This is a genomic window from Bacillus sp. 7705b (genome assembly GCF_002289525.1).
Taxonomy (GTDB): domain Bacteria; phylum Bacillota; class Bacilli; order Bacillales; family Bacillaceae; genus Bacillus; species Bacillus halotolerans.
On record NZ_NSDH01000010.1, the window covers coordinates 1 to 57671 of the forward strand.

Sequence of the window (57671 nt, forward strand, 5' to 3'; positions counted from 1 at the left end):
AGGTAAGTATGTAGTTACATGATACATTTTTGGTCAATAAAGGTCAAACAAAAAGCTGGCTTGACATGCAAACTCTTCTCTTTTTCCCATTTTCCCCAAAAATACAATGGTTCAAACCATCGTATGTGAGCTTCTGAAAGAAGATGATGTGTCTTCTTAAAAAAACAGCCCTTTAAAATAGAGGGTTGTTATTTCGGCTGAAATACCGTATAATGAGTTATGCTGACGTTATCATCACACAGTGAAAATATGTCAATATGCGCTCGTAGCTCAGTTGGATAGAGCGGTGGTTTCCGGTACCACGTCTGCCGGGGGTTCGAATCCCTCCGAGCGCGTCCAATAGAACAACAGGAAAGACAAGGGTTTGGCATTTTGCGGCTCTTGTCTTTTTTGTTTCCAGAAAACTTCTCGTGAGTACATAATTTTTCCTCCTGCTGGGCATCGTAGGTGATGAACAGTATTGAATTTGTTAAGGAGGAAGACAATGGGTATTTTAAGCGGAAACCCGCAGGAAGAACCGATGCATTACGGTGAGGTATTCAGTTTGTGGAGTTATGTGATGGCGGGAAATAAAATGATCGGCAATTACCAGATGTTATTGCATCATGTTGGTGATGGCGATTTAAAGAAGCTGCTTCGTGAGTCCATCGAGAAATGCCAAGATGAAATCAAACAGGTCAGCAATATCCTGAAAGAAAATGGCGTGGGGCTTCCGCCCGCTTCTCCTGAGCCGCCGGATGCAGATCTTAACGACATTCCGCCGGGCGCGCGGTTTCTCGATCCGGATGTGGCCGCATCTGCAGCGGCGCAAAATGCAGCCGGTCTTGTGACATGCAGCAAAATTATGGGGCAGTCGATTCGCGAAGACATCGCCATGATGTTTGGGCAATTTCATATGACCAAGGCGGCAACAGGGGCAAAATACTTAAGGCTGCTGAAAAACAAAGGCTGGCTCATCCCGCCGCCGCTTCATCTTCATAAACACCAGGATGATGAGTAAAAGATAAAAGGCATATACAGCTTTCTGTATATGCCTTTTATGATCTAAGACGTAAGACGCAGGCCGATGACGCCGGCAAGTATCAGGCAAAGAGAAATCAGCTGAGAAAGCTGAAACCGTTCCTTAAACCAAATCAGGCTGACTGCTGTTACGCCTATGCTGCCTATACCTGTCCAGACGGCATAAGCAACACCGGAAGGCAGGACTTGCATGGCCTGTGATAGACAGTAAAAAGATAAAGCAAATCCGGCAGTCATCACAATAATCGGCCATTTTTTCTTTGTGCCGTCTATATATTTCATGGCGATGGCAGCTATAATTTCTTCTATACCCGCAATGAATAATAAAAACCACGCCATTATTTTTCACCTCTCGGCTGAGTTTTATTTTCTTTTGTGAAAAGCTTCATTCCTAAAATACCGGCTAGCAGCAGCATCAAAAAGAAGATTTGCGCTGCTGAGAAGGATTCGCCTAAGAAGATCCCGGTCGTGTAGGTTCCGACCGTTCCAATTCCGACAAATACGGTATACGCCGCGGCCATAGGAATTTTTCGATAAGAGCGGATTAACAGTATAAAGCTTATCGCTATTAATAGAAAAACGATAATCCAATCAAAAAGCGAATCCGCATGTTTGAGGGAGGAGGCCCAAACCACTTCTAGAAGCCCTGCTATCAAAACAAGTACCCAATACAACAGTAACACCTCTTTTTGTGAATGAACGTCAGTCATTTTTAGGCATTAAAAAATGAGCGGTGTCACCCAGTCATTTTTTAAGCTTTACCTAAGCTCCGTTTTAAGAATGTGAAAATTTCTTTTTTAGATACTTCAAGGTTTTCATCTTGTTCAAACCCGATATAAAACCGTTCTGCTGTGTTCTCAACCAAATTGATGATGGTTCTTGCCGTCCACTTTGCATTGATGCCTTCGATCACATCTTGGCTGTCGATCGCCTTGTTGATGATGTTCTCAAGCCAAGAATAATAAGGCTGATAAATGGTCTCCCATTTTTCCATGGAATGGTCGATGGCAAGCCCCGAATAGCAGAGGACAATAATATCTTTATGGCGCTCTGTGATGTGAAACGTCTCATCAATTAAGGTTTGTAAGACGGTCCAAAAATCTTCCTCGCCATTCAGTCTTCCTTTGATTTGCTCTAGCGTATGAGTGAGAAGGTTTTCCGCAATGGCCGGAATCAGAGCATTTTTGGATGAAAAATATAAATAAAACGTTCCTTGGGCAGTGCCGGCTTTTTTTACGATCTCTGAGATGGAGGCTTTATCGAGTCCCTTTTCAGAAATGACTTCAATCGCCGCCTGCAGTATCTTTTCATATTTTCCTGATGTTTGTTTTGGCACGGGGAACACCTCCTGTAATGACTGACTATCATTCATTTTATCTCGAGTGATGGTGTTTGTAAAGCGAAAAAAGAAGCAAGAGAAACTCCTGCTTCTTATTTATCATAATCAATCGCGGCTTTCGGGAGCCCGGTATACTTTGCCCAATAGTAAATCGCAAGCGAGCCGATGGCAACCAATATGAGATCGACGGGATTGCTGATAATGCCTAAGCCATGCCCGAAAGAGCCGATATAGGAAAAAATCAGCATCATGACATAAAATCCGACGAGCCACCAGGCTGATTTCAGCTGCTGGGCCAGGCTGACGTCTTCTTTAGGCGCGTATTTGCTGAAGCAGAGATAGATCAAAAACATGACGAGCTGTGAGCCGAGAAGCCAGGAAACGGTTGTCCATCCTGACCAGTACACAATAAACGCCGTAAAAATAAATGAAAGCGGCCCGATGATGCTCATTCCTTTTAAATAAAACGGCCTGTTTAAGTCCTTCGCATTTACTCTCAGTGCGGCTGAACAAATTGGTGCAATCGCATAAGAAAGGATGAGAGCGACAGAACAGACATTGACGAGCGCGTTCCACGAAGGGAAGGGGAGCGTCCAGAAAATCGACATGGCAAATGAAAGCCAGAGTGAAGCACGGGGTGTTCCCGTTTCTTTATTGACCTTTGAAAATATGCCAAATAATGTGCCGTTCCGCGCCCAAGCGTAAACGAGGCGAGATGTCGTATTCATAAAAATATTCCCGTTTCCTCCCGGAGACAGAATGGCGTCTAAAATGACAAGCGTTGCAAGCCATCCTAAACCGAGCATGACCGCAATATCTTTAAACGGCAATGAAAATTCACGGCCGATTGCCGGCCAGCCGTTTTTCAGCGTTTCTGTCGGAATCGCACCGATAAAGGTGATTTGTAAAATCGTGTAAATAATGGTTGAAACGATAATACAGATAATTAAAGCGATCGGGATATTGCGTTTCGGATTTTGTACCTCACCGGCAACAGACACAATAGGGTGCAGCCCGAGATATGCAAACATGACACCCCCGGTCGAAATGGCGGCCTGTATGCCTGTAAAACCAAAAGGCGCAAACCCTTCAACTGACAAGTTTCCCGGCTGAAAATGAAAAAACAGCACAATAATGATCGTGACCGGTACGATATATTTAAAAATAGAAATAATGAAATTGGCTTTTGCAAAGGTTTTAACGCTCCAGTAATTCAGCAGGAAAAACAAGCAGAGCAAGGCAAACTGCAAAATCCAGCCTGCAATGGTCGGTGAGTCAGAGCCCTCTTTGGTCAGGCCAGGAAACCAATAGGCCACATATTGCCGGACGGCTGTGACTTCAATCGAAATCAGGCTTGTGTAAGCGACAATTGTGACAAATGAAATTAAATAGCCGACCAAATGGCCGTGTGAATAGACCGGATACCTGATGATGCCTCCAGTGCGGGGTAAAGCGGCTCCGAGTTCTGCGTACACCAGTCCGATTAACAGAATAATGGCTCCTCCGATAATCCAGGAAAAAGCGCCGGAGGGTCCTGCTTTTGAAGCGACATTACTGACAGCGAACAGCCATGCTGATCCAAAGATCGCTCCCATCCCGATCAGAATCAGATCAAACAGCGACATCGATTTTTGAAAATTTCCTTGTTTAGACATCCGCTTCCTCCTTAGAAACAAGCCTTATATTTCTTACAATGCCCAATATGAAACAGAGAATACCGTTCTGAATAAAAAACAGGCGCAGCCCGCGCTGCACCTGTTTTTATTCATGAATCGAATCAAAGTGTTTCACTGTTATATTTTTGAAGGAGGCTGTGCCGCCATCAGAAAAAAGGGTAATACCTTTATCTTCAGGCTTTGGGAAGACTTCATTTGAAAAAACGGTTTTCCCGTCGTCAACAAATACCTCTATCGTTGTTTTATCGACAAGTATTTTCAAATGCACCTTACGTTTGCTTACATCATAAGGAGCTTTGCTTTCGACATAGGTATTGCTTTTGTCAGGCTGATTTGTGGCTGCTCTATTGACATATGCATAGCCGTCTTCAGCGAATATGCCGACATCAATATGGCGTTTTTGATCTTCTGACTCTCTCAGTCTGACGCCAGCATTCTTCAGCTCTGACCAAGAAAGATCCGTATCAAGCTGGTACGTATCACCTGTTATCGACAGAGTTTTTGATCCGTTCACATCCCGATCCTCTATTTCGTCAGTTGAAACAGTAAGCTGCTCCAAAGCTTCAATCGGCTGTGAGACGAGGCTGTATGTTCCGTCCTGCTCCTGCAGCCGGAGTTCGCGTATGACAGAATCTGTGCCGTTAAAGCCGTTCTTCATTGTCGGGGTGTTGTTGGCATAATCCCAATTGTTCATCCAGGCAAGCGCATACCGCTTTTCTAATGGATCTGTGCTTTTGCTGTCTTCGAACGTCACACCGCCGTACCAGTCGAAGCCATAGTCAAGCCATTGGGCTTCAGTCTGATCCGCTGTAAATTCTTTTCCGTCGAAGCTACCGGTCCAGTAGGCGTACGTATTTGGTTTGCCCCACGGTTTACCGTTCGCGCTCGCACCGAGAACCCATTTATTCGTTCCGTCGCTTGCCCGCATCATGTAGAGGTCAGGACATTCGACCATTCCCGCCTGCTCTGGGAAGAATCCGCTTGTGTAATGCCAGTCCTTAAGATTATCGGATTCATAAAAGCCGATTTTTGATCCTTCAGCCATGACCATGACCCATTTGTTATCCTGGTCATCCCATATCACTTTCGGATCTCTAAAATCGTCTGTGCCCGGATTAGGCATAACGGGGTTGCCACTGTAGAATTTGAATGATTTTCCTTTGTCTGTGCTGTACCACAAATATTGTTCCTGTTTTTTGTCTTTGGCTGAGGGCTGTGTCACAATCGCGACAAGCGCATTTTTCCCGAAGCCGGCTGTGTTCTCTTTATCCACCACGACGGAACCGGTCCAAATATCACCGTCCGGGTTTGTATATTTCGGAATCGCCACGCCTTCATCTGTCCAGTGCACCAAATCGTCTGATACGGCATGGCGCCATTCTGTACCGTTGCCTTTTGGATAATCCCGGTTATATAGATAGAAATAATGATACTTGCCATCAAAATAGATCGGTTTTTGAGGATCATTTTTCCATTTATCCGGCGTCGTAAAATGATATGCCGCCCGGTAGTCCGGCTTCTGTGTTGATTTTGTTTTTTGGTCATGTCCTTCTTTTGGAAATAAGTCGATAAACAGCAATATTCCTAAAAAGCTCAGGAATACGGTTAGCCATTTGCCTGCTTTTTTATAGTTCATATGGGATTCACCTTTATGATGTTGATAAGAAATAAAAGAAAATGCCAATAGGATATCGGCATTTTCTTTTGCGTTTTTATTTGTTAACTGTTAATTGTCCTTGTTCAAGGATGCTGTTTTTCACAACAGATGTTTTTTTGCCTTTGATGTTCAGTAAGAAGCTTGGCGCAAACGTTGCCTGTTTGTCTGCATAGAAGCCTCTGTTAGTCATGTAGCTTGTAATAACGACATTGTTTCCTTCAGCTTGCGGTACGGCAAAGTGTGAGTAAGTAAAGGTCACATCGTTAGGATCAAGATCCATTTTCAGCACAAGGCCGGTTTTGTTCAGCGGCTTGTACGGGCCTGTTAAGGAGTTAGAGACATAACCCAGCATGTAAATATCGTTAGATGTAATGCCGTCGATTGTCATTTTTGATCCTCTAGAGTCAGTGAACAGATACCATTTGCCGTTCATTTTGAAGACATTCGCACGTTCGATTTCGTCAGTTACTGTGTTAGATGTGATCAGCGGCTTCATGACTTTCTTCAGTGTGTAGTCATCGTTAAGCTCAATCATGCCAAGTGCGCCGTTAGCTAATTCTGCAGTGCGTTTTTTATCACTTTGCAGAAGTTTTTGACTTTCTTGACGGAAGAATGATGAGCTTTTGCCGTAATAAGCTTTGTTAAATAAAGATTCTTCGCCTTGGTAGCCGTCTTCAGTTCCTGTGTTCGCTTCAAATACCAGGTATTTGCGGCCGTGATCTTCCACGTAGTGAGGGTCTCTCAGCGTATGGTTATCGCCTGAACTATAGTTGCCCTCATCAATGAACTGCTGAACATTTTGATATGTTTTGCCGTCGCCGTCAAAGATGGACTTGTGATCTTCTACACCGTTAATCGTAAGAGAGCTGTCTGAAGTTGACACGTTAACCTGTGCAGTTGTCAGTGTTTGTTTGCCGTAATGTTTACCGGAAAAGTCAGTGTAGAATAAACGGATTTTGCCGTCAGATGTAAATGTAGCTGATCCTGACCATTCTTGTGTCTGATCTTTTAAGATGGGATCATTTGCATCAAACTTGTCACTGTCTTTAAAGACACGGCCTGCGTTCTTCCAGCTGTCAATGGAAGTCTCGCCAACTTTTTGATAGAACATGTAAATCGATGTGTCATCCGCGTTTTTAGGGTCTCCGGCTAATGCAAAGACAACATGGTAGCCATGATAGTTTGCGACTGTGCCGTCCGCGTTTTGCAATGGCCAGCTGTCCCACACGTCCAAACCTTTTGCGGAAGAGATGTTTTTAATTTTCGATTGGTCAAATTCAGGCACCTGATATTTTTCATTCTTTTGCTGTTCAGGGATTTGCAGCATGTCGTGGCGGGTAATATGGGAAATGCCGTATGTTTCTTTATACGGTTTGTGATCTGCTTCTTTCGCAAACGCTTGAGTCGCGCCTCCTGCCAGCAGTGCGGTTGTAAAGGTTAATACTGTTGCCTGTTTGGCAAACTTTTTGATGTTCATCGTTCATGTCTCCTTTTTTATGTACTGTGTTAGCGGTCTGCTTTCTTCCAGCCCTCCTGTTGATAATGGCAAGTCGGTTACGTGCAATAAAAAAGACCTAAAATATGTAAAGGGGTGACGTCAAAGAATACACTTTGCCCTTAACACATTTTAGGTCTTGCCTGCTTTATCAGTAACAAACCTGCGTAATTTACTTTTCGACATTATTCTATTAGACACTGATTCTTATTTCAACGGGTCTATTTTCCTCTTTTGTTTGATAGAAAATGAAGAAAAAGAATTTAATAGTACAGGTCTTATGGACTAATGTGGCTGTTTATTTCTTTACATCTTCTACAGGTTATAAAAAGCTTTCGCATGGGCATAAAGTTCCTTTTTATCAGGCCTATCCGACAACACAAAAGTGATAAAGAAATGTAAATTTATAAATCATTCACAATATGTGACAGTATAAATAAAGCCATTTTAGCTTCATAAGGGAAGGAATGATAATAAAAAAGATTTTAAACGGAGGTCCTATTTCTTCTAGCATATAAGTATTGACTTATATAATTGGTGAATTATACAATGAACGCGGAAGGGAGCTGATGCTTTCATGAAGCATGCCTTGACATCTGCTGAAATCAGTCACTGCCTGAAGCTTCTTCATGATCAAACCAGGCTTTTGATCATGAAGCTGCTGGAGGAAAAAACATACTGTGTCTGCCAGTTTGTCGATATGTTTGACATGAGCCAGCCAGCTATCAGCCAGCATTTACGGAAGCTGAAACAGGCCGGATTTGTGAAAGAAGAGAAAAAGGGACAATGGCGGTTTTATTCAATTAATTCAGCTTGTCCTGAATATGGATTGATTCAATCGATTCTCGGTCACATCAGCTCAGATGATGACATGTTGCAGTCTATTCAGAAAAAAGAAACTCAAGTTTCTTGTAAGTAGGAGGTTCTCGTTTGAGTTCAGCAGTTTTAGCAGCAAGTATCTTTATCCTTACACTTATTTTTGTTATTTGGCAGCCGAAAAATCTGTCTATTGGCTGGTCAGCCTGCGGGGGAGCGGTTTTGGCTTTGCTTGCGGGGGTTGTGAGCGTAAAGGATGTGGCGGACGTTACCGGCATTGTATGGAATGCGACTCTGGCGTTTGTGGCGATCATTCTCATCTCGCTCATTTTAGACCACATTGGCTTTTTCGAATGGGCTGCTTTGCATATGGCGAAGGCGGCCAAAGGCAGCGGCCTTCGTATGTTTATTTATATTTCCGTTTTAGGCGCCGTCGTGGCGGCGTTTTTTGCCAATGACGGTGCGGCGCTTATTTTAACGCCGATTGTGCTTGCGATGATGCGGGCTTTGCGTTTTGAAGAAAAGCTGGTGTTCCCATTTATTATCGCGAGCGGATTTATCGCTGATACAACATCGCTTCCGCTTGTGGTCAGCAATTTGGTGAATATCGTGTCGGCCGATTTCTTTCACGTCGGGTTCATTGAATATGCGGCACGGATGATTGTCCCGAATCTCTTTTCGCTTGCGGCAAGTATACTCGTCTTATACTTATTTTTCAGAAAAGGGATTCCGAAACATTATGATCTCAGTCAGGTGAAGAAACCGGCTGACGCCATTAAAGATATAAACATGTTTCGTATGTCATGGCTTGTGCTGGCCATGTTATTAATCGGTTATTTTGTAAGCGAAATATGGTCCATCCCCGTATCCTTTATCGCCGGTGCGGTGGCTGTTTTCTTTCTTATTATGGCGAAGAACAGCCCGGCCGTTCATACGAAGCAGGTGGTCAAAGGAGCACCGTGGGCGATTGTGTTTTTTTCCATTGGGATGTATGTCGTCGTGTACGGGTTAAGAAACGCCGGCTTAACAGACCTTCTGTCCAGCCTTATACAGGCAGCCGCAGACCAGGGGCTGTTGGCGGGAACCATGGGAATGGGCTTTATCGCGGCTATTTTATCATCGGTAATGAATAACATGCCGACCGTCATGATTGATGCTATTGCGATAGCTGGTACGGATACACATGGAATGATGAAAGAAGCCTTAATTTATGCAAATGTCATCGGTTCTGATCTGGGGCCAAAAATCACGCCGATTGGGTCGCTGGCGACGCTGTTATGGCTTCATGTTCTCGCGCAAAAAGGAGTGAAAATCTCTTGGGGGACATACGTGAAAACAGGGGTGATTCTGACTGTTCCGACCCTGCTGATGACTCTTTTCGGCCTGTATATCTGGTTATTGATCATTCACTAAAACATCTGGGAGATGAACAAACATGTCTAAAAAAACCATCTTCTTTTTATGCACAGGCAACTCCTGCCGCAGCCAAATGGCTGAAGGCTGGGCGAAACAATATCTGGAAGATGAATGGAATGTATACAGCGCGGGAATCGAAGCGCACGGGCTCAATCCGAATGCTGTAAAAGCGATGAAGGAAGCGGGGATTGACATCTCCGGCCAAACATCAGATATCATCGATCCGGCTATTTTAAACAGTGCTGATCTTGTCGTGACGCTTTGCGGGGACGCGGCTGATAAATGCCCGATGACGCCGCCTCACGTCAAGCGCGAGCACTGGGGCTTTGATGACCCTGCAAAAGCGGAAGGGTCGGAAGCGGAAAAATGGGTGTTCTTTCAGCGAGTTCGTGACGAAATCGGCGAGCGGCTCAAGCGCTTTGCGGAAACAGGTAAATAAGCTGGAAAAGCCGGGAGGATGGTCTCCCGGCTTTTTTGTGGCTCTCATCGCGGTGATGATGATGGCTGTACCCCAGGTAGGGGATACCAAACGATATTGCCATTGGTAATTCTCGTAATCGCAATTTAAAATGTGGATTGATCTTCTATCTTTTTTATGGTCTTGTAATAGAAGCGGTAATCCGTTTCGGAACTAGAAGCTTTCATTTTTGTTTTGAGTTTAGTCGGGCAGATACCGTTTCAAAGCTTGTAAGGATCAATATAATAATGTATTGCGAAAGCAAACAAATGATAGAAGCGAAAGAAAACGTATAAGGAGGAATAAGTCAATGCCGCCCAGGCCAACTAAATGGATTAAGAGAAACGATCGACCGGAACCTCTTTTATCACCAAGTGTCATGCAAGGCAGAAATGGAAATACCCCATCCACTCAACAAAACCAGCTCTTCGCACCAATTACATCAGATACGAACCAGCCTATTTCTGCTTTCAGAGCCACCAGCAATGCGAATCTGTCAGTGGCTGCAAATGCAGCTAGCGGAGTTCGATTTCAAAATGTACAATTTGATTTGGCGAATGAATATAACCCCAACACATCTACATTTTCACCGAGAACAGCAGGCGTATATTCTTTAAATGCATCAGTTGAGTTTCAAACGAATGCGATTGTTGACTTCAACTTAGAAGTCGTATTTCTCGTGAATCAAGATGTGATAGGCGGAAATAGCCAATTTCAAGCAGGAAATCTTCCGGCAGTCGTAGCCATTACGGAAATTCTTCAGTTAAACGCCGGAGATACGGTGACAGTTGCAATGAGAAGTACTGCCGCCGGATTCATTCAAGCGACTCCGAGAACCCGTTTTGCAGCCGCCAGAGTTCCTTCTCCGACTGCGTAAAAAAGAGATTTTGATTCAATGTAAATCTAAAGTTGATTTTTCCTGTTAGAGGATTGATCAGCTTTTTTTATATTTTCAAAATAATTGAAACATTAATAGCTCAGTATCGTATGAAAAAGGGGAGGTGGAGCAATGAAGCAGAAGAAAAGGAAGGAACTTAAGACTTTATTTGAAACATTAGGTGAAAGAAAACATTTCAACGGGGCGGTTTTAGCCGCAGAGGATGGCGACATATTATATCATCACGCTTTCGGTTATGCTGATTTGCCGGGAAAACGGCTTTTGCAAGAGAATTCTTTGTTTGAGCTGGCATCACTATCAAAGCCTTTTACAGCAATGGCAGTTGTTCTATTGGAGGAGAAAGGGATGCTTGGTTATGAGGATATGGTGGAGCGCTGGATTCCCGGATTTCCTTATGAGGGCGTTACGATTCGGCACTTATTGAACCATACATCCGGGCTTCCCGATTATACGGAGTGGTTTCTTGCCAATTGGAATAAAAGCGAGATTGCAGTGAATCAGGATGTTGTGGATATGCTGATGAATGAGCAGCCGCCTTGCTATTTTGCTCCGAATGAAGGCTGGCTGTACAGCAATACGGGGTATGTGCTGCTGGCAGTTTTGATTGAGAAGGCATCCGGCATAAGCTATGCGGATTATTTGAAACAGCATATTTTCACCCCGGTCGGTATGGCGAATACGAGAGTATATAACAGGAGGCTGCGTCCTGAGCAGATCGATGACTATGCGTATGGATATGTGTATGATGTGCATTCCGGACAGTACGTTCTTCCTGATGATCTGGAGGAAACCAGCTATGTTGTGTATCTGGATGGAATACAGGGAGACGGTACAGTGAATTCTGTCACAAGCGATTTATTTCGGTTTGATCAGGCTTTATATCAGGACAAATTGATCAGCGAGGTTTCTAAGGAAGCCGCGTTTTCTCCTGTACAACTGAACAATGGGGAAACGGTTGACTACGGATTTGGCTGGGTGCTGCAAAACAGTCCTGAAAAAGGACGAATTGTCAGCCATAGCGGAGGCTGGCCCGGCTATTCGACGATGATGATCCGATATATAGACCATCGTAAAACGCTGATCTATTTGAGTAATATGGAACAGGATGCCGAATATGAACAAGCGATTCTGAAGGCGGCGGAGAATATTTTATTTGACCAGCCATATGAAATCCCGGAACGTCCTGCTGATAAAAAGAAAAAAGACATTGATACAGCGATTTACAGCCGCTATGTTGGCAGCTACTCCATTCATGATGGGACAGCTGCGACGGTGACAGCCGAGAACGAGCGGCTTTATCTGCAAATTACCGGACAGATGAGGTTTGAATTATTTCCTTCCTCGGAAACCCGTTTCTTTATCCAATCATTGCCTGTTGAAGTTGAATTTATGTTAGGGGATGGTGCTGCGAAGAGCTTTATCATTTATCAGGACGGAACAGAGGAAGAAGCGGTCCGGACGGATAGAAAGGAATGAATTTGATGATTGGCATATTAGCTGGAATGGGGCCAAAATCGACCTCTCCGTTTTTAGATAAGGTCATTGATTACTGTCAGAAGCTGTATGGCGCTTCACATGATATCGACTACCCGCAGATGATGATTTATTCCTGTCCGACACCCTTTTATGTCGATCGTCCAATCGATCATGATGAAATGAAAAAAGCGATTATTGATGGAGCCGTCAAGCTGGAGAAGACCGGTGCGGACTTTATTTCTCTTCCTTGTAATACGGCGCATGCCTATTTTGAAGACATCCAGCAGGCATTGTCGATTCCTTTGTTACATATCATTGAGGAAACGATGAAGGAGCTTCCGGATTCAGCACAAAAAGTGGCTGTTTTAGGAACAGATTCAACCATACAATCCTGTATTTATCAAAAAGGGTTGAAGGCGGGCGGACATGAGTTTATTCATGAGACACATTGGCAGCGGGAAGTCAATCAGCTCATCGCCGCGATCAAACAGCCGAATCATGTTCACAAAACTCAGGACATATGGCGGGAGCTATATTTGGAAATCAGTAAAAGAGCGGATCTCATCATTTCGGCTTGCACAGATTTGAACACGGTGTTAGATCATTTTCACGGTGATATCCCGATTATCGATTCCTCTGATTGTCTCGCAAAAAGCACGGTCAGCACGTATCTTACCTATCAAAACGAACCAATCAACAAGGGCTGTATGTAATCGGCTCTTGTTTTTTTGTGTTCTTATCGTTTGACAGCCTCATGTAATGTTGTTAAAGTAAACATGTAAATAGTTACATGATCTCTTCTGAAGATCAGGTGGTGCTTATGAAGAAGCCAGTTTTAAAGAAATCCTCTCTCTAGACATGAAGGTTGATCCTCCGATCACCGTGGGTGAGACAGGCTTAGGGCTGAGACGTTGGATTCCGATTCGATCGGGAACAATAACCGGGGAAGTGGAAGGACGTATTTTGCCGGGCGGAGCTGATTCGCAAATCATTCGCGCTGACGGCAGAACAGATTTATCTGCCAGATATGTCATAGAAACAGCCGATCATGAACTGATTTACATTAAAAACAATGGAATACGGCAAGTCAGCGAGCCGTTCCGAACACAAGCAGCTGCCGGTGAAATGATTGACACCGAGCATGTTTATTTCCGCACGGTGCCGACTTTTGAGACAGGCAGTGAAACCTATCGATGGCTGCATGACCGCTTGTTTATAGGTTCCGCAGAAAGAACCCCTGATTACGTTCGATTAGACATTTATGAAGTAGAGTAAAAGACTAAGGAGAGTGTGAAATATGGAAAACTTTATCGGAAGCCACATGATTTATACTTATGAAAACGGTTGGGAATACGAGATTTATATTAAAAATGACCATACAATTGATTATAGAATTCATAGCGGAATGGTTGCCGGACGCTGGGTTCGGGATCAGGAAGTGAACATTGTCAAACTGACAGAGGGCGTATATAAAGTGTCTTGGACAGAGCCGACAGGTACAGATGTTTCATTAAACTTTATGCCGAATGAAAAACGCATGCACGGCATTATTTTCTTCCCGAAATGGGTGCATGAACATCCTGAAATCACGGTCTGCTACCAAAATGACCACATTGACCTGATGAAGGAATCACGCGAGAAATACGAAACCTATCCCAAATACGTAGTGCCCGAATTTGCTGACATTACATTTCTGAAAAATGAGGGAGCCGATAATGAGGAAGTCATTTCTAAGGCGCCTTATGAAGGAATGACAGACGATATTCGCGCAGGGAAATTGTAAGAAAACAAAAACCCGGTAAAGAGAGAATTACTTCTCTTTACCGGGTTTTCTTTTTGCTGAGTATGTGGGCACCATCACAATTCCCGCGAAAAAAAGTAGAATCCCAATCCAGCGGATGGGCTGGTAATAGGCGGTGTCTTGTAAATAAACGACTGCTGATAAAATGAAGATACATGCTGCCACAACGATGACGGCACCCATCCAGCCTGTTTTTCCCATGTGATTCTCCTTATGAGTGTAATAGTTTTTTCCGCTTCTCACCATCAGGATCGTGCTCAATAGAAAGTTTGGAATTCAAAATCAAGGTTTCTCGTTTGTCTTCAGTATAAGCCGGCCATTGTACCTCTTTGCAGCTTGGATTTCCTGTTTTTGCGAAGGCAAGCCATGCTGATTGTATCGTGTGTGAGAGCTGCTTGCCCTCATCCGTAATGTCTGCTTGTACCATTCGTTTCAGTCCGCTTAAATTGCCGAACACAAACGGCAGTTCCAGTGCGTGAAACGCTTTATTGTACGGCGGTTTGTCCGGGTGCCAGTCGAATCGGTACATCCAGACAGGTGCGTAACGGGACTGGGCGGAGGCGCAGGCGACGGCCGGGCGCCAAAACAGCAAATCGGTCATGATATGAATTTGGCTTTCGAGAGAGCGCGGATACAGATCGGCCGCTTTCTTTGCCAGCGGCTGACCCAATAGATACTCAAGCGCTTCATCAATCGTTTCCTGAGAGTGAACTTCTGAATCCGGAGTGAAAAATAAATATCCTTCATCACGATTTGTTCCGACTAACAGCGGAATGCCGTCAGCAGCCCCTTCAGCGATGGCTTTCTCCGGCTCAGCAGGCAGTGTTTTCGGATCAAGTGCAGGCTGGAAGAACAGCTGAAAGATATTTTCATTTTCGGTTTTTCGCAGCTGGTCGGCGGCTTTAAGCAAATCTTCCGCAGACACAGTATGCAGCCTGTCCAATTGGTAACGGTCAATTCCAAGGATTCGTAAAAAAGCATGCGCGGTGCTTGCCGCTTTTTCTTCTGTCATGGTTCGGGAAGAGCCGCTTTCCAAGATTGCTTTCTGGAACAGGCCTTTTGCAGCAGGCATGGCAAGCAGTGCGGCAATGCTCATACCGCCTGCTGATTCTCCAAACACCGTTACATTTTCCGGATCGCCGCCAAACGCAGAGATATTGTCTTTGACCCATTTCAGAGCCGCGGTTTGGTCAAGCAGTCCAAGGTTGTCGGAATACGCTTCATCAATTGAAGACAAATGCAAAAAGCCGAATGGCCCCAGCCGATAGTTCAGTGTGACGACAATGACATCCCCCTGAGCCGCCAGGTTTGATCCGTCGTATAAAGGCTCACTGCCCGCGCCGAGATAAAATGTGCCGCCATGAATCCACACCATGACAGGACGATTTTTGCCCGGAGTGTCAGGTGCAAATACATTTACATACAGGCAATCCTCAGACTGGCGGGGGAGTTCAGGGTATGAATATGAAAGTAAATCAGGCGGCTGCGGGCAAACCGGGCCGTATGCAGTTGCGTCCAGTACGCCTTCCCAGGCCGCCGGCGGATCAGGTGCTTTAAAGCGCAATTGTCCGACGGGCGGCTTTGCGTAGGGGATGCCTTTCCATGTTTGGACACCGTTTTTTGAAATGCCTTTCACTGTGCCGTATTGCGTTTTGACCACTGATTCAGACATAGCGTTCTCTCCCTTTTTCCCCCATTATAGCCATATTTGACCTTACGATGCGAACCTCAGCCCTTCTACGATATTCATTTTCCCATCGTTTTTAAAAAGGTTTTGACTTCTTGAACTGTCAGGCCGATTTCTCTCGCTTCCGCCATCAGCGCTTTCCACTCTTCTATATTCGATTCTGTCAGCTTTCGGTTTCGGTAGGAGGCGGTTTCAGGCTCCTCTTTCTTCAGCTTGTTCGTAAAAATGAACAATTCTTCCTTTTCCATTCCAGCTTGAACAGCTTGCACAAGATGCACACGCCATTCATCTTCTCCGCCGCTGATTTTTTGATACATCATCGTTTCAGCGTCGAATAATTCTGTTAATTCGACATCCAGGGTTGCTGATACTTTTTTCAAAAATTGAACGGACGGATTCGTATGAACGCCTCTTTCAATCTTGCTTAAATAGGATTTTGAAACGCCTGACTCGATAGCCAGCTGATTAATAGAATAGCCTTTTCTTTTGCGGTACAAACGGATAATTCTTCCAATCATAATATGAAATTCTCCTCTATTCCTGTCGTTATTTCGTTCATTATAAGGAATTATTCGTTCTTTATAAAATTTAAAATAATAAGGGAAGTGCAGTAAATAAGAGGAAAATCATGATATTGTTCTCTAAAGAGAACTTATTGGCTTATTTTGCAATTTTTAAATAATAAAGTTTTCTTTTATAATCCAATCATTAACAGAAAGGGGCTTGGGAAGCCAGCCGTGAGAAGGCTGAAGGCTATGAATATATGAATGAGAATATGAGTTTTAAAGAATTATACGCGATTGTCAGACATAGATTCGTGCTGATTCTGCTCATCACAATAGGCGTCACCTTTATTACAGGTTTTGTCCAATTTAAGGTCATTTCACCGACTTATCAGGCGTCGACTCAAGTGCTGATTCATGAATCAGACGGTGAAGAAAACTCGAATCTCAGTGACATCCAGCGAAATCTTCAGTACAGCAGCACGTTCCAATCCATTATAAAAAGCACGGCCTTGATGGAAGAGGTCAAGGCGGAATTGCATCTTTCTGAATCGGCTTCCTCGCTGAAAGGAAAAGTGATGACAAGCAGTGAAAATGAATCAGAAATTATCACCGTTGCTGTTCAGGATCACAACTCGGAGCGAGCGGCTAAGATTGCGAACACGTTAGTCAGCAAGTTTGAAAAAGAAGTAGATGAAAGAATGAATGTCCAAGGCGTACATATTCTATCAGAGGCGAAGGCTTCTGAAAGCTCGATGATCAAGCCGTCCCGAATGAGAAATATGGTCATGGCTTTTGGGGCGGCCGTGATGGGCGGCATTACACTGGCATTTTTTCTGCATTTTCTCGATGATACGTGCAAAAGCGCACGGCAGCTCAGCGAGAAAACCGGATTGCCCTGCTTAGGCTCCGTCCCTGATGTCAAAAAGAAACGGAATCGCAGGGTTGGATAAAACATTTCGAGGAGTGAAGTGAGTGGTCTTTAGAAAAAAGAAAGCAAGGCGAGGTTTGGCTCAAATATCCGTTTTACATCATAAATCAATTGTTGCGGAACAATATCGCACCATTCGGACAAACATTGAGTTTTCATCCGTACAGACCAACTTGCGGTCCATTCTCGTCACCTCCTCTGTGCCTGGTGAAGGAAAATCGTTCAGTGCAGCGAATCTTGCGGCAGTCTTTGCGCAGCAGCAGGAAAAGAAAGTGCTGCTGGTGGACGCCGATTTAAGAAAACCGACAATTAACCAGACGTTTCAGGTTGAAAATCTGACCGGGCTGACAAATGTGCTGGTCGGCAATGCTTCTCTAAATGAAACGGTGCAAAAGACCCCGATCGATAACTTATATGTGCTGACAAGCGGACCGACGCCGCCGAATCCGGCAGAACTGTTATCCTCGAAGGCAATGGGAGATTTGATATCAGATATCTATGACCAATTCAGTCTGGTGATCTTTGATTCTCCTCCGCTTTTAGCTGTCGCGGACGCTCAAATTTTAGCGAACCAGACAGATGGAAGCGTGCTCGTTGTCTTAAGCGGAAAAACAAAAACCGATACCGTCCTGAAAGCGAAGGACGCACTGGAGCAATCCAATGCAAAGCTTTTAGGCGCTCTCTTAAATAAAAAGAAAATGAAAAAATCTGAACACTATTCCTATTAATTTTTGCTTTTAGGTGATGTCTCCTTACCTGTATCAATGGAGACACTCGGCTCCGCTGTGGGCAAGCTTGAACAGGCTGCCTTAGATGCTGGTCGTCGCTGGCGGGGCGTGAGGACGGGTTAAATGCCCACTTATTTGATATACATAGGAAATGTTATCGGTTTAGCTGCTGTCGTTTTTTAGATGACGAAAACCGCCGCAGCTAAACCGATAAAAGTATTAGGGGGGAAAAGGTTGAGTTACCGGAGAAGACTGTCAATGATTATCGCGCTGGATACTTATCTCGTTTTGAATTCAGTTATTGCAGGATATCAATTTTTAAAAGATTCTTATCAATTTTATGACTCCGGAGCATTATTGCTTACCGCTGTCAGCTTGCTCTTCAGCTATCATGTATGTGCTATCCTGTTCCGTCAGTATAAACAGGTCTGGACATACACCGGGCTCGGCGAACTGATCGCTCTGCTTAAGGTCATTACGATTTCAGCCGCTGTAACCGGCATCATTCAGTACGCTGTGTATCATACGATGTTTTTCCGGCTGTTAACGGCGTGCTGGGTGCTTCAGCTTCTGTTCATCGGGGGGACCCGCGTTTTATCGAGAATATTAAAAGAAAGCATCAGAAAAAAACGCAGCACGTCGGCCCGCGCACTGATTATCGGAGCGGGATCAGGCGGAACCCTGATGGTCAGGCAGCTGCTGCAGAAAGACGATCCCGACATTACACCTGTCGCTTTTATTGATGACGACCAAACGAAACATAAGCTGGAAATGATGGGGCTGCCCGTCATCGGCGGAAAAGAAAGTATCATGCCTGCGGTGCAAAAGCTCAAAATTAACTATATTATTATTGCGATTCCTTCTCTTCGTACCCATGAACTGCAGGTGCTATACAAAGAATGCGTGCGGACCGGGGTGAACATCAAAATCATGCCTCATTTTGATGAAATGCTGCTTGGAACGCGCACTGCCGGGCAAATCAGAGATGTAAAGGCTGAGGATTTACTCGGCAGAAAGCCGATAACCCTCGACACAAGCGAAATTTCAAACCGCATCAAAGAAAAAACAGTTCTCGTCACAGGAGCGGGCGGTTCAATCGGCTCGGAAATCTGCCGGCAAATCAGCGCGTTCCAGCCTAAGGAAATCGTTCTTCTCGGTCATGGGGAAAACAGCATTCATTCTATTTATTCTGAACTGAATGGACGATTCGGAAAACACATCGTGTTCCACACAGAAATTGCGGATGTGCAGGACCGCGACAAAATGTTTACCTTAATGAAAAAATACGAACCGCACGTCGTCTATCATGCGGCTGCCCATAAGCATGTGCCTTTAATGGAGCACAACCCCGAAGAGGCAGTCAAAAACAACATCATCGGAACAAAAAATGTGGCGGAAGCGGCAGATATGTGCGGGACAGAGACATTTGTGCTCATTTCATCTGATAAAGCGGTGAACCCGGCCAATGTAATGGGGGCAACAAAACGCTTTGCTGAAATGATTATTATGAATCTGGGGAAATTCAGCAGAACAAAATTCGTCGCTGTCCGCTTTGGCAATGTGCTCGGCAGCCGAGGCAGCGTCATTCCGGTTTTTAAGAAACAGATTGAAAAAGGCGGTCCCGTTACGGTGACACATCCGGCGATGACCCGCTATTTCATGACCATTCCCGAAGCGTCACGGCTTGTCATCCAAGCTGGAGCGCTGGCGAAAGGACGCCAAATTTTTGTTCTTGATATGGGCGAGCCCGTGAAGATTGTCGATCTCGCCAAAAATCTCATTCATTTATCGGGCTACACGACAGAGCAGATTCCGATTGAGTTCACAGGCATTCGCCCGGGTGAAAAAATGTATGAGGAGCTGCTGAACAAAAATGAAGTTCACGCCGAACAAGTTTTTCCGAAAATCCATATCGGCAAAGCGGTGGACGGCGACTGGCCATTGCTGATGCGCTTTATAGAAGATTTCAATCAGCTGCCGGAAGCCGAGCTCAGAGAGCGGCTGTTTGCGGCAATAGACACATCAAACGAAATGACGGCTGCCGGCGTTCGTTAGGGGGAGTGGAGATGACGAAAAAAATACTATTTTGTGCCACTGTCGATTATCACTTTAAAGCCTTTCATCTTCCTTACTTTAAATGGTTTAAACAATTGGGCTGGGAGGTTCATGTCGCTGCGAGCGGACAGACGCGGCTGCCGTATGTCGATGAGAAATTCTCCATTCCGATTCGAAGGTCACCCTTTCATCCTCAGAACCTTGCCGTTTACAGACAGTTGAAGAAAATGATCGAAACCAACGAGTACGACATCGTTCATTGCCATACGCCGGTCGGAGGCGTTCTCGCCCGGCTTGCGTCACGGCATGCGAGACGAAACGGAACAAAGGTGCTCTACACCGCTCACGGATTTCATTTTTGCAGCGGAGCGCCGATGAAAAATTGGGTCCTTTATTATCCGGTTGAAAAATGGCTTTCTGCCTATACAGACTGCCTGATCACCATAAATGAAGAAGATTACACACGAGCGAAAGGGCTTCAAAGACCGGGCGGAATGACAGAAAAAATTCACGGCATCGGCGTTAATACAGACAGGTTCCGGCCAGTCAGCCTTGAAGAGCAGCATAGGTTGAGAGAAAAGCACGGCTTCCAAAAAGACGACTTTATATTGATCTATCCGGCTGAACTGAACCTCAACAAAAATCAGAAGCTGTTAATTGAAGCTGCCGCACTGCTGAAAGATAAGATTCCTGAGCTTCGTCTTGTTTTTGCCGGAGAAGGAGCGATGGAACAAACGTATCGGGCCTTAGCTGAAAAGCTTGGATCTTCCCGCAATGTTTGCTTTTACGGCTTTTGCCGCGATATTCACGAGCTGATTCAGCTTGCGGATGTATCTGTCGCCTCCAGCATCAGAGAAGGCCTCGGCATGAATGTGCTTGAGGGCATGGCGGCGGGGAAGCCGGCGATTGCCACTGATAACCGCGGACACCGGGAAATCATCCGGGACGGAAAAAACGGGTTTCTCATCAAAATTGGCGACAGCGCCGCTTTTGCCGATCGGATTGAACAGCTCTACCTTGAGCCGGAACTGCGGAGAACACTCGGACAGGAAGGCCGCCAAACAGCCTTGCGCTTTTCGGAAGCGCGAACGGTAGAAGAAATGGCAGATATTTATTCCGTGTACATGGATATGGATAAAAAGGAGAAAAGCGTATGAATTCAGGACCGAAAGTTTCTGTCATTATGGGCATTTATAATTGTGAACGCACTTTGGCGGAAAGCATTGAATCCATTCTCAGCCAATCCTATAAAAATTGGGAGCTGATTATGTGCGATGATGCGTCAACAGACGGCACGCTCCGTATTGCGAAGCAGTATGCCGCTCATTACAGCGACCGCATCAAGCTGATTCACAATCAAACAAACAAGCGGCTGGCCGCTTCGTTAAATCACTGTCTTTCTTATGCGACAGGCGAGTATATCGCCCGTCAGGACGGAGATGATTTGTCCTTTCCGCGCCGTCTGGAGAAGCAGGTTGCCTTTTTAGAAAAGCATCGGCACTACCAGGTGGTCGGCACCGGCATGCTAGTGTTTGATGAATTTGGCGTAAGGGGCACACGGATGCTGCCTTCTGTTCCGGAGCCGGCCATCATGGCGAAAGGGACGCCGTTTTGTCATGGGACAATCATGATGAGAGCCAGCGCTTACCGTACGCTGAAAGGCTATCGTTCGGTGCGGCGGACAAGACGAATGGAGGATATCGATTTGTGGCTCCGCTTTTTTGGAGAGGGCTTCCGAGGCTATAACCTCCAAGAAGCGCTGTATAAAGTAAGGGAAGACAGCGACGCATTCAAGAGGCGGTCTTTTACCTATTCAATCGACAACGCTATTCTTGTGTACCAGGCATGCAGACGCCTGAAGCTTCCTTTTTCCGCTTACATCTATATCGCAAAACCGCTCATTCGCGCGTTTATGCCTCCTGCTGTGATGAATCGTTACCATAAAAAAAGAGTGATGAATCAGAAGGAAGGGCTTGTGAAGCATGAATAACAGCCAGCAGCGCGTGCTCCATGTTCTCAGCGGCATGAACAGGGGCGGCGCGGAAACCATGGTCATGAATTTATATCGGAAAATGGATAGAAGCAAGGTGCAATTTGATTTTTTAACCTATCGAAATGATCCGTGCGCTTATGATGAAGAAATTTTATCGCTAGGCGGGCGGCTTTTTTATGTCCCGAGTATCGGACAAAGCAATCCCCTCACATTTGTGAAGAATGTAAGAAACACAATAAAAGAAAACGGGCCGTTCAGCGCGGTTCATGCGCACACAGATTTTCAAACCGGCTTTATCGCGCTTGCGGCAAGGCTAGCCGGGGTGCAGGTCAGAGTATGCCATTCCCATAACACCTCGTGGAAGACCGGCTTCAATTGGAAGGACCGCCTGCAGCTGATGGTGTTCAGACGCCTCATTTTGGCTTATGCGACTGAATTGTGCGCTTGCGGAGAGGATGCGGGCCGGTTTTTGTTCGGGCGATCAAATATGGAGCGGAAGCGTGTTCATCTGCTGCCGAACGGAATCGACCTTGATTTGTTCTCTCCCGCCGGGCAGGCGGCCGATGACGAAAAAAAAGCACGCGGCATAGCGTCTGACCGTCTGATCATTGGTCATGTGGCCCGATTTCATGAAGTGAAAAACCACGCGTTTTTGCTGAAGCTTGCCGTTCACCTGAAAAAACGGGGAGTTCGCTTTCAGATGGTTCTCGCAGGAGACGGACCGCTGCGGGAGCAGATGGGGGAGGAAGCGCGGCGGCTGAATTTGCTTTCAGATGTCCTCTTTTTAGGAACTGAAGAACACATTCATGAGCTCATGCGCACCTTTGATGTATTTGTCATGCCGTCGCTGTACGAAGGCTTGCCTGTTGTGCTTGTGGAAGCGCAGGCTTCGGGCCTTCCGTGCATTATTTCCGACACGATCACAGAAAAAGTCGACACGGGCCTCGGACTTGTGAAAAGGGTGAGTCTCTCTAAGCCGATGGATATTTGGGCTGAAACGATTGTAAGAGCGGCCGCCGCAGGCAGGCCGAAGCGGGAGCTCGTGAAAGATACCCTTGCGAAACTTGGCTATGATGCGCGGCGAAATGTGGGTGCATTGATGAATTTATATCAGATTAGCACTGAAAAAGGACAATAAAAATGATTGTGTATGTCGTCAATATGGGAATTGTATATATTTGGTCTTGGTTTGCTAAAATGTGCGGCGGCCGGGATGAGTCACTTGCTACCGGCTATCGTCCGAACAAGCTTCTCATTTGGATTCCGCTTGCCTCACTTGTGCTTGTTTCGGGCCTGCGTTACAGGGTCGGTACAGATTTTCAGACGTATACGCTGCTGTATCAAATGGCAGGAGACTATCAAAATATTTGGCAGATATTCGGTTTCGGCACGGCGAAAACGGCAACAGATCCGGGCTTTACCGCACTGCTATGGCTGATGAATTTTATCACGAAGGACCCGCAAATCATGTATGTGACCGTTGCGGCCGTGACCTATATCTTTATTATCAAGACGCTGGCAGACTACGGAAGACCGTTTGAGCTGAGCGTCTTTTTATTTTTAGGAACCTTTCATTATTACGCATCCTTTAACGGAATCAGACAATACATGGTGGCAGCCGCTTTGTTTTGGGCGATTCGCTATATCATCAATGGAAACTGGAAGCGTTATTTTCTGATTGTGCTGGTCAGTTCGCTCTTTCACTCCTCGGCGCTGGTGATGATTCCGGTCTATTTTATTGTCAGAAGAAAAGCCTGGTCACCGGCAATATTCGGTCTCTCAGCCTTATTTCTCGGCATGACCTTTTTATATCAGAAATTTATTTCGGTATTTGTCGTTGTCCTTGAAAACAGCTCATACAGCCATTATGAAAAGTGGCTGATGACAAATACAAACGGAATGAATGTGGTCAAAATCGCTGTTTTGGTCCTGCCGCTGTTTTTGGCCTTTTGTTACAGGGAGCGCCTCCGAAAGCTGTGGCCGCAAATCGATATTGTCGTCAATTTGTGCCTTCTCGGATTTTTATTCGGTCTCTTGGCCACCAAGGACGTGATCTTTGCCAGATTTAATATTTACTTCGGACTGTATCAAATGATCCTAGTCCCTTATTTTGTCAGAATATTTGATGAGAAATCGAATGCGTTGATCTATATCGCCATTGTGGTTTGTTATTTTTTATACAGTTATTTGCTTATGCCGGTTGATTCTTCCGTTCTGCCATACAGAACGATTTTTTCCCGGTAATTTATGCAAGAGGAGCCGGTCATTATGGAAACACCTGCGGTTAGTCTGTTAGTCGCTGTTTATAATACAGAAACCTATATCAGAAACTGCCTTGAATCTTTAAAGAACCAGACATTAGACAATATTGAAATCATCATCGTCAATGACGGTTCGGCAGACGCCAGCCCGGACATCGCGGAGGAATATGCAGAAAAGGATAAACGATTTACAGTCATTCACCAGGAAAACCAAGGGCTCGGTGCGGTCCGGAACAAAGGGATCGAGGCGGCCCGAGGCGAATTTGTGGCTTTTATTGATTCAGACGACTGGATCGAGCCTGATTATTGCTTGCAAATGGTTCAGGCAGCAGCGGAGGAAACCGATCTGGTCATTTGCAACTATGCCGCGGAGTTTGAGGATACTGAAAAAACCGTTGTCTCAGACATTGCGGAAACCTATCAGGATCAGCCGAAGGAGTCCTATATCAAGGCGTTATTCGAAGGGAAGGTCAGGGGATTTTCATGGAATAAACTGTACCGAAGAAGCATGATTGACGCACACCGGCTTTCGTTCCCGCTCAGAGGTGAGCTGGAGCATGTCGAGGATCAGTTTTTCAGCTTCAGGGCACATTTTTTCGCCCGCTCGGTTTCCTATGTAGAAGTGCCTCTCTACCATTACCGAATTCACCTTTCCTCCATCGTGCAGGGTTATCAGAAAAAACTGTTTGAATCAGGACTGGCGCTGTATCAGGCAAACGCAGCGTTTTTACAGGAGAACAACAAGCTGGAGGAGTACCGAAAGGAGCTTGATTTCTTTATCGTTCTCCATGGGACCATCTGTCTCTTGAACGAATGGAAAACAAGCGGCAGCCGGCGTCTTTTGGAAAGGCTCAAAACGGTCGGCGTGATTTGCGCTGATCCGGTGTTTCAAGGCAGTCTGTCGAAAACGGGGACAGCGCCTTTTGACGCAAAACGGTCATGCCTGCTGCTGATGGCGAAATACAGAATGATACCGTTCGTTGCTATGGCGTCCGCCGTGTATCAGCGAGTGATCGAGTACAAAATGAAAATCAGAGGGTGAAGACATGTCGTTACATTCATTGAAAATCAATCTTGCAGAATGGCTGCTGCTAAAGGTCAAGTACCCGTCCCAATTTTGGCTGGGTGCGGCCGATCAGCCGGTAAAGGCTGCCGCACATAAGAAGAAAATCATACTGACCCTGCTGCCTTCCCATGACAATTTGGGGGATCATGCCATTGCTTATGCCAGCAAAGCGTTTCTTGAGCAGGAATACTCCGATTTTGAAATTGTTGAGGTCGATATGAAGGACATATACAAATCAGCAAAAGCGCTGATCCGCTCCCGCCACCCGGAGGATATGGTCTTTATCATCGGCGGCGGAAACATGGGGGATTTATACCGGTATGAAGAGTGGACGCGCCGCTTTATCATTAAAACGTTTCATGATTATCAAATCGTCCAGCTACCGGCAACCGTTCATTTTTCTGATACGAAAAAGGGACGAAGAGAGCTGAAACGGGCGCAGAAAATTTATAACGCGCACCCCGGTTTATTGCTGATGGCCCGGGATGAAACTACGTATCAATTTATGAAGCGGCATTTTAAAGAAAAAAAGATCCTGAAGCAGCCTGACATGGTGCTGTATTTAGATAGAAGCAGCACCCCTGCGGATCGCGAAGGGGTTTATATGTGTTTGCGCGAGGATCAGGAAAGCGTGCTTCAGGAGGATCAGAGAAACCGCGTGAAGGCCGCTCTTTTTGATGAATTTGGCGATATCAAAGCTTTTACGACAACGATCGGTCGCCGGGTCAGCCGCGGCACACGGGAACAGGAGCTGGAAGCGCTTTGGTCTAAGCTGCAAAGTGCTGAAGCCGTTGTCACAGACAGGCTGCACGGCATGATTTTTTGTGCGCTGACAGGAACGCCGTGTGTAGTGATCCGGTCTTTTGATCATAAAGTCATGGAAGGCTACCAATGGCTGAAAGATATTCCAACCATGAAGCTGATTGAACAGCCGGAGCCGGAAATTGTGACAGCCGCAGTGAAAGAGCTGCTGACAAAAGAAACAAACCATGCCGGCTTTCCGCGGGATATGTATTTTAAAGGGCTGCGGGATAAAATCAGCGGTGAAGCACAATGACACCGCTCGTCAGCATTATTGTCCCGATGTATAACGTTGAACCATTCATTGAAGAATGCATCAATTCACTGCTTGCCCAAACGCTTTCCGATATAGAAATCATCCTTGTTAATGATGGAACACCCGATCGATCTGGTGAGATGGCAGCGGCATACGCGAAACGGGATGCAAGAGTTCAAGTCATTCATAAAAAAAATGGCGGCTTGAGTTCGGCACGAAACGCGGGAATCAAAGCGGCGCGCGGCACGTATATCGGGTTTGTAGACGGAGACGATTATGTCTCTCCCGCCATGTTTCAAAGGCTTGCAGAAGAAGCGGAGCAGCACCGGCTCGATATCGCTGGCTGCGGATTTTATAAACAGTTTGAAGACAAACGGGTATACGTACCGCCGCAGCTCGAAACAGGCCGTATGCTGACAAAAGCGGATATAGCTGTACAGCTCCAATGTGCCCACGAAACGAGATTTATCTGGTATGTATGGCGATATGTGTATCGCCGTGAGCTTTTGGAAAGGGCGAACCTGTGGTTTGATGAAGACATCCGTTTTGCTGAAGATTCACCCTTTAATTTATCTGCTTTTTATGAAGCCGAGCGGGTAAAAATGCTGGATGAAGGCTTGTACATATACCGTGAAAATCCGAACAGCCTGACGGAACTCCCTTATAAACCTGCGATGGATGAAAATATCCAAAAACAATATCAAGCCAAACTCGCATTTTACAATCAGTGCGGCTTATCGGCTGTGTGCAAAGAAGATTTAGATGTGTACATTTGCAAGCACCAGCTTCCGATGCTTCTGGCAAACGCCTGTGCCTCATCGCAGCCGGCGAAAGACATCAAAAAACAGATCAGACAGATTTTATCCTATGACATGGTTCGGCAGGCTGTCAGACACACACCGTTCCAGCATGAGAAATTAGGCAGAGGCGAGCGATTGGTCTTAGGACTGTGCAAATGGCGGCTGATCTTTCTCATCAAGCTGTTTTTTGAGACACGCGGAACCATGAAAGGCAGTGCAAAGCAGGCATGAAATTCACCATTAACTTCAGCGCCAATCTCACAGCTTTTCTTCTGTCCGTATTCCTGTCTGTCTGGATGACGCCTTTTATTGTCAAAACGCTCGGTGTGGAGGCTTTCGGCTTTGTGAATTTAACGCAAAATGTGATTAATTATTTTTCAATTATCACGGTGGCGCTCAGCTCCGTGGTTGTGCGTTTTTTTTCTGTTGCAGCCCACAGGGGAGAGCAGGAAAAAGCAAATGCGTATATCAGCAATTATTTGGCTGCGTCTGTTTTGATTTCATTGCTGCTTCTGCTGCCTCTTTTGAGTGCGGCTTTTTTTATTGACCGCGTCATGAACGTCCCACAGGATCTTTTGGCTGATGTTCGGCTGTCGATTTTGATTGGAAGTCTGCTGTTTCTTTTAACATTTTTGATGGCGGGGTTTGGGGCGGCGCCGTTTTATGCCAACCGGCTGTATATCACCAGTTCGATTCAGGCGGTGCAAATGCTCATCCGCGTACTGTGTGTGCTGGCGCTGTTTGCCTGCTTTACGCCAAAAATCTGGCAGATTCAGCTTGCCGCTTTAGCCGGTGCCGTCATAGCGTCTATTCTGTCTTTCTGCTTTTTCAGAAAACTGATTCCATGGTTTTCATTTAGGCTGAAAGACTTGTCATTCCGCATAAGCAAGGAACTGTTTCAGGCAGGAACCTGGAACTCAGTCAATCAGATCGGCGTGCTGCTTTTTTTGCAGATCGACCTATTAACCGCCAACTTGGTGCTGGGTGCATCTGAAGCGGGAAAATACGCGGCGATTATCCAGTTTCCGCTGCTGCTGCGCAGTTTGGCAGGAACAGTCGCATCTCTATTTGCGCCTGTCATTACTTCTTATTATTCAAAAGGCGATATGGACGGCTTGGTCAAGTACGCCAATCAGGCAGTGAGATTGAACGGGCTTTTGCTTGCGCTTCCGGCTGCATTATTGGGAGGTTTGGCCGGGCCTTTTCTGACGATCTGGCTTGGACCGTCCTTTTCCTCTGTAGCGCCGCTTTTATATATTCACGCCGGATATTTGGCGGTCAGTCTTGCTTTTATGCCGCTGTTTTATATATGGACCGCCTTTAATCAACAAAAAACACCGGCGCTCGTCACCCTGCTGTTAGGCGCAGTGAATGTTGTGCTGGCGGTCACATTAAGCGGGCCGGCGCATCTGGGGCTTTACGGCATTACGCTGGCCGGGGCGATTTCGCTTGTGCTGAAAAATGTCATCTTTACGCCGCTATATGTATCACGCATTACCGGCTACAAAAAGCATGTGTTCTTTACAGGCATGTTCGGTCCGGTCTTTGCCGCTTTATTTGCCTGGGCGGTTTGTGAGGCCATTCAGTTATGTATCACCATTGAAAGCTGGACATCACTGATTGCCGCAGGTGCCGCTGTCAGCTGCTGCTACGGGGTATTCGCTTTTATGCTTGTTTGTACGAAAGAAGAACGACAGCTGGTGCTGAAACGGTTTAGAAAAACGAAAGGAGCTGTAAATATTTGATCCTGAAACGTCTTTTTGATCTGACGGCCGCTATTGTTTTATTGTGCTGCACGGGTGTCATCATTCTCTTCACCATCGCCGTAGTCAGGCTGAAAATAGGATCGCCTGTCTTTTTTAAACAAGTACGGCCCGGCTTGCATGGGAAGCCGTTCACCCTTTATAAATTCAGAACGATGACGGACGAACGGGACAGTGAGGGAAACCTGCTGCCGGATGCAGTCAGGCTTACGAAAACAGGCAGGCTGATCAGAAAGCTGAGCATTGATGAGCTGCCGCAGCTTCTGAACGTTTTGAAAGGAGACCTCAGCCTCGTCGGTCCCCGGCCGCTGCTGATGGACTATCTGCCGCTTTATACGAAACAGCAGGCACGGCGCCATGAGGTAAAACCCGGGATTACAGGCTGGGCACAGGTCAACGGAAGAAACGCGATTTCCTGGGAAAAGAAATTTGAACTGGATGTTTGGTACGTTGACAACCGTTCATTCTTGCTCGATTTGAAAATTTTATGTCTGACGGTACGCAAAGTTCTTGTGTCAGAAGGTATTCAGCAAACCAATCATGTGACCGCAGAACGCTTCACAGGAAGCGGAGATGTGTCCTCATGAGAAACGTGGCCATTGTGGGAGACGGCGGTCACGGAAAGGTGATCAGAGAACTCATAAGCGCCCGTTCAGACACGCGCTTAGCTGCGGTGCTGGACGATAAATTCAGCACATTTGATGCCGGGAAAGAGCTGTACACAGGCCCCTCGGCAGCAATTCCTGAATTGCGCAAGCTGATCCCTGACGTCATGTTTGTGATTGCAATTGGAAACAACAGCGTCAGAAAACAGCTGGCGGAGCGGCTGGGGTTATACAAAGAAGATTTCATCACATTAATCCACCCGTCAGCCATCATCAGCAAATCGGCTGTCATCGGGGAAGGAACGGTTATTATGGCCGGTGCGATTATTCAGGCGGATGTTCAGATCGGCGCCCATTGTATCATCAATACGGGCGCGATTGCAGAGCACGACAATCAGATCGGTGACTTCGTTCATCTTTCTCCGCGCGCCACGCTTTCTGGTGGTATTGCGGTTCAAGAAGGGGCTCATGTGGGCACCGGGGCCTCCGTCATTCCGCAGGTAACTATTGGCTCTTGGAGCATTATCGGCGCAGGCTCCGCGGTGATCCGCTCCATCCCTGACGGAGTAACGGCAGCCGGCACCCCGGCGCGCGTGATTTCCTCTATTCAAACCTAAAGCAAAGGATGGTTACATGCATAAAAAAATTTACTTATCCGCCCCTCATATGAGCGGCAGGGAGCAGCACTATATTTCAGAAGCCTTTCGCTCTAACTGGATTGCGCCGCTTGGGCCGCTTGTGAATACATTTGAAGAAAAACTGGCTGAACGAGTCGGCGCCAAAGGGGCGGCTGCGGTCAGCTCAGGCACCGCCGCAATTCATTTGGCGCTACGTTTGCTGGATGTAAAAGCGGGAGATACCGTGTTTTGTCCGTCCTTTACATTTGTGGCAACGGCAAACCCGATTTTATATGAAAAAGCGGTGCCTGTTTTTATAGATTCTGAGCCGGATACGTGGAATATGTCTCCGAAAGCACTTGAAAGAGCACTGGAGGAAGCGAAACGAAAGGGAAATCCGCCAAAAGCGGTCATTGCTGTCAACCTGTACGGACAAAGCGCGAAAATGGATGAGATTGTAAGCCTGTGCGGCTTATACGGAGTGCCGGTCATTGAGGATGCGGCTGAATCCCTCGGTTCGGTCTATAAAGGGAAGCAGAGCGGGACATTCGGCCGTTTCGGCGTTTATTCATTTAATGGAAACAAAATCATTACCACTTCAGGTGGCGGGATGCTTGTGTCAGACGATGAAGCAGCCATTGAAAAAGCAAGATTTCTCGCTTCACAGGCCCGCGATCCAGCTGTTCATTATCAGCACAGTGAAATCGGGCACAACTACAGATTGAGCAATATCCTTGCCGGAGTCGGCATTGCCCAGCTTGAGGTGCTGGATGAGCGGGTGGAGAAAAGACGGGAGATTTTTACGAGGTATGAAAATGCGCTTGGCCGCCTAGATGGCGTTTGCTTTATGCCGGAATACTCAGAAGGCGTGTCCAACCGCTGGCTTACTGCCCTCACGCTCGATAACGGGCTGATTCCATATGAGGTAGTTCAGCATCTTGCTGAAGAACAGATTGAAGCGAGACCGCTTTGGAAGCCGCTGCATACCCAGCCTCTGTTTGCGTCATCTGCATTTTATTCCCATACAGATTCTGAAAGTGTGTGCGAAAACTTATTCAGGCGGGGGATCTGCCTCCCATCCGGAACAAATATGACCGAAGAAGATCAAGACCGAGTAATCGATGTGTTGTTACACTTATTCCAAACAACAGAGGTGAAGAGATGGACAGCAAGCATTCAATGATCAGCCTGAAGAAAAAACTGTCCGGGCTGCTCGAAATGATTCCGAAGCAATCCGAAATCATTTACGCCGACTATCCTCTATACGGAAATGTAGGGGATCTATTTATTATGAAAGGAACGGAAGCCTTTTTTAAAGAAAATGACATTCGGGTCAGAAACCGCTGGAATCCAGACAATTTCCCAATCGGGCGTAAGCTTGATCCGAATCTGATCATCGTCTGCCAGGGAGGCGGCAACTTCGGGGATTTGTATCCGTACTATCAAGGATTTAGAGAGAAAATCGTTCAAACCTATCCAAACCACAAAATCGTCATTCTGCCGCAATCCATCTATTTTCAAAATGAAGACAACTTAAAACGGACGGCTGACATTTTCTCTGCCCATTCAAATCTGCATATCATCACAAGGGAAAAAGCCTCCTATGCCACGGCACAGGCGTACTTTCAAAACAATCATATCAAGCTCTTGCCTGATATGGCCCACCAGCTGTTTCCCATCATTCCGACACAGCAGCCGACCGGCCAAAAGCTGAAATTTATCAGAACAGATCATGAAGCAAATGATGAGCTTCAAAGACATGCGCAAGCGGAAAGCTATGACTGGCGCACCGTGCTGTCAGCTTCAGACCGCCGGACAATCGCTTTTCTCCAAACGCTGAACGTCCTGAACAAAAAAGCGGGCAATCCTCTGCCAATCGCATTTATATGGAGAAAATACTCGGATTACATCGTCACCAAAGCCATTCGCTTTTTCAGCCGTTACCAATCGGTGGAAACGTCAAGGCTGCACGGCCATATTTTGTCTTCTCTTCTGCAAAAAGAAAACACGGTCATTGATAATTCCTACGGTAAAAACGCCAATTACTATTATACTTGGATGGAGGGAGTGCCAAACACTCAAATCATTCGGGACGCCTCAAAGAAGGAAAACCTTCCTGCTCACATGTGAGCGGAAGGTTTATTTTGATTCTTCGCGTTTTACCTTATTGTAGGCTTCATCTAAATGCTGAATCCGCTTCAGGACAACTGAGTTTTTTGTCAGCTGATCCTGCACCAGTGTTGAGACCACAGAACGGTAGTAGCTGTTCATTGCGTGGATCTTATCCTCAGACGGGTTCATTTCAATATGCTGCTTTAAGTTTTCAATAAAATACGGTACAGAAAAAAGTTCAGACATTTCTTTGGCAGCTCCTTTTTCATAAATGTATACGGTGTCATCCCAATCATGTACAATGAAGAAAGGGGAGTGAGCAAGATGGATATGAAACTTCAGCAAGTACAAGTACTAAAGCCTCAACTGACACAGGAGCTCAGGCAGGCCATTACGCTGCTTGGCTATCATTCGGCGGAACTGGCCGAATACATTGATGAGCTCTCACTGGAAAACCCTCTTATTGAACGAAAGGAAACAGACACACCGCCACTATCTTACCATAAAACAAACAAAAACAGGATCAGCAGGCAGGAGGCGGGCCTTCAATTAAGCAATCCGCAAAAAACACTGCAGGATGTCCTCAAACAGCAGTCACTGGATATGAATCTGTCAAACACTGAAAAAAAGATTTTTAATTATCTGATACATTCGCTTGATTCAAACGGATATCTGGAGGAAGATGTGGAGGAGGCAGCCCGGCGCCTGTCTGTTTCGGCAGAGGAAGCGGAAGCGGTTCTGAGAACACTACAGTCGCTTGAACCAGCGGGAATCGGCGCAAGATCTCTTCAAGAGTGTATTCTGCTGCAATTACAGCGTCTCCCGAACAGAAATGAACAGGCAGAACTGCTTGTTTCAGAACACTTTGATGTATTTGCGCAAAAAAACTGGAAAGCGCTTTCAAAAGAAACCGGAATCCCGCTTCACACGATTCAGGACATTTCTGATAAAATTGCTGCGCTTCACCCAAGACCCGGCCTTCTGTTTGCCAGCCCGGAGCAGGATATGTATATTGAACCTGACATTTTCATCATCGTTAAAAACGGCCAGATCACAGCGGAACTGAACAGCCGCTCGTTCCCGGAGATTGAGCTGCATCCGCAGTACAGGCCGCTTCTATCGTCGGGCGCCTGTCAGGATACGGTTTCCTATTTATCTGCGAAATATCAGGAGTGGCGCTGGCTGAGCCGCGCGCTGAAGCAGCGGAAGCAGACGATCACCAGAATTGTAAATGAGCTGACCGCACGTCAAAAAGATTTTTTCCTGAAAGGGCGGAGCGCCATGAAGCCGCTGACACTGAGAGAGGTGGCGGATTGTCTGGGCCTGCATGAATCAACCATCAGCCGGGCCATTAAAGGGAAAACGATACAAACGCCTTACGGATTGTTTGAGATGAAGATGTTCTTCTCAGGAAAAGCAGAGGCCTCTGGGGATGGCGATACATCCAACTATGCGGTCAAAACGCATCTTCAAGCATTGATTCAGCAAGAGGATAAAACAAAACCCCTCTCAGATCAAAAGCTTGCCGACCTGTTATATGAACAGCACCGCATCCAAATCTCCAGACGCACAGTGGCGAAATACCGCGATCAATTGAACATTCCGTCATCGGCAGCAAGAAAACGGTACAAATAAAATCCTCCCTGTAAGGGAGGATTTTTTTACGGAATCATCCAGCTGAAAAACTGGTGCTGCAAAAAGGTGACAATACAGACGAGCAGCAGCAAAAACAAGCTGTGCTTAATTGTAAAGCGGAAAAGATCCGACTCCTTCCCGGCGAGTCCGACTGCCGCACACGCGACCGCGATCGACTGCGGAGAAATCATTTTGCCGGTGACGCCGCCTGATGAATTGGCCGCGACCGATAGAACAGGGTCCATTCCGACCGATAAGGCCGTTACTTTCTGCAGGTTGCCAAACAGCAGGTTAGCTGACGTATCCGAGCCGGTAATAAAGACGCCGAGCCAGCCGAGAACCGGCGAAAAGAAGGTAAACATCGAGCCTGTCAGCGCAAGCGTCATGCCGAGCGTCGTGCTCATCCCCGAGGAGTTGGTGACATATGCAAAACCAACGACCGAGGCGATCGTCAAAATCGGAAATTTCAATTCCTGCAGTGTTTCGCTAAAAACAGCTCCCCAGTCTTTCCACGAAATCGACGTGATGAATTTTGACAGCACTGCGGCAATTAAAATTGCGGTGCCTGCCGAACCGAGGACCTCAAGCTTATACACCGCTTCAATCGGAGTGCCGTCAGCATTGACAATCTGATTGTTCAAAAAAGGCACCCCAGGAGCAAAAGTCAGCTTTTCTCCAATCACATTCAGCCACTTCAAGAAAACGGCTGTGCCTTCGTAATGCCCTGTCAGCGCGGATTTGACCGAAGGAATGCCCCAAACAGAAATCATCACCGTCAGCAGCAGAAACGGCGACCAGGCCTTAAAAATCTGCCCGCCGGTGTAAGCCGGTGCATCAGGGTGCAGTTTTGCCGCTTCAATCGCGGCGGCCGATTCCTGCTCCCCCGCAAACCGGAATGTCTTCTTCGGCTTCCACCATTTTAAAAACACAGCTAGCGCAGCCATCGACACTAGCGCCGACAAAACATCCGGCAGCTCCGGCCCCAGAAAGTTGGAGCTGAGATACTGAACAGCGGCAAAGGAAACACCGGAAACAAGAATCGCCGGCCATACCTCAAAGGCTTTCCTGAATCCGCTCATAATGATAATTAAATAAAGAGGAATAAATACAGATAAAAACGGCAGCTGCCGCCCGACCATTTGAGAAATCTCCATCGCCGGAATCCCTGTCGGCCCTTCTACAGCTGTAATCGGAATCCCAATCGCCCCGAAGGCTACTGGCGCCGTATTGGCAATCAAACAGATCCCCGCCGCATAAAGAGGGTTAAAACCGAGGCCGACAAGCAGTGCGGCCGAAATCGCGACCGGCGCCCCGAAGCCCGCCGCTCCTTCTAAAAAAGCCCCGAATGAGAAAGCGATCAGCAGCGCCTGAAGCCGGCGGTCATCGGTAATGGAGAGAACAGAGCTGCGAATAATATCAAATTGTCCCGTTTTTACAGTGATTTTATACAAAAAAACAGACGTCACAATGATCCAGCCGATTGGCAGAATGCCGTATACGGCTCCTTGTGTAGCGGACATCAGCGCTTTTTCCGCCGGCATCCCGTAAATCAATACAGCAATCAGCAGCGCGATTCCCAAGGTGTACAATCCCGCCGTATACCCCTTCATTCGTTTAATTGCGAGTGCCCAGAAAAAGAAAATAATCGGTACAAGTGCGGCAAGCGCAGATAAAAGCAAATTTCCCCCTATAGGCGTATATGCCTGTGTCCATTGCATCCCAAACCCCTCCTTCAAACATAACTGGCTATGTGTAAGCGGTTTCTAAAGATGATATGATCATCTGATGACTAGATAATAAGACCAGTTACCTAGCATTATATTTTGAAAAAAATCAAAGTACAAGACTTTTTGACGAAATTGTCTAAATCTTTTGGCGGCGCCCAAAAGGGAGTATAATAGATCATAAACAGCCAGACCTACAAGTTGCGGGGTGAATTGCATTGAAATATAAACAGATTAAAACAAAAAAGATATATGAAGAAGTAGCGGATGCATTATTAGATATGATCAAAACCGGCCAACTGAAGCCGGGGGATAAACTTGACTCCGTTCAGGCGCTTTCCGAAAGCTTTCAAGTCAGCCGTTCAGCGGTGCGCGAAGCGCTTTCCGCATTAAAAGCGATGGGGCTTGTCGAAATGAAACAGGGAGAAGGCACCTATCTGAAGGAGTTTGAACCTGATCAAATTTCTCAGCCTCTGTCAGCCGCCCTTTTAATGAAAAAAGAAGATGTCAAACAGCTGCTCGAGGTCAGAAAGCTGCTTGAAATCGGCGTGGCTTCATTAGCTGCCGAAAAACGGACAGAAGAGAATCTCCAAAGCATTCATGCGGCGTTAAAGGAAATGGGGGAGATTGAAGCAGACGGGGAGCTAGGTGAAAAAGCAGACTTCGCCTTTCATTTGGCACTCGCTGACGCTTCACAAAACGATCTGCTCAAACATCTGATGAATCACGTATCATCATTGCTGCTGGAAACGATGAGAGAAACGCGGAAAATCTGGCTGTTTTCCAAGAAGACCTCGGTACAGCGGCTTTATGAGGAGCATGAACGGATTTATAATGCCGTGGCTGCCCAAGACGGAGCACAGGCGGAAGAAGCGATGCTGGCACACTTGACAAATGTGGAAGATGTCCTTTCGGGATATTTTGAGGAAAACGTGCAATAACCGACTCATTTCCCGGGCAATTCTGCTGGTGCATACAAACAACCAAGACTGAGCTGTAATGGTTCAGTCTTATTTACATTGTGCGGCTGACACAGCTTGACATTTACGAAAAAGGAAGTAAAATATTTTACTAAAACGAACACTGGCATGTTTGAAAATGGAGGCAGATATAATGGCGACAATAAAAGATATCGCACAAGCCGCGGGATTTTCGATTTCAACCGTTTCCCGTGTTTTAAATAACGATGAGAGCCTTTCTGTACCGGACGAGACGCGTGAAAAAATCTATGAAGCCGCGGAGAAACTTAATTATCGCAAGAAAACTGTAAGGCCGCTGGTGAAACACATCGCTTTTTTATATTGGCTGACAGATCAAGAGGAGCTGGAAGATGTCTATTTCAAAACAATGAGATTAGAAGTAGAGAAATTGGCGAAAACCTTCAATGTCGACATGACGACCTATAAAATAACGGACGGTATTGAATGCATTCCAGCTCATACAGAAGGTTTTATTGCCGTGGGCACCTTTTCTGATAAAGAATTAGCGTTTCTCAGAAATCTGACGGAGAACGGTGTTTTTATTGACTCTTCCCCTGATCCCGACCATTTTGATTCGGTAAGGCCGGACTTAGCGCAAATGACGAAGAGAACGGTAAACATCCTAGTTGAAAAAGGGCATAAGAATATCGGATTTATTGGCGGCACGTACAAAAATCCGAACACGAATCAAGATGAAATGGATATTCGTGAAAAAACGTTCCGATCCTATATGCAGGAAAAAGGGATGCTGGATGAGCGCTATATTTTATGCCACCGCGGCTTCTCCGTCGAAAATGGCTACCGCCTGATGACTAAAGCGATTGAAGCATTGGGTGATCAGCTTCCGACCGCCTTTTTTATCGCGGCAGACCCGATTGCGGTCGGCTGTCTGCAGGCCCTGAATGAAAAAGGAATCGCGATACCAAACAGAGTGAGCGTCGTGAGCATCAATAACATCAGCTTTGCCAAGTACGTCTCTCCGCCGCTGACGACCTTTCATATTGATATCAAGGAACTATGTAAAAACGCTGTGGAATTATTGCTTGAGCAAGTGCTGGAAAAGCGGAAAACGGTTAAAACGTTATATATGGGAGCTGAATTAATCGTCAGAAAGAGCATGAATTAAATCGTTTCAAAATGGCTTAGTATTCTAAGTCATTTTTTTGTTTGGTAAAAAAATTTACTTATAAGAGTAAATAGTTTGTTTACACATTTTCTCAGTCATGCTATATTATTTTTAAAGCGCTTTCATCTAATACGGAAGGGTGACAATTGATGAAAATGATAAAAAAGTACGCCGGTGTCATGCTCTGCGCGGCTGTCAGTTTATCTTTAGCCGCCTGCGGACCGCAGGAAAGTAGCAGCGAAAAAACAAGTTCAAAGGGATCGGAGCTTGTCGTGTGGGAGGATAAAGAAAAAAGCATCGGCATTAAAGACGCTGTTGCAGAATTTGAAAAAGAGCATGATGTAAAGGTTAAAGTTGTTGAAAAACCTTATGCCCAGCAGATTGAAGATTTGCGTATGGACGGCCCGGCCGGCACAGGGCCTGACGTGTTGACCATGCCCGGTGACCAGATCGGAACGGCTGTCACAGAGGGATTAATCAAAGAATTACACGTTGAAAAGGATGTTCAATCGCTCTACACAGACGCATCCATTCAGTCTCAAATGATTGATCAGAAGATTTATGGCCTGCCTAAAGCCGTCGAAACAACAGTGCTTTTTTATAACAAAGATCTCATCTCAGAGGACGAATTGCCGCAAACGCTGGAAGAGTGGTACGACTACTCTAAAAAAACGGCTGATGGCAGCAAATTTGGATTTTTAGCCTTATTTGATCAAATTTATTACGCGCAAAGTGTCATGGGCGGGTACGGCGGATATATCTTTGGAAAGGATAAGGATGGAAACGATGATCCGTCTGATCTTGGAATCAATAATGAAGGCGCTGTCAAAGGCGCTGAGCTGATTCAGAAGTTTTATCAAGACGGCTTATTCCCGGCTGGCATTGTCGGAGAGCAGGGAATCAATGTACTCGAATCACTGTTTACAGAAGGAAAGGCTGCTGCGATTATCTCAGGCCCGTGGAATGTAGAAGCCTTTTCGAAAGCGGGAATTGATTATGGCATCACCAAGCTTCCGAAGCTGGAAAACGGCAAAAACATGAGCTCCTTTATCGGCGTCAAAAGCTACAATGTCAGCGCATTTTCAAAACATGCAGAGCTGGCGCAAGAGTTAGCCGTTTTTCTGACAAATGAAACGAATTCCAAAAAACGATATGAACAAACGAAAGAAGTTCCGGCCGTTCAATCATTAGCGAGTGACAAGGCGATCATGAAAAGCGAAGCGGCACGGGCGGTCACCGAACAATCCCGCTTCTCAGAGCAGACGCCGAATATACCGGAAATGAATGAAATATGGACCCCGGCTGATTCGGCATTACAAACGATTGCAACAGGAAAAGCGGACCCGAAAAAAGCCTTAGATCAGGCTGCCGAAACGGCCAAAGGGCAGATGAAGGCAAAGCATAGCGGAACATAAAGAGAAAAGTAGATTTGTATTGTAAGAGAGGTGAAAACGGTGCAGCATCGTAAAGTCGCTTTGTTATTGTCAATCATTCCGGGCCTTGGTCAATTCTACAACAAACAATGGATTAAAGGCCTCCTGTTTCTCCTCTTGGGCGCATCGTTTTTTGCGGTATTTGGAGATTTGCTGAATATGGGGCTTTGGGGAATCTTTACGCTGGGAACAGAGGTGCCGCGGGATAACTCGGTGTTTCTGCTGGCGGAAGGCATTATCGCTGTCATTGTGACATGCTTTGGACTTGCGGTATATTATGTGAATTTGCGAGACGCTTATCAAAGCGGAAAACGCCGTGATGAAAAGAGGCCCTTGAGCTCTCTCAAGGAACAATATCAAAATATCGTCGCTCAGGGCTATCCATATGTCGTCAGTGGACCATCTCTGTTTATTTTAATTTTCGCGGTGATCTTTCCCATCTTATTCAGCTTTGCCTTAGCTTTTACAAACTATGATTTATATCATTCTCCTCCTGCTAAATTAGTAGATTGGGTTGGTTTTCAAACCTTCACTGATATTTTTACTGTCGATATTTGGCGCTCGACCTTTTTTGATGTGCTGGCTTGGACGGTGGTGTGGACGCTTTGTGCTTCTACTCTGCAAGTCAGTCTGGGTATATGGCTGGCGATCATTGTGAATCAGAAAGACATCCGGTTTAAACGGTTTTTCCGGACTATTTTGATTTTGCCATGGGCTGTTCCCGGATTTGTCACGATTTTAATTTTTGCCGGTTTGTTTAACGATAGCTTCGGCGCAATGAATCATGACATCTTGGCTTTCTTTGGCATTGATCCGCTTCCGTGGATGACAGATGCGAATTGGTCGAGGCTGGCGCTGATCCTCATGCAAGGCTGGCTTGGTTTTCCGTATATCTTCCTTGTTTCAACGGGTGTTTTGCAATCGATTCCTGAAGATCTTTATGAAGCGGCGACAATTGATGGTGCTTCCATCTTCTCAAAGCTGAGATACATCACGCTCCCGATGGTGTTCATTGCGATGGCTCCGATTATCATTACGCAGTTCACATTTAATTTTAATAACTTCAATATTATTTATCTTTTCAATGGAGGCGGTCCGGCTGTTGCGGGATCAACAGCCGGCGGAACAGATATCCTCGTATCGTGGATTTATAAATTGACGATGCAGTCCAGCCAATATTCCCTTGCGGCTGCTTTAACCATTTTATTGTCTGTGTTTGTGATCGCCATTGCATTGTGGCAATTCAGACAGACGAAGTCTTTTAAAGAGGAGGGCTGAGACATGCTGGCAGATATGAAGGTCAGAAAATTTATGCGGCTCCTTTTCTCTTACTTGTTTTTAGCCTGCATGGCGGTCATCATTGTGTATCCTCTCCTTTGGACGGCAGGCGCCAGCTTTAATCCCGGCAACAGTTTAATCAGTACATCCCTCATTCCGAAGAATCCGACATTTGACCACTACAAAGAATTATTTGCGGGCAAAGAAAGCCTTCAATATGTGCAGTGGTATATCAATTCGATAAAAATCAGCCTGTTTACGATGGCTGGCTCACTGATCTGTGTGACGTTTACGGCTTATGCGTTTTCCCGCTTTCGGTTTAAAGGGAGGAAATACGCATTAACGCTCTTTTTATTGCTGCAAATGATTCCTCAGTTTTCTGCATTGATCGCCTTGTTTGTGCTGGCTCAAATGTTAGGAATGATCAACAGCCATTGGCTGCTGATCCTGCTTTATATCGGCGGCCTGATCCCGATGAATACGTACTTGATGAAAGGATATATGGATTCCATTCCGATTGATTTAGACGAAAGCGCAAAGATTGACGGGGCAAGCAGCACGAGGATCTTTTTGCAGATCATCCTGCCTTTGTCAAAACCGATGGCGGCAGTGGTTGCGATGAATGGATTTACCGGCCCGCTCGGAGATTTTGTTTTGTCATCAACGATATTGAGAACACCTGAATCATATACATTGCCCGTAGGCTTATTCAATTTAGTCAATGATGTCATGGGAGCAAGCTATACGACATTTGCGGCGGGTGCCTTGCTCATCAGCATTCCGGTTGCCGTCATCTTTATCATGCTGCAAAAGAATTTTGTGTCCGGATTAACCGCAGGCGGAACGAAAGGATAAGAGAATAAGGGGGAGAAAATCATGTCAAAGCTTGAAAAAAAGCACGTTACAAAAGCGAAATTTATGCTCCACGGAGGAGACTACAACCCTGATCAATGGCTGGATCGGCCGGATATTTTAGCCGACGATATAAAGCTGATGAAGCTTTCCCATACCAATACGTTTTCTGTCGGCATTTTTGCATGGAGTGCGCTTGAGCCGGAGGAAGGTGTATATCAATTTGAATGGCTTGATGATGTTTTTGACCGTATCCACAGTATCGGCGGCCGTGTCATTTTAGCAACGCCGAGCGGAGCGCGTCCTGCCTGGCTGTCGCAAACCTACCCTGAAGTGCTGCGGGTCAATGCCTCCAGAGTGAAACAGCTGCACGGCGGACGGCATAACCACTGCCTGACGTCCAAGGTCTATCGTGAAAAAACGCGGCACATCAACCGTTTATTAGCAGAAAGATACCGCGGACATCCATCGCTTTTCATGTGGCATATTTCCAATGAATATGGAGGAGAATGCCACTGTGACCTATGCCAGAACGCTTTCAGAGAGTGGCTGAGAATGAAATATGACAATAGTCTCAAGGCATTGAATAACGCGTGGTGGACACCGTTTTGGAGCCATACATTTAATGACTGGTCACAAATTGAAAGCCCTTCCCCGATTGGAGAAAATGGCTTGCACGGCCTGAACTTAGACTGGCGCCGGTTTGTCACGGATCAAACCATTTCCTTTTATGAAAATGAAATCGTACCGCTGAAAGAGCTGACGCCGGACATTCCGATAACAACGAATTTTATGGGTGATACACCAGATTTAATTCCTTATCAGGGTCTCGACTACAGCAAATTTGCAAAGCATGTGGATGTTATCAGCTGGGACGCTTATCCTGTGTGGCACAATGATTGGGAAAGCACAGCAGATTTGGCGATGAAGGTCGGCTTTATCAATGATCTGTACAGAAGCCTGAAGCAGCAGCCCTTTCTATTAATGGAGTGTACGCCTAGCGCTGTCAATTGGCATAACGTAAACAAAGCAAAACGCCCGGGCATGAACCTGCTTTCATCTATGCAAATGATTGCCCACGGGTCAGACAGCGTCCTCTATTTCCAATTTCGAAAATCACGAGGATCATCGGAAAAACTGCATGGGGCGATTGTGGATCATGACAACAGCACAAAGAACCGTGTCTTTCAAGAAGTGGCAAAAGTCGGGGAGACATTGGAACAGCTGTCTGAAGTCGTTGGAACGAAGAGACCGTCTGAAGCTGCTATTTTGTATGATTGGGAAAATAATTGGGCGCTTGAGGACGCTCAGGGATTTGCAAAAGCGACAAAGCGTTATCCGCAAACACTGCAGCAGCATTACCGCACATTCTGGGAACAGGATATCCCGGTCGACGTCATTACAAAAGAACAAGATTTTTCAGCGTATAAGCTGCTGATCGTCCCCATGCTGTATGTAATCAGTGAAGAAACCATTTCGCGATTAAAGAAGTTTACGGCTAACGGCGGAACCTTGGTGATGACCTATATCAGCGGAATCGTCAACGAGCATGACTTAACGTATACAGGCGGCTGGCACCCAGACTTGCAAACGATATTTGGAATTGAGCCGCTCGAAACAGATACGCTGTATCCGAAAGACCGAAATGCCGTCAGCTACCGCAATCAAACGTATGAAATGAAAGATTATGCAACGGTGATCGAATTGAAAGCCGCAACGGCAGAGGGTGTGTATCAGGATGACTTTTATGCGCATACCCCTGCGGTTACAAGCCATCAATATGAACAAGGAAAAGCGTATTTTATCGGCGCGCGTTTAGAGGATCAATTTCACCGGGATTTTTATCAAAGTTTGATAAAAGAACTGTCTTTGTCTCCGGTTTTTCCGGTTAAGCATGGTAAAGGCGTCTCCGTACAGGCGAGACAGGATCAGCACAATGACTATATCTTCATCATGAATTTTACGGAACAACAGCAGCTGGTTTCGTTTGATAAGCGTGTGAAGGATATCGTTACTGGTGAAATGCTTTCAGGAGACCTGATCTTGGAAAAATATGAAGTGAGAATTGTCGTGAACTCACATTGAGGTGTGCCTCCGCTCTATATGGGCGGGGTCTTTTTTGAAATCGCTTACGTGAGAGGGTGGAAATATGAAAAGCAGAATCATCGTGCTGTTAGCCGCTGTCATCGTCTGGAGCGGGATCGGAAGTTCGACGGGATATGCCGCCGCAGAGGGGGAGAAATATGTGTCAGAGCTTCAGGCAAATGACCTTTTTGTTAAAAAGGTAGCGGGCATGAACAAGGACTTTATCAAAGGAGTTGACGTGTCGAGCATTATTGCTTTAGAAAACAGCGGTGTAACCTTTTACAATGCAAGCGGAAAACGTCAGGACATCTTTACAACCTTAAAGCAAGCAGGTGTCAACTATGTCCGCGTCCGCATTTGGAATGACCCGTATAACGCTTATGGCAATGGTTATGGGGGAGGCAGTAATGATGTTCAAAAAGCCATCCAAATCGGAAAAAGAGCAACCGCGAACGGGATGAAGCTGCTGGCAGATTTTCATTATTCCGATTTCTGGGCAGATCCTGCAAAACAGAAGGTGCCAAAGGCTTGGGCGAACTTAAGCTTCGAAGCTAAGAAAGCGAAGCTCTATGGATTTACAAAACAAAGTCTGCAAGCCATGGTCAAGGAAGGCATTGATATCGGTATGGTACAGGTCGGAAACGAAACAACAGGAGCATTTGCCGGGGAAACGGATTGGAAGAAGATGAGTCAATTATTCAATGAAGGAAGCCGGGCAGTCAGGGAAACAAATCGTGACATATTGATCGCGCTGCATTTCACCAACCCAGAAACGTCGGGACGATATTCATATATTGCTGAAACCCTCAACAAAAATAAAGTCGATTATGATGTATTTGCCAGCTCGTATTATCCATTCTGGCACGGTACGTTACACAATTTGTCCTCCGTGCTGAAAGCTGTTGCGGATACGTACGGCAAAAAAGTCATGGTGGCGGAAACGTCATACACCTATACGGCTGAAGACGGAGACGGACATGAAAACACAGCGCCTAAAAGCGGTCAGACGCTGCCATACCCGATTTCAGTGCAAGGCCAGGCAAATGCCGTAAGAGATGTGATGGACGCAGTGGCAAAGACAGGAACAGCCGGATTGGGCGTTTTTTATTGGGAGCCTGCGTGGATTCCGGTCGGCCCGAAGACGCAATTGGAGAAAAATAAAACGATATGGGAAACATATGGTTCCGGATGGGCCTCCAGCTATGCAGCCGAATACGATCCTGAAGACGCAGGTAAGTGGTATGGAGGAAGTGCAGTGGATAATCAAGCTTTGTTTGATTTCAACGGACATCCGCTGCCGTCCTTACAGGTATTCAAATACGCGGAAACAGGCCATATCCCGAAAAAATAATGAAAATCCATGAGGTGTAACAACGCATTGTTATCTCTCATGGATTCTTTTATTTTACATCTACTAAAATAAAACACTCATCATCGTTCTTGGGCTCAGCTTGAAGAGATGAGAGGATTTTGTTTTTCAGCTCAGCTATAGGCAAATCAGGATGATTCTTTATTAAACGGTGTAAATAACATGATGCCGTCGGGTCCATCACACCGTCTGTATACAGAAGCAGCCTTCCGCCGCGTGTATAGTGAAGGCTGCTTGACTGAAACACCGCTTCTTCAAACATCCCAATCGGCGGTGCGGTTGCGTCCAGCGTTGATTGGGTTCCCTCGGCATCCTGCCATAATGCGGGCGGATGGCCCGCGTTGACATAATCAATTCTTTGCCGGTCTGTATCAATGATGAGGCAAATGGCGGTACAGTAATGCCTTGCTTCCTCGTCGTTTTGAAACAAACTGTGAAGATGGTAGTCTAGTTCCTTCATGACTTTGTCGGGACTGATCCCTTGTGTCATTAATCGCTGGAATAAAGGGTGGAGGGACATCGTAACTAATGCAGAAGAAATGCCGTGTCCCATCACATCAAGGAGGATCAAGCCGTAGCGGTGCTCATCGATTTGATAAAATCCATATAAGTCGCCTGATAAGTCACTGGATGCTTTATAATACGAATCAATCTGAATTTGATCATTCAAGATCGGTTCGGTCAATGAATTTTCTTGAATCTTCCTGGCGAGTTCAAGCTCTCTTTTTGTATTCGATCTGAATTGCTGATTTTGCTTATTGATCGCAAGAAGCTCTTCTTGTTTCACCTTCAGCGTCTGCAAAGCAATTTCCAGCTCCGCATTTGCTTTCTGTTTGGCGAGCAGTGCTTCCTCAGCCGCGTTTCTGGCAATCAGCAGCTCATTTTCATATTCGTTTCGCTTCCGCATCGGAATGACAACGCATTCTGTTACAGCGGCTTCCTGATCCGCTCTCCGAACTGCGTTTACAAGGACGGGGACTTCTTCCCCATTGTTTGTTTCCAGGGAGATGTACATTTCTTCAATGTGTTGTTCAAGCTGCAAAAGCGGAACAAAATAAAGCTGATAAAAAAGCTTTGCAGGAACGGTTAAAAGAGCATTGATATGCTGACCGATCACCTGTTCCGATTCGTAATCAAGAATCTTAAGCAAGGTGTGATTGACAGCAAAAATTGTACCCTCTTCAGATAAAGTAAGGAAACCGCATGGTGCATAATTCAATTGTTGATCCATTCAGAGGGTCACCTCTATCCCTTTCGTTCCTAAATCACGTATGCGTTCAAATAATCGCTGATCAGCTGTATTGTCTCTTCGGGATGGCTCATATGCGGGCAGTGCCCGTTGGCTTTCATCTGTATGAGTGTGCTGTAAGGGAGATGCTTTTGCATATACTCACCTACTAATGACGGTGCAATGACATCATTCGAACATTGCAGGATAAGCGAAGGCACGGTCACCTTTGGAAGATCTTTTCGATGATCTGAAAAAAACGCCGCCTTCGCGAATTGCCGTGCGATGATAGGATCAGTAGAACAAAAACGGCTTTCCAGCTCTTCCTTAATTTCTGGCCGATCCGGCTGATTCACTACGGTCGCCGCAAAAACGGTTGCCCAGCCTATGTAGTTTTTCTCCATCATATCTATTAACCCAAGGAGCTGCTCTTCCTCAAAACCCCCGTAATACTCAGGCGGATCATTTAAATAGCAAGGAGAAGGCCCCACCATAATCAGTTGTGAAAAAAGCTCGGGACGTCGTAATGATGCAAGCATGCCAATCACAGCCCCCACAGAATGCCCCACAAAAACGGCTTTTGACAGATCTAACGCTTCACAAACATCCAGAACATCCTGGGCATAGCCGTCAAGTGTGCGGTAACGAACCATATCATATGCGTGCAAATCAGAATTTCCCGCACCTACATAATCAAATAGAATCAGCTGGTATTCGTCTTCAAAGGCAGGAACTACGGCATCCCACACGCTTTGATCACACCCGAATCCAGGTGCAAATACAATTGGTGTTGTGCCGTTCCCCCTCACCTTCACATGATTCCTAGTCAAAATAGCTTGATCCATAGTCGGCTCCTTTCAGCTAAAACGACATGAAGATTAATATGTATATCATACCACTTCAAGGCGTGAATTGCGGGCTTTCTATGAAAGTAAATAGGCGTCTTGCAGAAAGAGGACATGCGGCATGGAGAGCTGGATTGATTGGAAGATGTAGCGGAAGGATTGCCTAGGTGCCGGATATAATATAAAGCGGTAATATCATCTGAATGACACAAATGACATTTGTCATCTCAAATCATGACACCCCTTACTAAAATCATCTGATTCGGTATTTTACAATCAATGTAAGCAATCAGGAGGTGCTCATAAAATGAATGAGGTTGTGTCAGTAAGAAATGTCACAAAACATTTTCAGCAAAAAACAGCAGTGAAGAACATTCATTTCAGCATAGGAAAAGGAGAGATCGTGGCCATCCTTGGCCCGAATGGCGCAGGGAAGACAACAGCGATCTCTATGATGCTGGGATTGCTGAAGCCAAGTGAGGGTGAAATCAAATTATTTAACCGTCAGCCTGATGAAAAACAGGTGCGTGAAAAAATCGGTACCATGCTGCAGGAAGTAAGTGTCATGCCGGGATTAAAGGTCTGCGAAACCCTCGAGCTTATCCGCAGTTATTATCCCCATCCATTATCCATGAAAGAGCTTGTCTCGCTGACAGCACTCACAAAAGAAGATTTGAAAACACCGGCAGAGAAATTATCCGGCGGACAAAAACGCCGTCTGAGCTTTGCTTTGGCACTTGCCGGCAATCCGGAGTTACTTGTATTTGATGAACCGACTGTCGGAATGGACACGACATCAAGACACCAGTTTTGGAAGACAGTGAACAGCTTGGCGGATCAAGGAAAGACCATTATTTTTTCAACTCATTATTTACAGGAAGCAGATGATGCCGCGCAGCGCATTTTGTTTTTTGCTGAAGGACGGCTTGCCGCAGACGAAACGCCGAAGCAAATCAGAGCAAGGATTCAGAAGCAGTCTGTTTCCTTTAAGGTTTCATCGGATGAATCATTGGAAAAGCTCTATCGGCATCCGGAAGTAGAACGAGTGACTCAAAAGCATCAGCGAGTCAGCATTCAAACGTCAAATACTGATAAAGTGTTAGGGCTCATCTTTCAAGAAAACATCAATGCACATGATATTCGAATCGAACAAGGAACGCTCGATGAGGCATTTCGACAGCTTGCTGACGGGAACAGGGAGGCGATGTGAGATGAACATGCTGCGGAAACAGTGCATAGCTGAAATGAAAAGGGTGCTCAGGAATAAATACTTTGTGTTTTGGTCGCTTGTTATGCCGATTGCCTTTTACTATCTCTTTACAAACGTAGTGAATACCAATGTTCCTGACAAGGATGCCTGGAATGCCCATTATTTAATGTCAATGACCACCTTCAGCGTAATGGGTTCGTCTATGATGACGCTTGGAATCCGTTTGGTACAAGAACGGGCACAAGGCTGGTCAGTTTTTATCCGCATCACGCCTCTGCCGGATCATATTTATTTGGCGGCTCAGATGATCGGGCAAAGTGTCATTCATCTTTTATCTATTACTGTCATCTTTCTTGCCGGCGCCATCATAAACGGCATTGACTTGTCACCGTTTGAATGGGTCATGAGCGGGCTTTGGATTTTAATTGGGGCATTTCCGTTTTTAGCGTTAGGGACATTAATCGGTCTCATGAGAAAAGTAGAAACGGCAGCCGGGGTCAGTAATGTGCTTTACATGCTGCTGGCGATAAGCGGGGGCATGTGGATGCCGATCGAGGTCATGCCGGACATATTGAAAAACATAGGTCAATGGCTCCCGTCTTATCATTTTGGGAGCGGAGCGTGGGCTCTTGTTCAAGGCGAGCTTCCAACCTGGAAAAATATTCTGATGTTAATCGCTTATTTAGTGATCTTCATGCTACTATTTAAGTATATAAGAAGAAAACAAGAAGCGGTGTAATACATGAAACTCATAAATTCCATATTTCCAAAGCATTTCGGTTTTTTCCCTTATATCTTTTTGGTGTATACCATTATGCCGTTTCTTTCTTTATTGAGAGAATCAGGCAGCAAACAAGTGCTGGGATATGGCATGCTGCTCCTATTTGTTGTGACATATCGTCAATTGTTCGTCAGTGCGGACAGACCTTCATTTACGTATTGGTTATGCGCGCAAATGGCCATTATTTTTATTTATAGTTTGTTTTATCATATCAGCTATATTTATTTAGGCTTTTTCCCGGCAAACTTTGTGGGCTATTACCGTGAGAAAACGAAGTTCAACCGTGCTTTCTTTGGGCTTGTCTTCATGCTGATATTTCCTTGCCTGTATCATTTTCTGGCGGATTCGGCTTCGATCAGGGAGCTGTTTTCTGTTCTTCCGTTTCTGGTCATTATGCTGATTTCTCCCTTCGGAATTCGTTCCATGTTTCGAAGAATAGAGCTTGAAAAAAAGCTTGACCAAGCCAACGAACATATAAAGGAACTCACCAAAAGGGAGGAACGTGTTCGGATAGCCCGCGATCTTCATGATACACTCGGCCATACCCTCTCGCTCCTCACGTTAAAAAGCCAGCTGATTCAGCGGCTGGCGGCAGCAGATGCAGAACGGACCAAGCTTGAAGCGAAAGAAATGGAAACAAGCTCGCGTGCGGCACTCAAACAAGTTCGTGAGCTTGTAGCGGATATGAGAACGGTCACCATGACGGAGGAGCTAGCCAACATTCGGCACATTTTAAGAGCGGGTAATATTACTTTTCAATACGAAGGGGCCGAAGATTTTTCAGACATATCCCCCGTCACTCAAAATATTGTCAGTATGTGTATGCGGGAGGCAGTGACAAATATCATCAAGCACAGCAAAGCGACCCATTGTGCAGTCACCATTTCTCAATATGCCGACAAAATGACCGTTCTCATACGGGATGACGGAACAGGAGCGGTGAAGGAGAAGATGTTTGGGAATGGATTGCGGGGAATGGAAGAGCGGCTGATGTTTATTGACGGAGAGATGACTCTTTCAGACCATAACGGAACGGTGTTGACACTGACGATTCCGCTCATTAGAAAAGCAGAATGATAGGAGGACGAAATAGATGATTCGTCTATTTATTGCTGAGGATCAGCGAATGCTTTTAGGCGCTCTGGGATCCTTGCTTGACCTGGAAGAGGATATGAAGGTCATCGGACAAGCGTTAAATGGAGAAGAGGCGCTGAAAGCCATTCTCAGGCTGGAGCCGGATGTCTGCATCATGGACATTGAAATGCCGGTTTACAGCGGGCTGGAGGTTGCAGAGGAGCTAATGAAAAAAGGCTGTAAAAGCAAGGTCATTATTCTGACAACCTTTGCCCGCCCAGGATATTTTGAACGCGCCGTCAAAGCCGGCGTACACGGATATCTTTTGAAGGATGGGGAAATTGACGATCTGGCGGATGCCATACGAAAGTGTGTAAAGGGAAAACGGATGTTCAGCCCGGAATTAACCTTCAACATGATTCGTGATGAAAATCCGCTGACTGTAAGAGAACAAGAAATACTGAGGCTGGCTGCTTTAGGCAAGACAACAAAAGACATCACACTTGAACTCTATTTATCTCAAGGCACAGTCCGAAACTATATCTCAGAAATCATCCAAAAACTGAATGCGAAAAACCGGACAGAAGCGGCTAGTATTGCTGAGGAGAAAGGATGGATTTAATGAGGAATCTGGTTAATCATACATAACCAGGTTCCTTTTTATTTACAGGTTTATTTTTGGCCGACTTATTTGTCCATCCGCAAAGCTTGTACTATACACCAGTGTTATGGAATATGTCAGGTTCAGCGTTCATCGGTGCTTTTTTGTTTGAAACTCTTTTGCGCTAATGAGAGGAGGCGCGGGTTGGATCGTCCTTCTCAGGGCTCTTTCATTCCTCTATCTCTTTGTGAAAACATATAAGAAATACGCAGGAACATTAAAAAGCAGTATCAGCCCTTTTGAACGCTCTGTCCTATGTACAGGCGTTTTTTTATTGCTGAAATCATTAGAAAATGCTTTCAATTTTGTGTCCAAATAGTGTACGATATTGGTAAAAGCTTTAACTTCAGGTCATCAGATGACCAGATCATATATTGGGGATGAGAGAGGGGTTCATCATGAAAGTCTCACTTTTTGTCACTTGTCTTGTTGATATGTTTCAAACAAACGTAGGAAAAGCAACGGTAGAGCTGCTTGAGCGGCTCGGATGTGAGGTTGATTTTCCGGAGGGGCAGATCTGCTGCGGCCAGCCGGCTTACAACAGCGGTTATGTCAATGACGCCAAAAAAGCAATGAAACGAATGATTGAAACGTTTCAGGAGTCAGATTATGTCGTCAGTCCATCCGGTTCCTGCACCACAATGTTCAGGGAGTATCCGCACCTGTTTAAAGATGATCCGAAATGGGCGGATAAAGCGCAGAAGCTGGCGGATAAAACGTATGAATTAACAGATTTTATCGTCAACGTCCTTGGGGTAGAGGATGTCGGCGCGACCCTTCATAAAAAAGCGACCTTACATACGTCATGCCATATGACGAGGCTGCTCGGCGTATCGGAGGAGCCGATGAAACTGCTGAGCCATGTGAAGGGGCTTGAATTCACGTCACTTCCGGGGAAACACAACTGCTGCGGATTCGGAGGAACGTTCTCTGTTAAAATGGCGCAGATTTCTGAGCAGATGGTTGATGAGAAAGTCGCATGTGTGGAGGAAACGGGAGCAGAGGTGCTCATCGGCGCTGACTGCGGCTGTTTGATGAATATCGGGGGACGGCTCGGCCGAAAAGACAAGAATGTCAAAGTGATGCACATCGCCGAAGTGCTCAACAGCAGATAACACTGGATACAGAGGGGGAAAAGGATCATGGCGATGAAAATCGGTACTGACGCTTTTAAAGAGCGGGTATCACAGGGGATCGATAATGAATTTATGAGAGGCGCTGTTTCGGGTGCGCAGGAGCGTCTGCGGACGAGACGGCTGGAAGCAGCCGAAGAGCTGGGAAACTGGGAAGAATGGCGTTCGTTATCTGAGGAGATCAGACAGCATGTCCTTGAAAATCTTGATTTTTATTTGGAGCAGCTTGCATCCAATGTATCAAGCAGAGGAGGACACGTTTATTTTGCTGAGACAGCTGAAGAAGCATCCTCTTATATCCGCAGCGTGATTCAAAAGAAAAACGGCAAAAAAATCGTAAAGTCTAAATCTATGGTGACAGAAGAAATCAATCTGAATGAAGTGCTGGAGAAGGAAGGCTGCGAAGTCGTCGAAACTGACCTCGGCGAATATATTTTGCAGATTGATGATCACGACCCGCCGTCACATATTGTGGCACCGGCTCTTCATAAAAATAAAGAGCAGATTCGCGATGTGTTTAAAGAAAGACTGGACTATAAACACACAGAAAAACCGGAAGAGCTCGTTATGCATGCGCGCGGCATCCTCCGGAAAAAATTCCTGGAAGCCGATATCGGCATTACCGGCTGCAACTTTGCCATTGCCGACACGGGTTCAGTCAGCCTTGTAACCAATGAAGGAAACGGGCGGCTTGTCACGACATTGCCTAAAACACAAATCACTGTCATGGGAATGGAGCGCATTGTCCCGTCATTTTCCGAATTTGAAGTGCTTGTCGGCATGCTGACAAGAAGTGCTGTCGGACAGCGGCTGACGAGTTATATCACGGCCTTAACCGGCCCCAAACTGGAAGACGAAATCGACGGCCCGGAGGAATTCCATCTTGTCATTGTTGACAATGGCCGGTCCAACATTCTCGGCACCGAATTTCAGTCTGTGCTGCAATGTATCCGCTGTGCTGCCTGTATCAATGTCTGCCCTGTGTACCGCCATGTCGGCGGACACTCATACGGCTCGATTTACTCGGGGCCGATCGGGGCCGTTTTATCGCCGCTGCTCGGCGGTTATGACGATTATAAGGAGCTGCCGTACGCGTCTACACTGTGCGCGGCTTGTTCAGAAGCCTGCCCGGTCAAAATCCCGCTTCATGAGCTGCTTCTCAAGCATCGTCAGAACATCGTCGAAAAAGAAGGCAGAGCGCCGATCAGTGAAAAGCTTGCGATGAAAGCATTCGGTCTTGGGTCTTCCTCTTTGTCGCTTTATAAAATGGGCTCAAAATGGGCGCCGGCCGCCATGACGCCTTTTACAGAGGATGACAAAATTTCAAAAGGGCCCGGCCCGCTTAAAGGCTGGACGCAAATCCGCGACTTCCCGGCACCGCATAAATCAAGATTCAGAGACTGGTTTACAGACAGAGAAACAAGTGAACGCACGAAGGAGGAGCAGTGATGACGAAGGGAACCATTCAGAATCAAGAGAGCTTTTTAAACCGGATCGCGTCACGCCTTGGCCGAGACAGAAGAACGGGTGGCGTGGCCGTCCCGGAGTGGGCGCATCAGCCGCAATATAAAACATTTGAAGGGTATTCGGCCGATGACTTAGTCACGGTGCTCAAAAACCATTGTGTCAAAATCCATACTGAGCTGATTGAGACGGATTCAATCGGTTTGTACGATGCCTTGCGCGAACAAGTCAGCCGGTTTTCCGGAGGGCCTGTCATCATTCCGAAGGACCCCCGGTTTGAGGCTTACGGTTTAAATAGCCTGCTCACCAAAGACTGGCCTGGTGAAGGAACGCAAGTCTGGGAATGGGATGCTGACCAAGGTGAAGAAAATATCAAAAAAGCGGAGCAAGCGAATGTGGGGATTACATTCAGTGAAATCACACTGGCCGAGTCGGGTACGGTTGTCCTTTATTCTTCAAAAGACATCGGCCGCTCTGTCAGTCTTCTGCCGACAACCTATATTGCCATTGTGCCGAAATCAAGCATAGTGCCGAGAATGACACAAGCCAGTGATATCATCCGGCAAAATATCGCTGACGGCATCACGGTTCCCTCATGCATTAACTACATTACAGGACCGAGCAACTCCGCCGACATCGAAATGGATTTGGTGGTCGGTGTTCACGGTCCGGTTAAAGCGGCTTATATTCTCGTATCTGACCGCTGATCTAAAAAAGCCCGGCAACTTATGTCGGGCTTTCTGCTTGAAAAAACTTCATTTTCCAAAAATTTGGCCGATGAGAAGAATATGACGTGAAAAAGGAGGGAACGAAATGAAAAAATGGCTGATCATAGCTGTTTCACTAGCGATTGCGATCGTTCTGTTTATGTATACAAAAACAGAAGCAAAGGCGGCCGGTATGACATTAGGCTATACAACTGGGGATACGGCATCATACAATTCTCTTACGAAATACCATAAATATATCAGCTCCATTGCCACTGATACGTTTGCGTTTGATAAAAACGGACGTGTGATTGGCGATGTCCCGAGCAAGCAGCTTACATACGCGAAAAAAAATAAAATCAAAACGTGGGCCGTCATTTCCAATTATAATGACGCTATTTATGATTTTGACGGAAACTTAGCGAATCGGGTCATGACTGACAAAACAGCGAGAAAACGATTCACAGACCAGCTCATTTCTTTGGCAAAAAAGCACCACTATTACGGAGTCAATATTGACTTTGAGGCAGTTAATCCGAAAGACCGTTCTGCATACTCAAGTTTCATTCAATATGTCTCACAAGCTTTGAAAAAGAAACATATCAAAACAATGGTTTCCGTTCCGGCCAAAAGCGCCGATGATAAAAACGATGACTGGAGCTGGCCGTATGATTATGCGAAAATCGGGAAATATGCCGACTATGTGCAAGTCATGACTTACGACGAACACGGCATTTGGGGCGAACCGGGCTCAGTGGCAAGCACAAGCTGGATCAAGCGCTCGCTGCAGTTTTCTGTCAAAAAAATCAAAGCAAACAAAGTGATCATGGGGGTCCCTGCGTACGGCTATGATTGGGATCTGAAAGACGGAAGCAGCAGCTCAGCGAAGGAATGGAATGACATCAAGTCTCTCATTAAGAAGCAGAAAGCAAAGCCGGCATTCAATAAAAAAACAGGTTCTATGACGTTTTCTTACACTGACAAAAAGAAACATAAACATGTCGTTTGGTATGAAAATGAAAAAACAATCGAAACAAAAAGCCGTCTAGCGAAAAAATATAAAATAGCCGGTGTCTCTGTCTATGCTTTAGGACACGAATCGGAATCCTTCTGGAAGGCCATTCAGAAAGGGACAAAATAACAATTTCTTTTTTCTCGCAAGTTATTGACAGAGAAAAGAGAAGCACGTATATTATGTTAATATATTCAGATCATAAAATTTAAGTTTTTCAGAAAACTAAAACACATAGATTGGGAGCAGTAAAAGAAAGGTATCAGAACAGAGAGCTGCGGGATGGTGCGACGCAGCCTGATTCTTCTTTGAACTCGCCCGGGAGTGGTAGGACGAAACGGAATAGATTGAATATTCCCCATGTTTTAACGGCTAACCTTCGTTACAGGGTCAAAAAGCTGGATTCTTCTAGGAAGGATCAACAAGAGTGGTACCGCGGTCAGCCGAAGGCTCGTCGTCTCTTTATCTATTCGTATAGATAAGAGACGGCGGGCTTTTTTTGTTTTTGAAGACGAGAAGGAGAGGAAAAAGAGGATGAAAAAGGACAATCAGACGTTAAAACGCACGATGACGTCCCGCCATATTATGATGATGGCGCTGGGCGGTGCAATCGGAGCAGGTTTATTTAAAGGAAGCAGTTCGGCAATCGATGTGGCAGGGCCATCGGTCATTATCGCATACCTGCTCGGCGGCATTATTTTGCTGTTTATAATGCAGGGGCTCGCAGAAATGGCTGTGCGCAACCGAAACGCGAGAACCTTCCGTGATCTTGTGCAGCAGGTGTTAGGAAATTACGCTGCATATTTCTTGGACTGGATCTACTGGAAAATGTGGGTGCTTAACATTGCGGCTGAGGCTGTTGTAGCTGCGATCTTTATTCAATATTGGCTGCCGGGCTGCCCGATCTGGGTGCTGGCATTAGCAATTTCTCTTGTTGTTACGATTGTGAACTTGCTTTCTGTAAAAATCTTCGCCGAAACTGAGTATTGGCTGGCTATGATCAAGATTACCGTTATTGTTATCTTTATTTTATTAGGATTGCTGCTCTTATTTGTATCATTCGGTGATCATACAGCTGCCGGGTTTTCGAATCTGACAGAGCACGGCGGATTTTTCCCGCACGGAGGCACCGGGCTGATCACGGCCATGCTTGTCGTCATCTATTCCTATGGCGGTACAGAAATTATCGGTGTGACGCTGGCTGAGACAAAAAATCCGGAACAGGTTGTCCCGAAAGCAGTCCGCAGCACATTAACACGGATTGTCGCATTCTACCTGCTTCCGTTTTTCATCATTGTCAGTCTGATCCCGTGGAATCAAGTGAATTCAGTTCCTGAAAGTCCTTTTGTGATGGTCTTTAAAATGGTAGGCATTCCGGGGGCGGATCATATCATGAATGCAGTCATCCTGCTTGCCATCATTTCCTCTATGAATTCAGGTTTATACGGATCGTCCCGCATTTTGTATACACAGGCAACTGACGGAAGACTGCCGCGGATCTTTTCTAAGCTTTCATCGAAAAACGTCCCGATGTTTGCGATACTGATGTGCACGTCTTCTCTATATATTGGCGTATTGATTTCTCTGTTCGCAGGAAGCCAAACGTTTAATTACTTAATGGGTTCATTGGGATATACCGTTTTATTCATTTGGCTGATCATCGGATTCGCCCATTTGAAATCGAGAAAAGAGCAAACTGAAACACCTGCTTATTATGTCAAATGGTTCCCGTACACGACATGGTTTGCGGTTCTGGCATTACTCGCCATTCTGATCGGGGTCATCATGACAACGTCAATTGTCATTACGCTCATCACTGCGGCGATCTACCTTTTGATTACAGTTGCATATTTGGTCAAAGGACGCAAGTATCAGTAAATAAGAAAAACCCTCTTGCCACATCCGGCAAGAGGGTTTTTCTTATTGTGCGGCCTTCTCCTTTACACCAATCGACGCGGTTTTCTGTGCTTTGGATTTCGAATTCACGAGGCAGATGCTCGTGACAATCAGCAGCAGACCCGCGAAGAGGCTTAAGGTGAGCGGTTCATGCAGGAAAATGGAGCTGGCCACGATTGAATATGAGCGGGATCAAAAAAGTATATGATGCGACCTTGCTTGCTTCTCCTGAACCGACAAGGGTAAAAAAGACAAGCCAGCCGAGCGCGATGACGAATACAGAGATGAACAGCAGGCTCGTGATAAAAGGAGCTGTCCATTGGATCGCGGAAAAGCTTTCTGTCCCAAAGCCGGATATCAACAGAAACACGCTTCCGATCGTCAGCTGCAAGGCGACCATCCAAATGGAATCGACGCGGCTCCCTGTTTTTTTCATATATACCGTCCCGAACGCCCAGCTGATTGCGGAACCGAGAGCGAGCAGAACCCCAATGACAGAAATATGCCCGCCAAAGCCCGCGGCACTAATGACCGCTACACCCGCAAAACCGAGGATCAGCCCGATCACTTTCATCGCAAACATCGATTCGCCAAGCCACAGCCAAGAAAACACACCCATCAGCACCGGCTGAAAGAAGACGATAGCGGAAAACAAGCCGGCTGGAAGATAATTCAGCCCGATCGTTTGCAGACCATAGAATAATGTAATATTTAAAATCGCAGAAACAAGATAAATCGGCCATGTTTCTTTTAAGCGCAATTTATGAATGCGCGGCAGTGCGACAATGACTAATAAAAGTCCGCCGATCAGCGTCCGGATGCCCGCGAACAACAATGGCGGCGAATAGGCGAGCGCTGCTTTCGACAGCGGCCAATTGACGCCCCACATGATGACGAGAAAGGCGAGCAGGAGCGCTGTCCGCGTTTTTGAGAGCTGGTTCACTTTTTG

General features: G+C 46.1%; 53 protein-coding genes, 1 tRNA gene, 2 pseudogenes and 1 other annotated feature. Of the genes and pseudogenes, 42 read left to right on the top strand and 14 right to left on the bottom strand.

What is annotated here, in order from left to right; genetic code table 11:
- Positions 1–259 precede the first annotated feature (259 nt).
- Positions 260–335: transfer RNA gene (locus tag CJU60_RS03475), tRNA-Arg, on the top strand.
- Positions 336–484: 149 nt separating this feature from the next.
- Entirely contained in the window at positions 485–1000 is a 516-nt protein-coding gene (locus tag CJU60_RS03480) for a DUF3231 family protein (protein WP_024122953.1), read from the top strand.
- A 44-nt stretch (positions 1001–1044) separates the two neighbouring features.
- Here the strand turns inward: CJU60_RS03480 and CJU60_RS03485 are convergent, their stop codons facing one another.
- The 6 genes from CJU60_RS03485 to sacB all read right to left on the bottom strand — a co-directional run bounded on the left by CJU60_RS03485 (position 1045) and on the right by sacB (position 7169).
- The gene (locus CJU60_RS03485; protein WP_024122952.1) at positions 1045–1359 is read right to left on the bottom strand and encodes a DMT family transporter; all 315 of its coding nucleotides are present in this window, start codon (positions 1357–1359) and stop codon (positions 1045–1047) included.
- Positions 1359–1694 carry a DMT family transporter gene (locus CJU60_RS03490; RefSeq protein ID WP_044160350.1) on the bottom strand — a complete coding sequence of 112 codons (336 nt, stop codon included), beginning with the start codon at positions 1692–1694 and terminating at the stop codon, positions 1359–1361. The genes CJU60_RS03485 and CJU60_RS03490 overlap by 1 nt, the downstream gene beginning before the upstream one ends.
- Before the next feature lie 77 nt (positions 1695–1771).
- The gene (locus CJU60_RS03495) at positions 1772–2356 is read right to left on the bottom strand and encodes a TetR/AcrR family transcriptional regulator (RefSeq protein WP_024122950.1); all 585 of its coding nucleotides are present in this window, start codon (positions 2354–2356) and stop codon (positions 1772–1774) included.
- 95 nt (positions 2357–2451) lie between these two features.
- The gene (aspP, locus tag CJU60_RS03500) at positions 2452–4014 is read right to left on the bottom strand and encodes an aspartate/proton symporter AspP (protein WP_024122949.1); all 1563 of its coding nucleotides are present in this window, start codon (positions 4012–4014) and stop codon (positions 2452–2454) included.
- Positions 4015–4120: 106 nt separating this feature from the next.
- Positions 4121–5671, bottom strand: coding sequence for a 2,6-beta-fructan 6-levanbiohydrolase (gene levB, locus CJU60_RS03505; protein WP_095712954.1), 1551 nt, complete (start codon positions 5669–5671; stop codon positions 4121–4123).
- A gap of 76 nt (positions 5672–5747) precedes the next feature.
- On the bottom strand, positions 5748–7169 hold the full coding sequence (sacB, locus tag CJU60_RS03510) for a levansucrase (RefSeq protein WP_095712955.1): 1422 nt from the start codon (positions 7167–7169) through the stop codon (positions 5748–5750).
- A gap of 595 nt (positions 7170–7764) precedes the next feature.
- On the opposite strand from sacB, the gene CJU60_RS03515 reads away from it, so the two are divergent.
- The 8 genes and pseudogenes from CJU60_RS03515 (at position 7765) to padC (ending at position 14033) form a co-directional block, all read left to right on the top strand.
- Positions 7765–8106, top strand: a complete 342-nt coding sequence (locus tag CJU60_RS03515; protein WP_095712956.1) for an ArsR/SmtB family transcription factor — start codon at positions 7765–7767, stop codon at positions 8104–8106.
- An 11-nt stretch (positions 8107–8117) separates the two neighbouring features.
- Entirely contained in the window at positions 8118–9416 is a 1299-nt protein-coding gene (locus CJU60_RS03520) for an arsenic transporter (protein ID WP_095712957.1), read from the top strand.
- Between the two features lie 22 nt (positions 9417–9438).
- A complete protein-coding gene (gene arsC / locus CJU60_RS03525; RefSeq protein ID WP_095712958.1) occupies positions 9439–9858 on the top strand; it encodes an arsenate reductase (thioredoxin) in 420 nt (139 codons plus the stop codon).
- Between the two features lie 328 nt (positions 9859–10186).
- Positions 10187–10753, top strand: coding sequence for a C1q-like domain-containing protein (locus CJU60_RS03530; RefSeq protein ID WP_024122943.1), 567 nt, complete (start codon positions 10187–10189; stop codon positions 10751–10753).
- Positions 10754–10885: 132 nt separating this feature from the next.
- The gene (locus CJU60_RS03535) at positions 10886–12250 is read left to right on the top strand and encodes a serine hydrolase (RefSeq protein WP_095712959.1); all 1365 of its coding nucleotides are present in this window, start codon (positions 10886–10888) and stop codon (positions 12248–12250) included.
- Positions 12251–12255: 5 nt separating this feature from the next.
- Positions 12256–12963, top strand: coding sequence for an aspartate/glutamate racemase family protein (locus CJU60_RS03540; protein WP_095712960.1), 708 nt, complete (start codon positions 12256–12258; stop codon positions 12961–12963).
- Positions 12964–13070: 107 nt separating this feature from the next.
- Positions 13071–13525 (top strand): annotated as a pseudogene (locus CJU60_RS03545) (DUF3237 domain-containing protein).
- Positions 13526–13547: 22 nt separating this feature from the next.
- Positions 13548–14033 carry a phenolic acid decarboxylase gene (gene padC, locus CJU60_RS03550; RefSeq protein WP_010331962.1) on the top strand — a complete coding sequence of 162 codons (486 nt, stop codon included), beginning with the start codon at positions 13548–13550 and terminating at the stop codon, positions 14031–14033.
- 27 nt (positions 14034–14060) lie between these two features.
- Here padC and CJU60_RS03555 read toward each other — a convergent pair whose 3' ends face one another.
- The 3 genes from CJU60_RS03555 to slrR form a co-directional block, all read right to left on the bottom strand.
- Entirely contained in the window at positions 14061–14252 is a 192-nt protein-coding gene (locus tag CJU60_RS03555) for a hypothetical protein (RefSeq protein ID WP_095712962.1), read from the bottom strand.
- A gap of 10 nt (positions 14253–14262) precedes the next feature.
- Complete coding sequence (pnbA, locus tag CJU60_RS03560) at positions 14263–15723, bottom strand: para-nitrobenzyl esterase (RefSeq protein WP_095712963.1); 1461 nt, start codon at positions 15721–15723, stop codon at positions 14263–14265.
- Positions 15724–15797: 74 nt separating this feature from the next.
- Positions 15798–16256 (bottom strand): HTH-type transcriptional regulator SlrR, encoded by a 459-nt coding sequence (gene slrR / locus CJU60_RS03565; RefSeq protein WP_095712964.1) that lies wholly within the window; start codon positions 16254–16256, stop codon positions 15798–15800.
- 245 nt (positions 16257–16501) lie between these two features.
- Between slrR and CJU60_RS03570 the strand changes: the two genes are divergently transcribed.
- The 15 genes from CJU60_RS03570 (at position 16502) to CJU60_RS03640 (ending at position 32247) form a co-directional block, all read left to right on the top strand.
- On the top strand, positions 16502–17194 hold the full coding sequence (locus tag CJU60_RS03570) for a YveK family protein (RefSeq protein ID WP_095712965.1): 693 nt from the start codon (positions 16502–16504) through the stop codon (positions 17192–17194).
- A 22-nt stretch (positions 17195–17216) separates the two neighbouring features.
- Positions 17217–17900 carry a protein tyrosine kinase EpsB gene (epsB, locus tag CJU60_RS03575; RefSeq protein ID WP_024122936.1) on the top strand — a complete coding sequence of 228 codons (684 nt, stop codon included), beginning with the start codon at positions 17217–17219 and terminating at the stop codon, positions 17898–17900.
- Between the two features lie 234 nt (positions 17901–18134).
- A complete protein-coding gene (locus CJU60_RS03580) occupies positions 18135–19955 on the top strand; it encodes a polysaccharide biosynthesis protein (protein WP_176471065.1) in 1821 nt (606 codons plus the stop codon).
- Positions 19956–19966: 11 nt separating this feature from the next.
- Entirely contained in the window at positions 19967–21112 is a 1146-nt protein-coding gene (locus tag CJU60_RS03585; RefSeq protein ID WP_095712966.1) for a glycosyltransferase family 4 protein, read from the top strand.
- Complete coding sequence (gene epsE / locus CJU60_RS03590) at positions 21109–21945, top strand: glycosyltransferase EpsE (protein WP_024122933.1); 837 nt, start codon at positions 21109–21111, stop codon at positions 21943–21945. The genes CJU60_RS03585 and epsE overlap by 4 nt, the downstream gene beginning before the upstream one ends.
- Complete coding sequence (locus CJU60_RS03595) at positions 21938–23086, top strand: glycosyltransferase family 1 protein (protein ID WP_095712967.1); 1149 nt, start codon at positions 21938–21940, stop codon at positions 23084–23086. The genes epsE and CJU60_RS03595 overlap by 8 nt, the downstream gene beginning before the upstream one ends.
- Before the next feature lie 2 nt (positions 23087–23088).
- Entirely contained in the window at positions 23089–24192 is a 1104-nt protein-coding gene (epsG, locus tag CJU60_RS03600; protein WP_024122931.1) for a biofilm exopolysaccharide biosynthesis protein EpsG, read from the top strand.
- A 24-nt stretch (positions 24193–24216) separates the two neighbouring features.
- The gene (locus tag CJU60_RS03605; RefSeq protein WP_095712968.1) at positions 24217–25251 is read left to right on the top strand and encodes a glycosyltransferase family 2 protein; all 1035 of its coding nucleotides are present in this window, start codon (positions 24217–24219) and stop codon (positions 25249–25251) included.
- 4 nt (positions 25252–25255) lie between these two features.
- Positions 25256–26332 carry a polysaccharide pyruvyl transferase family protein gene (locus CJU60_RS03610; protein ID WP_095712969.1) on the top strand — a complete coding sequence of 359 codons (1077 nt, stop codon included), beginning with the start codon at positions 25256–25258 and terminating at the stop codon, positions 26330–26332.
- On the top strand, positions 26329–27363 hold the full coding sequence (locus tag CJU60_RS03615; RefSeq protein WP_095712970.1) for a glycosyltransferase: 1035 nt from the start codon (positions 26329–26331) through the stop codon (positions 27361–27363). Before CJU60_RS03610 ends, CJU60_RS03615 begins: the two co-directional genes overlap by 4 nt.
- On the top strand, positions 27360–28877 hold the full coding sequence (locus CJU60_RS03620; RefSeq protein WP_095712971.1) for an MATE family efflux transporter: 1518 nt from the start codon (positions 27360–27362) through the stop codon (positions 28875–28877). Before CJU60_RS03615 ends, CJU60_RS03620 begins: the two co-directional genes overlap by 4 nt.
- Positions 28874–29482, top strand: coding sequence for a sugar transferase (locus tag CJU60_RS03625; RefSeq protein ID WP_095712972.1), 609 nt, complete (start codon positions 28874–28876; stop codon positions 29480–29482). Before CJU60_RS03620 ends, CJU60_RS03625 begins: the two co-directional genes overlap by 4 nt.
- On the top strand, positions 29479–30117 hold the full coding sequence (locus tag CJU60_RS03630) for an acetyltransferase (protein ID WP_095712973.1): 639 nt from the start codon (positions 29479–29481) through the stop codon (positions 30115–30117). The genes CJU60_RS03625 and CJU60_RS03630 overlap by 4 nt, the downstream gene beginning before the upstream one ends.
- A gap of 16 nt (positions 30118–30133) precedes the next feature.
- Entirely contained in the window at positions 30134–31300 is a 1167-nt protein-coding gene (locus tag CJU60_RS03635) for a DegT/DnrJ/EryC1/StrS family aminotransferase (RefSeq protein ID WP_095712974.1), read from the top strand.
- Positions 31279–32247 carry a polysaccharide pyruvyl transferase family protein gene (locus CJU60_RS03640; protein WP_095712975.1) on the top strand — a complete coding sequence of 323 codons (969 nt, stop codon included), beginning with the start codon at positions 31279–31281 and terminating at the stop codon, positions 32245–32247. The genes CJU60_RS03635 and CJU60_RS03640 overlap by 22 nt, the downstream gene beginning before the upstream one ends.
- Before the next feature lie 9 nt (positions 32248–32256).
- Here CJU60_RS03640 and yvfG read toward each other — a convergent pair whose 3' ends face one another.
- Positions 32257–32475 (bottom strand): protein YvfG, encoded by a 219-nt coding sequence (gene yvfG / locus CJU60_RS03645; RefSeq protein ID WP_095712976.1) that lies wholly within the window; start codon positions 32473–32475, stop codon positions 32257–32259.
- 78 nt (positions 32476–32553) lie between these two features.
- Here yvfG and rpoN point away from each other — a divergent pair, with 78 nt between their 5' ends.
- Positions 32554–33864, top strand: coding sequence for an RNA polymerase factor sigma-54 (rpoN, locus tag CJU60_RS03650; protein ID WP_095712977.1), 1311 nt, complete (start codon positions 32554–32556; stop codon positions 33862–33864).
- 26 nt (positions 33865–33890) lie between these two features.
- On the opposite strand, the gene lutP is transcribed toward rpoN, so the two are convergent.
- Entirely contained in the window at positions 33891–35582 is a 1692-nt protein-coding gene (gene lutP / locus CJU60_RS03655) for an L-lactate permease LutP (RefSeq protein WP_095712978.1), read from the bottom strand.
- Positions 35583–35806: 224 nt separating this feature from the next.
- On the opposite strand from lutP, the gene lutR reads away from it, so the two are divergent.
- The 7 genes from lutR (at position 35807) to ganB (ending at position 44693) form a co-directional block, all read left to right on the top strand.
- Complete coding sequence (gene lutR, locus CJU60_RS03660; RefSeq protein WP_024122919.1) at positions 35807–36529, top strand: L-lactate utilization/bacilysin biosynthesis transcriptional regulator LutR; 723 nt, start codon at positions 35807–35809, stop codon at positions 36527–36529.
- A 172-nt stretch (positions 36530–36701) separates the two neighbouring features.
- Positions 36702–37694, top strand: a complete 993-nt coding sequence (locus CJU60_RS03665; RefSeq protein WP_024122918.1) for a galactan degradation operon transcriptional regulator GanR — start codon at positions 36702–36704, stop codon at positions 37692–37694.
- A 149-nt stretch (positions 37695–37843) separates the two neighbouring features.
- Positions 37844–39109, top strand: coding sequence for an arabinogalactan oligomer ABC transporter substrate-binding protein GanS (gene ganS / locus CJU60_RS03670; RefSeq protein ID WP_095712979.1), 1266 nt, complete (start codon positions 37844–37846; stop codon positions 39107–39109).
- Between the two features lie 39 nt (positions 39110–39148).
- Entirely contained in the window at positions 39149–40405 is a 1257-nt protein-coding gene (gene ganP, locus CJU60_RS03675; RefSeq protein WP_095712980.1) for a galactooligosaccharide ABC transporter permease GanP, read from the top strand.
- A gap of 3 nt (positions 40406–40408) precedes the next feature.
- A complete protein-coding gene (ganQ, locus tag CJU60_RS03680; RefSeq protein ID WP_024122915.1) occupies positions 40409–41260 on the top strand; it encodes a galactooligosaccharide ABC transporter permease GanQ in 852 nt (283 codons plus the stop codon).
- 18 nt (positions 41261–41278) lie between these two features.
- Positions 41279–43342, top strand: coding sequence for a beta-galactosidase GanA (locus CJU60_RS03685; RefSeq protein ID WP_095712981.1), 2064 nt, complete (start codon positions 41279–41281; stop codon positions 43340–43342).
- Positions 43343–43406: 64 nt separating this feature from the next.
- Complete coding sequence (ganB, locus tag CJU60_RS03690) at positions 43407–44693, top strand: arabinogalactan endo-beta-1,4-galactanase (RefSeq protein WP_095712982.1); 1287 nt, start codon at positions 43407–43409, stop codon at positions 44691–44693.
- A 49-nt stretch (positions 44694–44742) separates the two neighbouring features.
- Here ganB and rsbP read toward each other — a convergent pair whose 3' ends face one another.
- Positions 44743–45942 carry a phosphoserine phosphatase RsbP gene (rsbP, locus tag CJU60_RS03695; RefSeq protein ID WP_095712983.1) on the bottom strand — a complete coding sequence of 400 codons (1200 nt, stop codon included), beginning with the start codon at positions 45940–45942 and terminating at the stop codon, positions 44743–44745.
- Between the two features lie 29 nt (positions 45943–45971).
- Positions 45972–46784 (bottom strand): alpha/beta fold hydrolase, encoded by an 813-nt coding sequence (locus CJU60_RS03700; RefSeq protein ID WP_095712984.1) that lies wholly within the window; start codon positions 46782–46784, stop codon positions 45972–45974.
- A gap of 307 nt (positions 46785–47091) precedes the next feature.
- Between CJU60_RS03700 and CJU60_RS03705 the strand changes: the two genes are divergently transcribed.
- The 9 genes from CJU60_RS03705 (at position 47092) to CJU60_RS03750 (ending at position 56704) form a co-directional block, all read left to right on the top strand.
- Positions 47092–47994, top strand: a complete 903-nt coding sequence (locus CJU60_RS03705; protein WP_095712985.1) for an ABC transporter ATP-binding protein — start codon at positions 47092–47094, stop codon at positions 47992–47994.
- A 1-nt stretch (position 47995) separates the two neighbouring features.
- Positions 47996–48733: an ABC transporter permease gene (locus CJU60_RS03710; RefSeq protein WP_024122909.1), complete on the top strand. Its 738-nt coding sequence runs from the start codon at positions 47996–47998 to the stop codon at positions 48731–48733.
- A 3-nt stretch (positions 48734–48736) separates the two neighbouring features.
- Positions 48737–49852, top strand: coding sequence for a sensor histidine kinase (locus CJU60_RS03715; protein ID WP_141243757.1), 1116 nt, complete (start codon positions 48737–48739; stop codon positions 49850–49852).
- A gap of 16 nt (positions 49853–49868) precedes the next feature.
- On the top strand, positions 49869–50471 hold the full coding sequence (gene yvfU, locus CJU60_RS03720; protein WP_059334943.1) for a two-component system response regulator YvfU: 603 nt from the start codon (positions 49869–49871) through the stop codon (positions 50469–50471).
- Between the two features lie 437 nt (positions 50472–50908).
- Positions 50909–51625 carry a lactate utilization iron-sulfur protein LutA gene (gene lutA, locus CJU60_RS03730; RefSeq protein WP_024122905.1) on the top strand — a complete coding sequence of 239 codons (717 nt, stop codon included), beginning with the start codon at positions 50909–50911 and terminating at the stop codon, positions 51623–51625.
- 27 nt (positions 51626–51652) lie between these two features.
- A complete protein-coding gene (lutB, locus tag CJU60_RS03735) occupies positions 51653–53092 on the top strand; it encodes a lactate utilization iron-sulfur protein LutB (protein WP_095712986.1) in 1440 nt (479 codons plus the stop codon).
- On the top strand, positions 53092–53814 hold the full coding sequence (gene lutC, locus CJU60_RS03740) for a lactate utilization protein LutC (protein WP_095712987.1): 723 nt from the start codon (positions 53092–53094) through the stop codon (positions 53812–53814). Before lutB ends, lutC begins: the two co-directional genes overlap by 1 nt.
- Positions 53815–53920: 106 nt before the next feature.
- A complete protein-coding gene (locus CJU60_RS03745; protein WP_095712988.1) occupies positions 53921–54955 on the top strand; it encodes a glycosyl hydrolase family 18 protein in 1035 nt (344 codons plus the stop codon).
- A 97-nt stretch (positions 54956–55052) separates the two neighbouring features.
- Positions 55053–55291: a binding site (T-box leader), on the top strand.
- Positions 55292–55360: 69 nt separating this feature from the next.
- Complete coding sequence (locus CJU60_RS03750) at positions 55361–56704, top strand: amino acid permease (RefSeq protein WP_024122901.1); 1344 nt, start codon at positions 55361–55363, stop codon at positions 56702–56704.
- Between the two features lie 42 nt (positions 56705–56746).
- On the opposite strand, the pseudogene CJU60_RS03755 reads toward CJU60_RS03750, so the two are convergent.
- Positions 56747–57665 (bottom strand): annotated as a pseudogene (locus CJU60_RS03755) (DMT family transporter).
- Between the last annotated feature and the right edge of the window lie 6 nt (positions 57666–57671).

Coding starts and splice junctions, on each gene's coding strand:
- CJU60_RS03480 (WP_024122953.1), top strand. CDS start 485: ATGGGTATTTTAAGCGGAAACCCGCAGGAAGAACCGATGCATTACGGT.
- CJU60_RS03485 (WP_024122952.1), bottom strand. CDS start 1,359: ATGGCGTGGTTTTTATTATTCATTGCGGGTATAGAAGAAATTATAGCT.
- aspP (WP_024122949.1), bottom strand. CDS start 4,014: ATGTCTAAACAAGGAAATTTTCAAAAATCGATGTCGCTGTTTGATCTG.
- levB (WP_095712954.1), bottom strand. CDS start 5,671: ATGAACTATAAAAAAGCAGGCAAATGGCTAACCGTATTCCTGAGCTTT.
- sacB (WP_095712955.1), bottom strand. CDS start 7,169: ATGAACATCAAAAAGTTTGCCAAACAGGCAACAGTATTAACCTTTACA.
- CJU60_RS03515 (WP_095712956.1), top strand. CDS start 7,765: ATGAAGCATGCCTTGACATCTGCTGAAATCAGTCACTGCCTGAAGCTT.
- arsC (WP_095712958.1), top strand. CDS start 9,439: ATGTCTAAAAAAACCATCTTCTTTTTATGCACAGGCAACTCCTGCCGC.
- CJU60_RS03530 (WP_024122943.1), top strand. CDS start 10,187: ATGCCGCCCAGGCCAACTAAATGGATTAAGAGAAACGATCGACCGGAA.
- CJU60_RS03535 (WP_095712959.1), top strand. CDS start 10,886: ATGAAGCAGAAGAAAAGGAAGGAACTTAAGACTTTATTTGAAACATTA.
- CJU60_RS03540 (WP_095712960.1), top strand. CDS start 12,256: ATGATTGGCATATTAGCTGGAATGGGGCCAAAATCGACCTCTCCGTTT.
- padC (WP_010331962.1), top strand. CDS start 13,548: ATGGAAAACTTTATCGGAAGCCACATGATTTATACTTATGAAAACGGT.
- CJU60_RS03555 (WP_095712962.1), bottom strand. CDS start 14,252: ATGGGAAAAACAGGCTGGATGGGTGCCGTCATCGTTGTGGCAGCATGT.
- pnbA (WP_095712963.1), bottom strand. CDS start 15,723: ATGTCTGAATCAGTGGTCAAAACGCAATACGGCACAGTGAAAGGCATT.
- slrR (WP_095712964.1), bottom strand. CDS start 16,256: ATGATTGGAAGAATTATCCGTTTGTACCGCAAAAGAAAAGGCTATTCT.
- CJU60_RS03570 (WP_095712965.1), top strand. CDS start 16,502: ATGAATGAGAATATGAGTTTTAAAGAATTATACGCGATTGTCAGACAT.
- CJU60_RS03585 (WP_095712966.1), top strand. CDS start 19,967: ATGACGAAAAAAATACTATTTTGTGCCACTGTCGATTATCACTTTAAA.
- epsE (WP_024122933.1), top strand. CDS start 21,109: ATGAATTCAGGACCGAAAGTTTCTGTCATTATGGGCATTTATAATTGT.
- CJU60_RS03595 (WP_095712967.1), top strand. CDS start 21,938: ATGAATAACAGCCAGCAGCGCGTGCTCCATGTTCTCAGCGGCATGAAC.
- epsG (WP_024122931.1), top strand. CDS start 23,089: ATGATTGTGTATGTCGTCAATATGGGAATTGTATATATTTGGTCTTGG.
- CJU60_RS03605 (WP_095712968.1), top strand. CDS start 24,217: ATGGAAACACCTGCGGTTAGTCTGTTAGTCGCTGTTTATAATACAGAA.
- CJU60_RS03610 (WP_095712969.1), top strand. CDS start 25,256: ATGTCGTTACATTCATTGAAAATCAATCTTGCAGAATGGCTGCTGCTA.
- CJU60_RS03615 (WP_095712970.1), top strand. CDS start 26,329: ATGACACCGCTCGTCAGCATTATTGTCCCGATGTATAACGTTGAACCA.
- CJU60_RS03620 (WP_095712971.1), top strand. CDS start 27,360: ATGAAATTCACCATTAACTTCAGCGCCAATCTCACAGCTTTTCTTCTG.
- CJU60_RS03630 (WP_095712973.1), top strand. CDS start 29,479: ATGAGAAACGTGGCCATTGTGGGAGACGGCGGTCACGGAAAGGTGATC.
- CJU60_RS03635 (WP_095712974.1), top strand. CDS start 30,134: ATGCATAAAAAAATTTACTTATCCGCCCCTCATATGAGCGGCAGGGAG.
- CJU60_RS03640 (WP_095712975.1), top strand. CDS start 31,279: ATGGACAGCAAGCATTCAATGATCAGCCTGAAGAAAAAACTGTCCGGG.
- yvfG (WP_095712976.1), bottom strand. CDS start 32,475: ATGTCTGAACTTTTTTCTGTACCGTATTTTATTGAAAACTTAAAGCAG.
- rpoN (WP_095712977.1), top strand. CDS start 32,554: ATGGATATGAAACTTCAGCAAGTACAAGTACTAAAGCCTCAACTGACA.
- lutP (WP_095712978.1), bottom strand. CDS start 35,582: ATGCAATGGACACAGGCATATACGCCTATAGGGGGAAATTTGCTTTTA.
- CJU60_RS03665 (WP_024122918.1), top strand. CDS start 36,702: ATGGCGACAATAAAAGATATCGCACAAGCCGCGGGATTTTCGATTTCA.
- ganS (WP_095712979.1), top strand. CDS start 37,844: ATGAAAATGATAAAAAAGTACGCCGGTGTCATGCTCTGCGCGGCTGTC.
- ganQ (WP_024122915.1), top strand. CDS start 40,409: ATGCTGGCAGATATGAAGGTCAGAAAATTTATGCGGCTCCTTTTCTCT.
- ganB (WP_095712982.1), top strand. CDS start 43,407: ATGAAAAGCAGAATCATCGTGCTGTTAGCCGCTGTCATCGTCTGGAGC.
- rsbP (WP_095712983.1), bottom strand. CDS start 45,942: ATGGATCAACAATTGAATTATGCACCATGCGGTTTCCTTACTTTATCT.
- CJU60_RS03700 (WP_095712984.1), bottom strand. CDS start 46,784: ATGGATCAAGCTATTTTGACTAGGAATCATGTGAAGGTGAGGGGGAAC.
- CJU60_RS03705 (WP_095712985.1), top strand. CDS start 47,092: ATGAATGAGGTTGTGTCAGTAAGAAATGTCACAAAACATTTTCAGCAA.
- CJU60_RS03710 (WP_024122909.1), top strand. CDS start 47,996: ATGAACATGCTGCGGAAACAGTGCATAGCTGAAATGAAAAGGGTGCTC.
- CJU60_RS03715 (WP_141243757.1), top strand. CDS start 48,737: ATGAAACTCATAAATTCCATATTTCCAAAGCATTTCGGTTTTTTCCCT.
- yvfU (WP_059334943.1), top strand. CDS start 49,869: ATGATTCGTCTATTTATTGCTGAGGATCAGCGAATGCTTTTAGGCGCT.
- lutA (WP_024122905.1), top strand. CDS start 50,909: ATGAAAGTCTCACTTTTTGTCACTTGTCTTGTTGATATGTTTCAAACA.
- lutB (WP_095712986.1), top strand. CDS start 51,653: ATGGCGATGAAAATCGGTACTGACGCTTTTAAAGAGCGGGTATCACAG.
- lutC (WP_095712987.1), top strand. CDS start 53,092: ATGACGAAGGGAACCATTCAGAATCAAGAGAGCTTTTTAAACCGGATC.
- CJU60_RS03745 (WP_095712988.1), top strand. CDS start 53,921: ATGAAAAAATGGCTGATCATAGCTGTTTCACTAGCGATTGCGATCGTT.
- CJU60_RS03750 (WP_024122901.1), top strand. CDS start 55,361: ATGAAAAAGGACAATCAGACGTTAAAACGCACGATGACGTCCCGCCAT.